This window comes from Lawsonia intracellularis PHE/MN1-00, assembly GCF_000055945.1.
Taxonomy (GTDB): Bacteria; Desulfobacterota; Desulfovibrionia; order Desulfovibrionales; family Desulfovibrionaceae; genus Bilophila; species Bilophila intracellularis.
In genome coordinates, this window is sequence record NC_008011.1 from 1 (window position 1) to 57671 (window position 57671).

Sequence of the window (57671 nt, forward strand, 5' to 3'; positions counted from 1 at the left end):
ATGAAGATCTTTTTATAGAGATAGTAATAAAAAAATGTCAGATAGATATACATTATAGTATAGTAGAGAATATATAAAATGACCAAGTGATATTAAAAGAAAAAGTTAGAAAAATGTATAGTTATTAATTATAGTCTGTTGAAAAAATAAATATATATCTGTTAATAACTTCTTAGAATTTTGTTTAAATTATGTATCTCCAATATATCTGAGAAATCTTAGTAAAATGCCATAATTAATAAAAAATTAAATAAAACAATATATTATGTTATATTTTACTTGGGGGAAATATTCTATAGATGACTCCTAGAAACACGATAATCCATCTTTGTTTTTTTTTATAACTCTAGGATAATTATGTCATATATGAATACAACATGGGAAAAAGTCTGTGATAGCCTTCAAAAAAGGCTTAGTCCAGGAACGTTTAAAGTTTGGATTGCTCCATTAGTAGCTTCTGAACACGATGGACAATTATTTCTTTATGCTCCTAGTCTATTTGTTATGAATTGGATTCAGGAGCGTCTTTTTGTAGATATTACTGAAGCTGTGAGTGAAGTTTCAGGAGGGACTATGAAAGTTCAGATTGAAGTAAAATCTAGTGTCCCAGACAAACCACAAGTTTCTTTAACTGATTATAATAATAAACAACATATACCATATAATGGTTTTCCTAATACTAAAGTTTCTATTTCAAGAAGTCATATATCCTCTCAAACAGAACAGTTACCTTTACCTGTTTCATTAGTTAAAGCTCCATTTTCTAGTCGTTCATGGCGTTATAGTTTTGATTCATTTGTTGTTGGTCCTTGTAATAACTTAGCCCATGCTGCTGCACAAAATATGATTAAAGATACAGCCTCAGTAGATACGTTATTTTTAAGTTCTGGTCCAGGTCTTGGAAAAACACATCTTACACAGGCTGTAGGGCAAGCACTTTGTAACATATCTAACAGAGCAAATCCAAAAGTCGAGTATCTAACTGCGGAGGAGTTTTGTTCTTGTTTTGTGCAGTCATTACGAACAAAAAATGTCGATTCTTTTAAAGGAAGGTTTAGAGATACAGATCTTTTCCTTTTGGAAGATATACATTTTTTACAAGGTAAAGAGAAGATGCAGGATGAATTGTTAGCAACTATTCGATCATTACAAGGACGAGGAAGTCGTGTTGTTTTAACAAGCTCATTTGCTCCTAAGGAGTTAAAAAATGTCGATAATCGCCTGGTATCACGATTTTGCTCTGGGTTTTTAGCTGGAATTGAAAAACCCAATGCTGAAACACGTCGGCGTATTTTAATAGAAAAAGCAAAAGTACATGCTGTCGTGTTATCAGAGGCTGTAGCTGATTTTTTAGCTATGAAGCTTGTAGGAGATATTCGTCAGCTTGAAAGTTCTATTTCTAACCTTGTACTTAAAGCAAAGCTTTTGGATTGTATGATCTCTATGGATATGGCTAAAGATGTTATAGCTCAATATACACAAGATGATCCATTTATGAATATAGACTCTATTATCCATGCAGTATCAGGAAGCTTTGGATTACAAGCTGAGAAGCTTTATTCACGTAGTCGTAAACAAGATTTTGTTGTTGCTCGAAATACAATTTTTTATCTTGCTAGAAAACATACAGATATGTCTCTTCAGGAGATTGGTGATCGTTTTCATAGAAGACATTCAACTGTTTTAAAAGGAATTGCTTCTATTGAAAGGGAAATTCAAAGAAAGTCACCTACTGGCCGTCAGATTGCTAATACACTTAATTTACTTGAACGTACTAACATTCATTTAAATTGAATAGATAACTGTATATAAGATAGCGATAGTTATTAACTAGCTATTTGAGTTGCTTGCATTTTTAATGCTTCTGTTTGTGCATGAGTACTAAGAGCATCTATAAATTCTTGAATTTCACCTTCCATAACCTTTATAAGGCTATAAAGTGTTAGATTAATACGATGATCAGTAACTCGTCCTTGAGGGAAATTATATGTACGGATTCGTTCTGAACGATCACCAGATCCTACAAGAGCACGTCTAGCATCAGCTTGTTCAATTTCTTGTTGTTCCTGTTTTATTTGTAACAACCGGGAAGAGAGAACCTTTAGTGCTTTTGCTTTATTTTTATGTTGAGATTTTTCATCTTGGCAGGTGACTACAATACCTGTTGGTATATGGGTAACACGTACTGCAGAGTCTGTAGTATTAACACTTTGGCCTCCAGGGCCTGATGAGCGAAAAACATCAAATCGTAACTCTTCAGGACGAATTTCAATATCTACATCTTCTGCTTCTGGTAATACAGCAACAGTTGCTGCAGAAGTATGGATACGTCCCTGAGACTCTGTTGTAGGTACTCGCTGGACACGATGTGTTCCAGATTCAAATTTTAGACGACTATATACGTTGTCTCCTTGAATAAGTGCAATAATTTCTTTAAATCCACCAGTATCAGAATCACTTTGACTCATAATTTCTACTTTCCAATGCATTTTTTCAGCATAGCGGCAATACATTCGAAAAAGGTCAGCTGCAAATAGTGCTGCTTCTTCACCTCCTGTACCAGCACGAATTTCCAGAAGAATGTTTTTTTCATCTAGTGGATCTTTAGGTAATAGTAATATTTTTAGCTCATATTCAAGATGAGTTAACTCTAATTCAAGTTTTTTTATTTCTTCAAGTGCCATTTCTTGAATATCAGGATCAATATCACTAATAAGTTCTTTGTTTTCACTAAGCTGTTGTTGGAGTTTTTTAAACTGTTGAAAAGTAGTGACTATAGGTTTTAAGTCAGAATGTGTTTTTGTTAGTTTTCGATATTGTTCTTGATCATTAAAAATATTAGGTTGAGCAAGACTACATTCAATTTCTATAAATTTTTGTTCTAGATTTTCAAGTTTGGCAAACATAATTTTTCACATGTTAGAAGAAAGAGATGGTTGTATTAGGTATAATTAATACAGTGTGTTGCCATATTAATTTTTATTAATCTATCGTATTAATACTCATAATTATTAAGATAGGAAATAGTTTTACTTGTAGAGAAATGGGTTATTAGAATAGGTAACTATATAAATTTCCTGCCACTCTGTGTAGTAGCAGGAATATACTACTGTTAATTGTTTTGTTTATTGTGTTGAGCATATTTTTTACGGAAGCGATCAATTCTACCAGCTGTATCAATAAAACGTTGTTTTCCTGTAAAAAAAGGATGGCAAGAGGAACAAATTTCAACCTGCACATTTTCACCTTTGGTAGAAAGGGCTTCTATACTAAAGCCACAAGCACAAGTAATAGTTGCTTTATAAACTTGAGGATGAATATCTTTTTTCATAGAGTACACCTTTCAGATTTTGAACAAATATACATATACTATTTTGTTATGACTAGCAAGCTAATATTTATGTGTTATATTATCACTATATATTTTTATAAATAATAAGATGAGAAGAAAGAATGGCCAAACATAAAGTACGTGCTGATGAACTTGTTTTTTTACAAGGGTTAGCAGAAAGTCGTGAACAAGCTAAACGACTTATTATGGCAGGTAAGGTTACATTAACTAATAATTCTACAACTATACCATTACGTTTGGAAAAACCAGGACATAAATATCCATTAGAAAGTATCTGCAGTTTAATAGGGGTAGAACGTTTTGTGAGTAGAGGAGCATATAAGCTATTAACTGCTCTAGATTTTTTTAAAATTGATGTAAAAAGTTGTATTTGTCTTGATGCAGGCGCATCTACTGGTGGGTTTACAGATTGTCTTTTACAACATGGAGCATCTAAAGTATATGCGATTGATGTAGGCAAAGGTCAATTACATGAGAAACTGTATACTAATGAACAAGTTATAAATATTGAGGGAGTGAATTTACGTACAGCATCTAAAGATCTTATTCCTGAAGAAGTAGATATTTTAACTATTGATGTTTCTTTTATATCGCTTACTTTGATTTTACCGTCATGTATACGTTGGCTAAAGGCTTCCGGAATTATTATTGCCTTAATAAAGCCTCAATTTGAATTATATCCAGATAAAATAAAAAAAGGTGTAGTAAAAGAAACTAGCTTGCAATATGAAGCAGTAGAAAAAATTATTCATTTTTGTCAATCAGAACTTGGACTTATATTTATTGGTGTTGTTCCGTCGGTAATAAAAGGTCCAAAAGGAAATCAAGAATATCTTATTTACTTGAAAAAACGTTAATAATACTTATTATAATTTGTATTCTATATTATGTAGGTATATAAATATAAAGAGGTATGATTATTTATTCATTTAAGGAAGAGAAATAGGTCTACTCCTCTTCCTTTTTTACAACAATAATTTTTAACTAGTTTGGTATAACACCACAAGCTATACGAGCACCACCACCGCCAAGAGGAAGAGGTTTATCTGAATAGTTATCACCACCAGCATGGATCATAACTGTACGACCCTTAATTTCTTTAACTGTTAATCTTGGAGCTAAGAGTGTTTCTTTTGCTATTCCATCAGCTTTAACTACAAGTCTAGGTAAGTCTCCCTTGTGTCCATTACCAAGAGGTCCTTCATGTTTTCCTGTTTTGTCAGGATCATAATGACCATGAGCTTGGAGTCCAGCTGTTAGATGTCCATCATGCTCAGCAGGTCCACATGATCCTCCTTCATGGATATGAAAACCATGTTCTCCTGCAGGAAGGCCTTTAAGATCAGTTTTTATTTGTAGACCTTTATCTGTATCAGTAAAAGTTACTGTGCCTATACTCTGTTTTATTCCATTGTCATCAATCATATGGACTTCTGAAGTAACAGAACATGCTAATACTACACTAGTAATACTAGTTAAGAGAGAAATAGTTACTATTGAAGTAACAAAAAATAGTTTTATTTTCATAATAAGGAATTCCTTTTTAATAACAAATTGTATTATATAATTATTACATTAACATCCTCATATCATTGTATAAAAAAAGAGAGGTATCTGGCAAGTATTACTTATTTATTTTATTGAAATTTTTTGAAAAATTATTTTTTTCTTACTTATTAATTTTTATAGATAAACTCAAGAGAACAGATTTATTTTATATTTTAACTACTTTTTTTGAGAGGTTTATACTTTGGTTAATTGAAGTTTTTTCTATAATGTATAATTATCTTATGATACACTATACCCTTTTTTATTTCCCATATATTTTGGATCTTCATGTTATTATTCATTTTATATTATAATATAATGTTATAAAATTGATTTTTTATCGATACTTAGTTTAGTTAACTATCTAAAAAATAAAGACTTAATTTCTAGTTAAAATTAATATAGATGGCTTCTTGCAATATTTTTTATGTTAAATATAGATTACATAAATTAAATTTAATTATTACTATGAAATTATTCTTTTAAGCTAAAAATAGCTATAACTCATTATTTTTTAATGATAATTTTTATTTATTTCTATAATTAAGAAAAAAGTTTTTGTTTTAATGGCACAAATAGTATATACAACCTAACGACATGTGTATGTTATACATATGGATACTTTTATAATAAAATGGAGAAAAAGAAATGAGTGATAAAGGCAAGACAGGTGGATCTATGCCGGAAGAAGATTTTACAGGCTGGCGTGCTATCCTTTGGCCAGTATATAATTTTGAGTTAAAAAAGTTTTTGCCAATGGGTTTAATGATGTTATGTATCTTATTTATCTACAGGTTAGTCCGTGATATAAAAGATACATTAATGGTTAGTCAGGCAACAGGCGGTGGTGCTGAAACTTTAGGTTTTCTTAAACTTTGGGGTGTAACTCCTTCAGCTATTTTATTTATGATAATCTTTGTTAAGCTTGCTAATAAATTAAGTAAAGCAAACTTATTTTATACAATAGTAAGCTTTTTCCTTGGATTTTTTGTTCTATTTGGCTTGGTAATTTATCCACTGACAGAATACTTTCATATGAGTTATGAAACTATTTCTCACCTTCAGACTACAATGCCAAGATTATATTGGGTATGGCCAATTATAGGTAATTGGAGCTATGCAATTTTTTATATTCTTTCAGAACTTTGGGGTAGTGTAGTATTATCAGCTCTATTTTGGCAATTTGCAAATGAAATTACAAAAATTAGTGAAGCAAAAAGATTTTATAGTCTTTTTGGTTTTGTTGGGAACTTTGGACTATTAGCTTCTGGTTCTATAATTATTATTTGTGCTAATATAGCAAAAAATAGTGCTGTAGACGGAACAATAGATGTATTTGGAGAAAGTTTAAAGTATCAAATGTTAGCTGTTCTGTTTTTTGGTCTTCTATTACTTTATTTGTATAGATGGATGAACAAAAATGTTTTAACAGATCCAAAGCTTTATACACCTGGAGCTGGTTCAAAGAAAAAATCTAAACCAAAACTAGGGTTAATTGAAAGTACAAAATGTATTTTAACTTCAAGATATCTTTTAATGATATCGGCACTAGTCATTGGTTATGGAATTTCTATTAATCTTGTTGAAGGAGTCTGGAAGGGACAAATAAAACTACTGTATCCTGACCCAAATGATTTTAATGTCTTAATGGGTAAACTGGCTCTAACAACAGGTTTTGTTACAATTATTATCATGTTAATTGGAGCTAATATTTTAAGACGTTTTTCATGGAGAACAGCAGCTCTCATTACTCCAATATTTTTAATGGCAACAAGTGTTATTTTCTTTGGCGTCATTATTTATGAGAATAAGATGGGTCTTGATGCTACCTTATGGGGATTTGGTGTTTTGCTACTTGCTGTTGTAGTTGGTTTAATGCAGAATGCTTTTTCGAAAGGTGTAAAGTATTCTCTTTTTGATGCTACAAAACAAATGGCTTATATTCCTCTTGATCCTGAATTAAAAGTTAAAGGTCAGGCAGCTGTTGAAATTCTTGCTGGAAGACTTGGGAAGTCAGGTGGAGCTGCAATTCAATCTATTATGCTTCTAATTATAGGTGGAAATGTAACTTTAGCAAGTCAAGTAGAGTTCTTAGGATCAGCTGTACTAGTAGTAGTTGCTTTTTGGATTATTTCTGTATTTGGTTTAAGCAAACAATTTGAAACATTACAGTCTGAGCAACAAGCTGAAGAGGCTAATAGTAAAGAAAATAAAGAAGTTAAAGATGGTGAGCTCTGCACAAACTAAGAATATAAAGAACATCAATTAACTTAATAGAAGGAGTTAGGTTAATAACAGGTTATAACATAATGTTATATGCTTATTCTATGAGTTAATGATTTTTTGATTTTGTAACCTAGCACTCTACCTCTACTTAGGGTATGGTGCTAGGTTATTTATTATTTAACTATTTTATTCAATATTTTTACTATAATACTAGTTGAATAACCGCTTAAAGAAATTGCTTTATTCTTTAAGAGCAACCATGGGAGATATAGGAAGAAGTCCAAAAATAACTAAGAGCAATTAATATGCAAGGTTAATATTAGCTTTGGGTTTCTTCTTTATACAGAAAAAGTATAGTTAGCTAGTTATTGTTTAATAAATTACTATAATTTTTGATACATACTCTAGTGAAGTATTATATGTTACAGTAAATATGAAAAAAGTAAATAAAGTTAAATAATTAGTTGTATTATCTTAACAAGATGAGGAGAAGATATAAAGTAACTATTCAACTTGTATATTTTTATATATTATTTATTTAAGAAAGCTTAAACTCTTCTAAGCTCATAACCTTAGATTTTAATGGTAGATTTAAGACAAATGTATCATTATCGTTATAGAGAGCTAAGTGATAACGTAGATGTTTGTCTTCTATTTTATGATTTAGATATGGAACAATATTTGTTAATTTCTCAAAAGGTATTGCAAAAATATAATCTTTATCCATCATTGCAATAATAAAATACCCTTCATTTGCTGATTGCAAAAAGTTTTCCATATAGAAATGGTAAACAACCCAGTATGCAAGCTTTTTTTCATAGTATCTCCTAGAAAATGTTATAACAGCACGTATACTTTTATCTGACGATTCAAATTATGTTCTTCTATACTTAATAAAAATTGTATTTTTATTTTTAGCTAAAATAGTAATAGCTTGCTGACGTTTCTCTTCAATCAACTCTATAGGTGTACGATTGGTTATTCTTTCTTTTTTTAATACAGTATCTATTGGATTACTAGTAGTTTCAGCTGGTTGTTGACAAGGTTCATTAATTAAATCAGTATCTGACTGTGAATTATTAAATTCTTGTTGTATTATTTCATTTTCAACACTTTTTTCTGCATCTTCAATACTAAGAAAGACAACATCAACTAATCTATCAAGCCTTGTATATTCTATAGGTTCAATAAGAGCTCGTATTTTTTCCAATGTATTTATATCTTGTGTCTTCTCTTTAATAAAAACAAGGCTAAGAAGAGCTTCTATACTAATAAGACGAGCATCCCATGCATAGCGAGATCCCCTAATTTGTGCTTCTAAACTATTTGAATCATCCCTACCAACGACAAATAGTACCATTGCATCTTGTGATACATTATTAGTAGTAATACATTGTTTTTTATACGAAAAAACTTGATCAAGCCGTATATTATAATAATCTGTTGTTTTTACTTCAATAATAATATCCCGTGACCCATCTATTTTCCAAATTCCATCAAAACCAATAGCGTTTTTTTTTACCTCTATAAAGACCATTTTTGACATTATATCCAAGTCGTCTTCCAAGTTCATTTGTAATATCTTGTAATACAAAGCCTGAATTATCAAAGGATGATTCTAAACAGTCTTTAATATAAAGAGAGAAATATTTTGTTTGAATTTTAGATAAAAATTGTCGTAGCTCTAGTGATGTTGTATTGTTATCCTTTAAGTTACCATCTCCAGCCATAGTAACAATTTGTTTGATACTCATAGAGAGTACATTACTGGAATTACCTTCATAAAGATTGAGTAATGCCATTCATTAATACCTCTATTTAGTTGTATTTTATACCTAAATACGATTAATAATAATCTATGATTATTTCTAATAAATACTATTTAAATTTTAATAGTTCTGGAATTTAAATACAATTTTGACTATAGTTATAAATACTATGTAGTGTGGTTTTTGTATATGTATTAGTAGTTAACTTTGTTAAATGTAGTCATATTTCTATAGCTAATTCCTTGTCATCCCTAAATATAGTGATAATTTCACCACTATGATATTAATATTAATATGTATATGAAGAAAGTATGGGTGAGGGAGTATTATAAATAGATATCTTTTTGAGGGAGTATCTTTGACTTATTGATAGAAAAAATACTAATCAATGATAGTGGTTAGTAAAAGAAATGTAAAATAAGAGGATAAAAAGGGTTTGTATAATAAATTGAAGTAACTGGTGCGGCTGAAGAGATTCGAACTCCTGACCTACAGGTTCGTAGCCTGTTGCTCTATCCAGCTGAGCTACAGCCGCATCTGAAATGGCTTCTACCTTGTGAAGGACATAACGTCAACCTTTTTTATGATTTTTATCCACCATTTTTACAGCTTTTGTCCAATTTTTATGTTTTTTATAATTAAATTCAATAGGTTAATCTAGAGTGTCTATTATATTTTATTGTATTCTTTTTATAAGAGATGTTAGTATTTAATCAAAACCTTATAACTGTAAGGCATTATGATATGCAAGGTATATATGTGTAACCAGTCTATTTAACACAAGTGTAGGGTTGACCATAATATGTAGAGCTGATTCACTTTGTGAAAGTATATCTTGTAAATTAAGAAAATCTACAGGAGATAATATAGATAAACATTCTACAAGTTGATTTTTTCTTTGTTTTTTTAGTGATAAAACAATTGTTTTTCTGATTAATGAAATAATATGTTGTACTAATGAGGCTTCGACTACATTTTTATTTGTGGTAAAATTAAACCAATTTTTACCAGTTATTAAAAAAGTAGTAAGTTTTTCTTCCCATTCTTCTATTAGCTCTGAGGAGGATGAAGTCATTACTGACGTCCATGGAAGTGTTATTGTCCAAGATCTAGAAACAAGTGTTGGTAAAAGTTGTTCTCTTTGTGGTACAAGTAGCAAACAACAAGTTTGTGGATGTGGTTCCTCTAGTGATTTAAGTAGTGCATTAGCAGCCTCAGTACGGAGATGTTGAGCTTCAGCAAGTATGACAACTTTTTTCCCATTACTATGGGCAGGCTCTCCAAAAACTGTTCGTAATTTACGGATGTCATCAATTTTTATACTTCCTTCTGCTCCATGTAATAAGAAAAGATCATGGAAAAGCTTTGCTCCAATTTGTAAGCAAGTTGGACAAGTTAAACAAGGTGTTCCATATATACAATTTAGTCGAGCAGCATACCAAAGGGCAATAGAAAATCGTTCATCTAATGTTCCACCTTCAATAATAAGTGCCTGTGGAGGATTACTAGCTATATTATTTAGTAATATTCTAACATTATGCTGAGTTTGGGCTGTTGCTAAAGTAAATGCTTCTGTTGCTTGTTGTTGTGTTGGTAGATCAGAGTTTATTTTCTGTTTGGCTGTGGACATAGTAAAATGATTATTCCAATGTAATATTATATGTCTTATGCTGAATAGCAGTTACAATAGAGTTAATATATGTTTCATGAGATGTAAGATAAAAAGATAGGGCACGAGCAAAATTTTTACCCATGTATCCATCTATAAAGAGTTGACTGACTTCTTGGACAAGCAGAAGCACATTCTGACCTTTAGCAAGGATAATTTTTTCTTCTCTTGTCATTGTATTCAGTATGGAACGAAATGTTTGTTGTGCATAAGGTTGATACATCCAAAAATACATAAAGTCTAATGCATTAATAATACTTTCTCTTTGTAATTCAGGAGCTTCTTTTGAAGTAATTTTGAATAGTTCATAAGGCTTTGAAAGTAGAAATAATATATCTAGATCAGGAAAGCGTAATTCTAACTTTGTATACCAATTAAAAAAATGTTCTAATTTGGTTTTATAATCCCAAGAGCGAAGTCGATAGTTATTATTTTTATCTGCAAATCCTTCAATAACACCAGCAACAGTATCAGAGGCAGATTTAGAAATAATTGCAGCACCTGGTTGAAGAACTGCTAAAGGATTTGCAATATTAAAAAGTAACAGTGATTCTATAAGGATATCATTATAAAGAATGGAGAGTGGAACTGCAAAAATACTTCTAAATAAATTACCAATAATAGCTTCTTTAGGAAAGCCTCTAAGAATATTGTGTCCAGCTATATATAGGCTATTACAAATAGCTATCACTGTAAATACAATGATGTAATGATTACTTAACGTGAACCCAAAAGTTTTTTGTAGGATTAAGTCATGAATAATAAGTTCAAGCAAAACAACAGATAAGCCTGTATACATTAATGAATCACAAATTCTACTCCAACTTATAAAGTTTTTCCAGCGGAGTAAAGAAGTTTTTGAGAAGCTTCCACCACCTAGTATTGCTTGGGCGATATTACGTATTCCTGTTATAACAAACCAAATAGTTGAACCAAACCATGCAAGTACCCACCACTCTTGAGTATAGAGGAAAGCTAGTGTTGCAGGAACAAAACCTATAATAATTTTTAACAGATTTGCACATTTTGTATTGAGATAGGTGATATTTGGCCATGAATTTGTTTGTTTTTTTTTATCAATTTTTCTAAGGTAAATACCATTATCTGGTAAAGAGCCTATTCCACCCATTGCAATGATATTACCATAGGGTTTAATTTTTATATTAGCAAGTGCTTGCCATTCTTCTTTTTTTTGTCTGCCAAGCATTCTGAGGCCAGGTAGTTTTCTAAGAAAAGAAAGAATTTTATAATTAATTCCTTCAGTATTTGTAGTAACTATCCAAGTTTTTTGGAAAGCTAATGGTACATGAACAGGAAGGATCATAGGATTGAATAATTGTTTTTTTGCTAAAACTCTTCTTGAACTTGCAGGTAATGTTTGTGGTGCTGCAAGACCCATACCATGTCGTAAATTTGAGTTACTTGTTGAGTCTGTACCAATACGACTACGTAGAGGACTTATCTTATAAGGAGCTTGTAATATTGGTAAGTTACGCAAAATAACTATAAATTTTTTATAACGCTTGTAACTTGCCTCTGTATTTAACAATTCTAATCTTCGAATCATACTTACAAGAAGCTGTTTAAGACGTAATATATTTGGATCATTAATTGCTAATTGAAGTTCATTAATTGCAGCTAAATGAATAAGATGTCCTTGTTGCCATTCTTTAAGGTTAAAAAGTTCTAAATGAGTGATCATTCCTTTACAGTCCCATAAGAGTTCAAGGACATCTTCAGCTGTTAATTTTGCAAGTTGTAGTGTTATACGATATCCACTTCTTAGGCTAGATACATATTTAAGCAAATTATAGGGGGATAATTTTAAAAGTTCTGGCAGTTGAGTGGGATGGTCAGGAGTAAAGAGGTTAGCAATTTCAGGATTGTTATCAGGTGTGATCCACCGTTCACTAATTGATTCAATAGTTATCATATTCATTTTATGAATATGATGCGTAATTTGTTCTACCTGCTCAGGAGTTGCTATTAGCATTTCTTTTTTTAAAGCTGATGTTTTTTCATATAAAAGTGGTAAAAGTTGTTTATGGATACACTCAGTAAGATGTAATAGAGATGTCTGTCCTTGTCCTACAAATGCAAGGAATTCTTGTGGCTGAATTTCAGGTATAATAATTTCTAATTCATTAGCAAGTTCTAAGCGATATTTTGTGTTCCAAATATTTAGTACAGTTAATACGTTTTGTTGCATCCATTGAGAAACTTGTTTTCCTTTTTCCATGAGTTCATACACAGGTTTTTCTGCTAAAAACGTAAGAAAACTTTCAGGATCTGAAAAACCACGAGGAGCCCAAACAACTCTTATAAAACGATTGTGGAAAGGAATTTGAAATTCTATACCAATACGGACGATAATACCTACAATACTTGCTGCTTGTAATACTTCCCGAGCGATTTCTGGCTCCACATAATTATAGTAAACAACTGTGAGTTTACGGATACCTTTAACCCATGCATCCATAATAAGATGTGTTGCATTTTTTCGTCCTTTTGTGTTTGAATCATGCACATGGTGATCCATAGTTAGTTGATTCCACTTTTCTGGCATTTCTAATAAGTGGTGTTTAGTAAGCATTTTTCTTACTATATTTGGATTCCCTTCAGCAGTTCGTCTAAAGTCATGCACAAGTTTAAGTTGGTGACTTTCATCATGTCTAGAGCGGACGATATCTTTCATAATTTGGATAAGTACACGACCAGTATTATAGCGAAAGGTTGTACGAGCACTATGTAGAACTTCATCGTGTAATGCTTGGAGGGCATATAGCCTATCTTTTGCTTTACCTTTTTCAATATTAGTTAAGAGGTTAATAACAGCATGGGCTACACGAAATTCTCTTGTTGTTGTAAGTTCAAGGATACCATGTGGATGAAGGTTAATATCAATTGTTGGCTGTTGTTTTATATCAGAGTGGATATTATCAAGGGTGTCGTTTATCATCCGAAGGAGTTCACGGTCTTGGCGGTCAAAAAAAATAGAAGGGATCATTTATGCTATCCTAAATAATATTGTAACTAACTGATAGATTGTATCTTATCTAACAATATGTAGATCGTCTATATGTCAGGATAATATATAGTTTGATAGTAGGTTTAATTAAATATTTTTTATTTTCTTCTTATAAAGAAGAATTTTTATTATAGCTGATATAAAAAATAATTATTTTACTTTAAAATAAAGTAGAAGGAATATATGTAACTATTTTTTATAGCAAGATAAAATAATTTTTATTCATTACATAATAAGTTATATTTCTATCTAGTATATAGTATAACTAGTTATCATTTATTTAATTGTGATAACTAATAATTGTTATAAATTATATCTTAATAATAAAAAAGAATAGTTTAACTATAGTATTTCATTTATAAAATTTTTAGCTTAGCTTATAGTTTATAATAGTTAATAATAAATTGATAGTTAGTAGTATGTAATTTATCTATGTAATTTGTTTGCTTTTTATAGTATCTACCTTGTTTTTTTATTAAATAATAGTATGTTATAAAATTTCTGTATTATTTTTCTTTTTACATTGACATTACTGTTTTAGTAATGCATAGTTGTCTTTGAGGTGCCGTATTATGTTCAAGTGTATTGAACTTTCAATGATACGGGAATGAGGTTTTTTTTGAGAGGTTTTTTTCATGGCTAAGTCTATTTATGTTGGTAATCTTCCCTGGTCTGCTACAGAAGAACAAGTTCAAAGTCTTTTTTCTGAGTATGGTCATGTAATGGCTGTAAAACTTGTAAGTGATCGTGAAACAGGTCGTGCACGTGGTTTTGGTTTTGTTGAAATGGAGGAGCCTGGTGCTACAGCTGCTATTGAAGCCCTAGATAATGCAAATTTTGGTGGGCGTACTTTGCGTGTAAATGAGGCAAAACCTCGAGCACCCCGAGCACCACGTTACTAGTTTTTACATAAAAAAAGAACCTCTAGAATTCTAGCGGTTCTTTTTTTATGTAAAAACTAGTAACGTGGTGCTAACTTAGTAGTTAGCCTAACTTAGTTTATTATTATTATTATATAAAAATAACTGATAGCAGTTAATTAGGTTGGAGTAGATGGATTAACTTTTCTTCATATACTTATATATCAAATTATTTTATCCAAAAACTATTCTTATCTAATTTTGCTTTTTAAATTTTTCTTCTATTGATTACGTATGTTTTTTGCTTGTGAAAAACATGTTTTTATTTAAGATAGGTTGTCAAGTTTATTCCACTCATTTATTTTTTCCTTAATAAATAGAATAATTTTTTCGTGTTCATTTTTCCCTGTTCCTGATACATAAATAGGAGCACCAAATGAGAAATGAATAGTTTTTTGAGGATTGATTGGTCCAAAGTCCTTTATCAATTTCCCTTCACCCCAAGCATCTGTTTTAAGAGCTAAAGGGATAACTGGCACTCCAGTACGTCGTGCAAGTTTTACACCTATGCTATTAAATTTTTCAGGGAGAAAGGTATGTGATCGAGTACTTTGAGGAAAAATAATAAGAGAGGTTCCACTGTTGAGGTGATTTGAACCTTCCTCAAGTACTTTTGAGAAATCTACCCTTGGGTTTTGGCGCTTTATAATAATAGGATTTCTTGAAGATAAAATTTTTCCAAAAAATGGATAACTAATTAAACTTTTTTTCACAATAAAAGTAACAGGTTTGTATGGCTGAATTATTGAAGGAAGAACAAATGTTTCTAGTGTACTCATGTGATTACCTATAATAATGCAAGGGGAGTTATTATTATGTATATGTTCTAATCCTTCAATATTGAATTGACAGCCAACCTTTTCTAAAACACTAAAAACTTCTTTACTTGATTGAACCCATGATTCAGAAGTATATTTTTTAAAATAAGCTTTGATACCACCTTTGGTAATGATCCATAATATTGGAAGATAACCAATATTAGGGAATTGTTGTATAAATTTTGGAATAGACTTTTGAGGAGTCTTATATGAAGATTGGCTAAATGGTGTGAGAGATTTAATCATTTTGGGCTCTCTTCTGGTATAGAGTATTTCTTCTTTATATGGTTATGCCACATATTTAACTTAGGTTCTTCTCCCTGTTCTTTTGGGTAGTAAAAACTGCGGTTACTAATGGTTGATGGGAAGTATTCTTGTTCAACCCAGGCATTTGGATAGTTATGAGGATATTTATATTCTCTACCATATCCCCATTGCTTTTGTAGTTGAGTAGAAGGATTACGAAGGTGTAATGGGACAGGTTGTGCCCCATGAAGTCGAACTTCTCTTGCGGCATTACTATAAGCAGCATAAGTTGAGTTACTCTTTCGGGCTAATGCTAAGTATACAACTGTTTCTGAAAGAGGTATGAATCCTTCTGGCATACCAACAAACTCTACAGCTTGTTGGCAGGATACAGCTAAGGATAATGCTTGAGGGTCTGCTAATCCTATATCTTCTGATGCAGATATAATAAGTCTTCTACAGATAAATCTTGGATCTTCCCCACCTTCCAATAAACATGCAAGGTAATATAGTGCAGCATCAGGATTACTTCCTCTAATAGACTTAATAAGAGCAGATGCATATTCGTAATGACTATCTCCATCTTTATCATGTCTTTCAAGGATTTCAGGTAGGTTTATCTTAATATATTCAAGTACTCTTTTTTCTTCAGGCAGTATTGATATATATTCAATAAGATTAAATAGTGTTCGTGCATCACCATGTGCGGTAGTGGCAAGGAAATTTATAACATCATCTGGTAATAGTATGTTGAGAAAAAGAGTTCCTTTTTTAACAAGTTCTTTTAATTCATTGTATCCTAATTGTCGTAGTTGGAGAACATTTAAGCGTGATAGAAGCTGTTTTGTTACACTAAATGATGGATTTTCTGTTGTTGTAGCAAGCATTGTTAGTTTACCTGATTCAAGTAAAGGTAAAAAGAAGTCTTGCTGAGCTTTAGAAAAACGATGTATCTCATCTAAAATAAGAATATCAATATCAGTAAGCTTCTGGCGTAATTGTTGTATCCCTGTTTCTGGTGCGCTAATACGAAGAATATTTGTACTTTTTTTATATGCTAATAGTAAGGCTAAAGTAGACTTACCACAACCAGGTGGACCAAAGAAAAGGAGGCTTGGCAAACGTGGGGCAGATATAATGTACTGTAATCGTTCTAATAGATGATTTTGTCCAATAAAAGTATCTAAGTTATTTGGTCGTAACTTTTCAGATAATGGTGTAAGAGACATAATAGCTCCATATTCTAAAATAGAAAGAAAATTAGGTTATTCTAGTAACACTGCATCTTCTCCATCAATTTCTTTTACAAGTACATTAATAGTATGTTGGCTTGTTATATTAGTGGTGTAACCTATATAGTCAGGTTGAATAGGAAGTTCTCTACCACCTCGATCGATAAGTGTAAGGAGTTTGACATGGGTAGGACGTCCATAGTTGTTAAGTGCTTCTAAAGCAGCTCGTATTGTACGGCCAGTATATATTACGTCATCTATAAGAATAACTGTTTTATCGTCAAGAATAGTAGGAATAAATGATTCTCCGATGATGGGATGGAGTTGACGTGTTGTCCAGTCATCTCTATAGAAATTAATGTCTAGGGTGCCAATAAGTGGAGATTGTTTTGTTTTCTCTACAATAACTTTTTGTAGACGGTTAGCTAAAATTACACCACGACGTTGAATACCAATAAATAGTATATTATCAAATGTTATATAGTTGTCTATAAGTTCTTGAGACAGGTTAACTATAGCTGTTTCAAATTGATTTATAGTAAAAATTATTTTTCTATCCATGGTTATCCTTTTTTACATACAAATACACAAAATTTTTTCTTATGGGAAGTTTTACAATATACATAACTTTGGATAAAAACAGTTGTAGCAATTTATAGTCTATTTATTATGTCAGATAGTTACTATCTATTATAAATATATTATCATTTCTTAAAGTCTGTAAAGAAAGATTAATAGTAGTGAGTTATGATAATATGTCAAATAGTAAATAAAATCCTAATAGTAAAAAGTAGTAATACCTTATGATAGCTAAAAAAAATACCTCTTTTGGAGAGATAGAATTACCTTGGTCTAATTATAAAACATTTTATCTTGCTCATGAACATTGGCAAGAGCCTTATATATTAAATAAAAAAGAATCGCATCATCTTTTGCATGTATTGCGGATTCAAATAGGTACAGAGATTCATGTATTAGATGGAAGGGGAAGAGAAGGATTATTTTCTGTTAAAGAAGTAATAAAAGATAGAGTAAGTCTCTCTTACATTAATGACTGGATGCATCCTGAACCCACAAGAAAAGTTGTTCTTGCAGCAGGATGGACAAAAGCAGCAAGAAGAGGGTGGTTATTTGAAAAAGCTGCTGAACTTGAAGCATGGGCTATTTGGTTTTGGAAAGCTGAGAGGAGTCAATTTCCATTATCTGAAGCTAAAAAAGAATCTTGGCAAGGTCAGATTATTGCAGGAGCAAAACAATGTAACAATCCGTGGTTTCCTTCATTACAATTATTTCCAAATGGTATAGAAGAACTTATTTATAATGTAGATACAATAGGTTGTGATTTTCGGCATGTATTAGTTGAAAATACTTGTGGACCAGCACAACCTCTTACATTAGATATGCTTAAGCAAACTGGTTTAACTATTTGTGTCCTTGGGCCAGAAGGTGGTTTTACACATAAAGAAATCCTAAAACTAAAGGAAGCATCATTTTTGTCGTTGACACTAGGAGATAGAGTATTAAGGTGGGAAACTGCAGCTATCCTTTGTCTTGGATTGCATTGGTGGAAAAAAGTATATTCCTAATTAATACTTTGTTACTTGTTAGCTTTTTCTCCAATGTAAAGGTGTACAATACCTGAAGATAAGGGAGTATAATAAGCTTGATGAAAGCCTGCTGCACGGATTTCATCAAGTAATTCATCAGGATGAGGGAAATCCATAATACTTTGTTTTAAATAGAGATATGCTGAAGGGTCACTCGAGAGTTTGCCAATAAATGGTAATATTTTTGTAAGGTAATAATTATATAATCCCATCCAAATACGTTGTTTTCCTGTTCCAAATTCAAGTATAGCCATGCGTCCTCCAGGGAGTAGGACTCTCGCAATTTCAGAGAAAGCCTTTGTACGAGGGACAATATTACGGATACCAAAGGCTAATGTTACTCCATCTATACAAGAATCAGGAAACGGTAAAAGTTTTGCGTCTGCTGTTATTGGCCATACTCTTGTAATATTAGCTCTATGGAGTTTTTTCATTCCTTGATATAGCATAGAAAAGCAGAGATCTACAGCAGAAATATGAAGTTGCTCATACCGATTGTGTAATGCAATAGCCACATCAAGTGTTCCAGCTGCAAGATCAAGGATACGGCCTGTTTTTCCAGGTTCCATAGCTTCAACAAGACAATGACGCCAATAAATATCTAGTCCACCACTTAATATTCTATTCATAGGATCATACCATCTTGATATGCGTCCAAACATAGAATTAATAGATCTATCATGTTGGGTTGTCTCTATATGTGGATTCTGAGACATTTTCTTTGTTTCCTATTTAAAATATTTTAGTAATAGTAATCTATAGAAAAATATACATAAACATAATTAAATCAGGATAGTAAATAGCTCAGAGTAATTGAGGAATATTAGAGTTTTTGGACAACATATTAGAAACTATATTAAGTAATTTCATCTTTAGCTAGATAGAGAATGTACTAGGATAAGTTATTTTAAACTGACTATACCCTGTATTCTAACATGGCATGTTGTTATTGTGATGTTGACCATGTCGTTTTCTAATTTTCGTATGTTTCAGTACCAGTACTAAGAGCACTTACTTCACATGTTTCATCAAAAGGTTCTGTACCAAGATCTCCTTCAAGTTTTGAGACAACTAAAGCTCCAACAGCATCACCAAAGGTGTTTACAGCTGTTCTTATCATATCTAGTATCCGATCAATTCCAGCAATAAGTGTTACAGCTTCTAATGGGATTCCTACTTGTGTGAATACAAGTGTAATCATAATAAGTCCAGCACCAGGGACGCCTGCAGTACCTATAGAAGCAAGTAGACCAGTGAGAACAACCATAAGTTGTTTTTCAAACCCTAGGGGTATGCCATATATCTCAGAAGCAAATATAGCTGCAACTCCCATGTAAATAGCTGTGCCATCCATGTTTATAGTATTTCCTAATGGTATAGAAAAGCTAGATATGCCTTTAGATGCACCAAGAGATCTTACAGCTTGCAAATTTGTTGGTAATACTGCTGCACTTGAGCAAGTTGTAAAGCCAATAAATGTAGGTTCCATAAGACGTTTAAATACAGCCATTACTGGTAGACCTGTAGCTTTAATAAGAGGAACATAACATAATAATACATGTGCAATAGATGCTAAGTAAGCTATAAGCATAAATTTACTTAAAGGTAACAGAACATCAACACCATGTGTGCTAATTGTATATGAAATTAAGCCAAAGACACCAATTGGTGCATACATCATGACAATATTTGTCATGCGAACCATTGTATCTCCAATAAGCTCAAAACTTCTCAATAGAGGTTTCCCAACTTCACCAAGAGAACTAAGGGCAAAACCAAACATAACTGCAAAGAAAATAACTTGAAGCATGTTACCATTGGCCAAAGCTTCTATTGGATTAAGAGGTACAATATTAATAATTGTTTGAATAACACTTGGTGGTTCAACCATATCTGATTGTGTAGTAGCTATAGAAAGATTAAAACCAACTCCTGGTTGAAAGAAATTTGCAAATATAAGACCAATAGTGATAGCAATAGCCGTAGTTGCAAAGTAGTAAATAAGTGTTTTAGTCGCAACTCGACCAAGTTTATTGATGTCGTGAATACCAGCTGCGCCTGCAACAATAGTAGCAAGAACAAGTGGTACAACTACCATTCGAATAAGCGTTATGAATAATTGACCAAGTGGACGTAAATAGTTTGATGTGATCTCTTCAGATAAGAAAATACCAGCCATAATACCAAGAAAAAATCCAATAATCATTTGGACAGGCAAACTTATTTTCGACTTAGCACTTGTCATATATTCTCCATAAGCAATCTTCGCTAACCATATTAATATGATAGCTACTAAAGCTATTTTTTACTTTTATTTCATTAAGCAGTGTAAATTGTTCTTATTTGAAGGTCAAGTTTTATGACTGTACTAAGTAGTTATGTATATTTTTATAATAAAAATATGATGTTGTTATAAAAATAACAAATGTTATTTTACTATTTAAAAGTTAGTCGTTGCTATCTACTTTTTATTTATACAGTTAATAATAAACCATAAAATAAATTATTATGGGATGTATATAGTATGTTAAGTTCTATATGTATGAGATAAAGAGTTATTATGTAGAATTAGATTTTTTATTACGTATTTTTTGTACTAACCCACTTGTTGAATGTCCTTCAAGAAAAGGAAGACTTAATACAAGACCATTATTGCGCTCTACAAACTCTTTACCTATAATTTGTTCTACACACCAATCACCACCTTTAACTAGTACATTAGGTTGAATAGCTTCAATTAATTGTAATGGTGTATCTTCTTCAAAACCAATAATGAAATCTATAAGTTCAAGATGAGCTAATACAAAAGCACGAATATGGAAAGGATTAAATGGTCTATCTGGATCTTTTCCTAACCGTTTAACAGAGTTATCAGTATTTAATCCAAGAACCAGAATATCTCCATATGTTTTTGCTCTAGTCAGAAGATCAAGATGTCCAGGATGAAGAATATCATAACAACCGTTTGTAAAGATAATTTTTTTCCCATTACTTTTAAGATATTCAAGTTTTGGAAGTAAATTTGTTAGAGTAACAATTTTGGGATGTGTTAATATTTGATTATACATAATACTTTCACTCATATTTGCTTGTTACTAACCTACTATTTATAAATAGCTTCTCGGACAAGATTCATTGTATCTTCAGCTTTTATAGTTGCTCTTTGGTTACCATCAGTTAGCAGATCATCAATGTAGTTTTTGTTCTCATAGGTTGCACGACGTTCATGAAATGGATTAAGGAATTCTTTTAAACTTTGTAACAATATTTTTTTACATTCTACGCATCCTAGTGTTGCTGTTACACAACCTTCACGAATTTCATCTTGGATGTAAGGAGTTGTAAGAAGTTGATGATAAGGGAAAAGGTTGCAAACATCAGGGTTACCTGGATCACTTTTTCTTAGTCTTGCTGGATCTGTATACATTTTTTTGACTTTATGAGTGACTTCATCAAAAGAATCATTAAGAAAAATTGCATTTCCATAACTTTTAGACATCTTACGTCCATCAAGTCCTGGACATTTTGCAGTAGGTGTGAGCTTTGCTTTTGGTTCAGCGAAAATAGTGCCATATAGATTATTAAATCGTCTAGCAATTTCACGTGTAAGTTCAAGGTGAGGAAGCTGATCTTGACCAACAGGTACTAACTGTGGGCGATAAAGAAGGATGTCTGCTGCCATGAGAACTGGATATCCAAGAAATCCAAAATTTCCCAAATCTTTTGTAGTGATTTCTTGCTGTTGCTCTTTATATGTAGGATTACGTTCTAACCAACTTAAAGGAGTGATCATTCCAAGTAGAAGATTAAGTTCTGCATGTTGTGGAACTTTTGATTGTTGAAAAATAATACTTTGATGTGGATCAATTCCAGATGCAAGCCAGTCAATAACAAGGTCATATATGTATTCTTTTAAGTGGGTTGTATTAGCATAATCACTTGTAAGTGCATGCCAATCTGCTACAAAAAAAAGTGCTTCTATTTCTTGCTGCATAGATAACCAACTTTTGATAGCACCAAAATAATGACCTAGGTGTAACCTCCCTGTGGGACGCATCCCAGAAACTGTACGTAGTGGCATAGACTGATGCATTAGAGATGGCCTCCTCAATCTTAATTTAGTCCAAATAATAAGGTGCAAAGGATGAGCGATAGATTAATAAGTGGGTATAAAATATATCCTAGTAAACCAGTTAAAAGAAGAGCAATAAAGATAACAAAACCATATCGTTCTGCTAACATATATTTATAGCCAAGTTCATTGGGGAGTATTGCCCAGAGGATTTTACTACCATCAAGAGGAGGAATAGGGAGTAAATTAAGCCAAGCAAGAGTAAAATTGATGATAATACCACTTGAGAACATAAGAAAAAAATAAGTCCATACAGAAGACTGCTGCCATTCATAAGCAGGGAAAAATTCTAGAAAGATTCGTAACAACAATCCAAAGGTAAAGGCTAGAAGAAAGTTAGCTGCAGGGCCTGCAAAGGATACTAACATAGTATCTTTACGGAGATCATAAAAATTTCTAGGGTTAATAGGAACTGGCTTAGCCCAACCAAAGATAAATGGACTTGTTAGGCTAGTTATAGTAAAGACCATGAGTCCTAGTGGATCAATATGATGAGTTGGGTTAAGAGTAATTCTTCCTAACATTGCTGCTGTTGGATCTCCTCGTCGTTGTGCAACCCATCCATGTGCAACTTCATGTAATATGATTCCTAAGACAAGAGGAACAAAAGCTACTGCTATTCGCTTAATAGCATTTGTAATATCAAATTCAAACATAGCTATTGTACCTGTAAACGTAAAAATCGTTTTTTACCAAGTTTGATAATATAGTCGCCAGGTTCAAGGGGTAACTCAACATCATGATAACGTTTATCATTCACTGTAAGAGAACCTTGTTTTATAAGGCGTTTTGCTTCACTACGAGAAGTACATAACTTAGAGTCAGTAAGAAAAGCAGGTGGCTTACTTGTTTCACCATAGTTACATATAAATTCAGGCGTATCATCAGGAAGAGCACCATTAACAAAAACAGCTGTAAATTCTTGCAGTGCTTCATAAGCTTTTTCTTTGCCATGGTATTGTGTTACAATGTCAACAGCTAACTGTTCTTTTACTTTCTTAGGATGGAGATGTCCTTCTTTAACATTTTGTTTTAATTTTTCTACTTCAGATAGACTACTAGTAGAGATAAGTTCATAATATCGCCACATAAGTTCATCAGAGATAGACATAACTTTACTAAATTGAACATAAGGTTGTTCGTCAATTCCAACATAGTTACCATAAGATTTTGACATCTTACGGACTCCATCAAGCCCTTCTAATAGTGGCATTGTAAGAATACATTGAGGTTCAATATTATAGTGTGACATAAGTGTACGACCAACTAATAAGTTAAACTTTTGATCTGTACCTCCAAGCTCTATATCACTTTTTAGAGCCACAGAATCATACCCTTGCATGAGTGGGTATAGTAATTCATGAAGAGCTATTGGTGTATTTTCTTTATATCTGTTAGAAAAATCATCTCGTTCTAACATGCGTGCAAGTGTATAATGTGAAGCTAGACGAATAAAGTCTACTGATGACATAGACATTAGCCATTTAGAATTGAAAACTACATTTGTTTTAAGAGGATCAAGAATTTTAAAAATTTGTTTTTTATAAGTTTCTGCATTAGCTTGTACTTGTTCAACTGTTAATGCTGGTCTAGTAGTGGATCGGCCAGAAGGATCTCCAATAAGACCAGTAAAGTCTCCAATAAGAAAAGTGACATTATGTCCAAGTTGTTGAAAGTGTCGTAATTTGTGAATAAGTACAGTATGACCAAGATGAAGATCTGGAGCAGTGGGATCAAAGCCTGCTTTTACAACAAGAGGTTTTTCATTACTAAGTTTTTTGCGTAATGATTCTTCATTTATAAGTTCAACATAACCACGTTTTATAAGTTGTAGTTGATCATCAATAGATACCATGTATTACCAATATTATGTATTTAAAGCTAAGGTTAAAGATACTGTTAATTATATACAGTTCAGTTGTTATTAAAATATTTCCTCATAATAGCTGATACTACTATGATTACTCTAGGTAAGCAATATATTTGTTTTTGATTGGTTACCTTATATATATATATTAAGAAATAATAGACTTATTGTTAGAGATAAGATGTCCTTCACGATGTAATAGCCATGCTTTTATTGAGAGTCCTTTTTTCCCCTTAAAACCAGTTAGATGATTATTAATCCCTATAACTCGATGGCATGGTACAACAAGTGGCCATGGATTTTTAGACATAATATTTCCTACTGCACGTGCTGCACGAGGGTTACCAGCTAATGCTGCTAGATCTCTATAACTAATAGTTGTTCCATACTTAATTGTTGTAAGGGTAAGTAAGACTTTTTTTTGAAAAGAGTTTTTTGGAATAGAATTCCAATTTAGAGGTAATAGATCCCATTGAACAAGCTTTCCTTGTTCATAAGACAATAAAAGATTTTTAACCTGTTTCCCAATAGTTGTAGTAGGGTTAAATGGATTTTTTAACCAATCAATGTCTATTTGATTAATCAAATTGTTTACTGAATAGATAGTGAGGGTTAGTATTTCTCCAGAAATATATTCTTGTATAACTTCATGTTGTGATGATAGTAGCATATATTTTAACTAACTTGTTGCCAATGGAGTAAGGTACACCTTCTCCATTGACTTGTTTTTTTATTGTGTTGTATTGTATTCAGCTATTACTTTATTTACTTCTTCCATGAACACATTAAGTAATTTATCTTGTCCATGTACGCTACGGATAACTTTTCCTTTAGCAAAAATAATTCCTTTATCACGTCCTCCAGCAATGCCAATATCTGCTTCTTTTGCCTCTCCAGGTCCATTAACAACACATCCCATAACAGCTATTTTGAGTGGAGTTTTTTCATTAACAAGGCATGCTTCAACATCTTTGGTAAGTCTTATAAGATCAATTTCTGCTCTACCACAAGATGGGCATGCAATAATTTCTGGACCTCTTCTTCGTAACCCAAGAGCTCGAAGTATCTCCCAAGCAACAGGGACTTCTTCTACAGGATCTTCTGTTAATGAAATACGAAGAGTATCACCAATTCCTTCTGAAAGAAGTATTCCTAGTCCAACAGAAGATTTAACAGTACCACGAATAAGACTTCCTGCCTCAGTAACACCAAGGTGAAGTGGATAATCACAAGATTTAGAAAGCATTCTATAAGCAGCAATAGTGTCTAAGACAGAAGAAGATTTGATGGAAACTTTTATTTCATAAAATTTTTCATCTTCTAATATTTTTATGTGATTAAGAGCACTTTCAACCATAGCTTCAGGGACTGGTCCTCCAAACTTATCAATAAGATGTTTTTCTACAGATCCACTATTTACTCCAATTCGTATACTTGCTTTATGGGCTTTTGCAGCATCAACAACAGTTACAACTTTTTTTCGTTCACCAATATTTCCAGGATTGATACGAAGTCCTTCAATACCAGATTCAAGTGCTGTTAAGGCTAGGCGATAATCAAAATGAATATCTGCAATAAGTGGCAATGGAGATGCGTCATGAATAGCTTTTAATGCTTTTGCTGCATTTGCATCTGGGACAGCAAGGCGTACAATTTCACATCCTACAGCATGTAGTTGGTTTATTTGCTTAAGAGTAGCTTCTATGTCCCTTGTATCAGTATTTGTCATACTTTGAACTATAATTGGAGCATCACCCCCAATAGCAATATTTCCAATATAGATCTTACGTGTTTTTTTTCTTATATTCATAGTGTCAAAACCTTTAGTTGTAATGTAGTTAAAAGCAATATGAGTAAGGTAGGGTAGTAAATTAAAAAAGGATAAAGAATTCTTACTTGTAACTGATAGTATTCATAATATGTTTTCTTTGCTGTTCAAGGGCAACCTTTTGTTCTTCAAAAGATCTAAATCCAGCTTGATATAAAGCATCATTAACAGTTTCTTCCCATGGCCATGTGGCATAGATAACAGCTTTATGGAAGAGTGTCCGGAATTCTTTTAAAGTTTTAGCAATTTTTGGCGCTTGACTAGTCGTTAGATTTTTTTGTAGCTGTGTGCATAAGGTTGAAATGTTCTTATTATACCATAATTGAATATCTTGATTTGTAGGATTGGTATTGAATAGATTATAACCATGTTCTTCAAGTAATTTTTTGAGATTGTTTTTATGTTGTTTGGTGAGCCACTGGCCCAGTTCAGAAAGAGAGATATTTGAAGCTTCAATATCAGCAATCTCTTGTTTTGTTTGATAGTATGTATCAGGTACAACAGATGCAGAGGTGATACCACTAATAGTTACAATACCTCGTAAAATAGCACTGTTTGCAACACCTTGTCCACAGAATCCTACTTTTTTACCATATTTTTGACCTGTAAAAATGGTAACCAAAATAGCCCAAACAACAGCTGGATCTTCTTCATCATAAATATGAGAAAGAGATTGATTATCCCTATCTGTAGCAAGCACCATTTGTGTCATGTCATTGGAGCCAATAGAGAATCCGTCAAACTCTTGAATGAACTGTCGAGCGAGAATAGCATTAGAAGGAAGTTCAGACATAAGAAAAATTTGTAAATTATCTTCACCACTTCTGAGATTATGCACCTCACTAAGATAAGAGCGCATAGAGCGAGCTTGTTCAATTGTTCTTACAAATGGAAGCATAAGCTGGAGATTTTTAGCACCATATAGAGAACGAGCTGCCTTGAAGGCATCAATTTCCCAGTCATGAATATCCCGAGCAACTCCTCTGTAGCCTAACATAGGATTATCTTCAAAGTCTTCGAATAATATACCGCCAAGTAAATTTCTATATTCATTTGTTTTAAAGTCAGTTGTGCGATAGATAATAGGCTTTCCATAAAAAGCCATTGAGAAAAGCGCAAGTCCTTGTGAAAGTGTTTGGATATAATGTTCACGACCTGTTTTATGTCCACAAGAACGGATAAGGGAACCAATAGCTAGAGGAATAGATTGTAATTCTTTAATTTTTTTATTAATACCACATCGCTCACTTACTTCTTTCCGAAGTTGCTCAATTTGACTTATTGTCTTCTGTACTATTGGATTTTGAGCTATATCAGCAGTATACGTTTCTATTTCTTTTTCAAGGTCTATACGACGCTTTTTTAACTGAGGAGATTCATCATTAAGCGATAGAAGCTGCTTTTGATAACCCATAATAATTTTTACATGTTCAGAGAGGTCAGAAGAAACTTTAAGGGTATCTAGGGAAGATGCTGCTAATTCTGTAAGTTCATCTAGTCGTTTTTCAAGTTCTTTTATCTGTCTATATGTTGCTATGACGGCTTCTGGATTATGTGGATCATTTCTTTTATGTAGCCTTTCAAGTTCTTCTGTATATCCAGAGATGTGTCCTACATGTTCACGGAGGTGTAAATCTAAGTTTACAAGTCCTAAACAAAGATGTTCTTGTATAGTTTTACGGAGATGTACTTCAAGTTCATCTATTTTTTTTTGGATAATAGATTCTAATGAACCATTATCAAAAGCTTCAAGTGCTGAAGGATGAACACCAACGTTTCCTAACATAAATTCAGCACGTAAAAGACCTACTTCAAAGTCAGGGACATTACGTAGACGTGATAAAAAGAGTGATTGACCTATATCTGCTAGTACAAGGCCAACTTTTGTTTTTGTCTTTGGTAACTCATTGATATTTATTTCTCCACCTGTTTGGTATAGTGGAAGCAGTCCATGGTAAACATGACCACGTGTACCATCAACAGTTACTTCAAGACCATCAAGAGCTTTTAAAGCTGCTGAGTTTTGTATACCTATAATAGCAGGAATACCTAGTTCACGTGATGTGATAGCAGCATGGCTTGTATCTCCACCTACGTCAGCAAGAATGGCAGAAGCTACACGCATACCAGGGACCATATCAGGATCGGTACGTTCTGCTGCTAGGATATCACCCTTTTGTATTTTATTTAGCTCAAGGGCTGAATTAAGAAAGCGAACTTTACCTTGTCCGGCACCTCGAGAAGCACCATTTCCTTCAAGAACAATTTTTGCTGTTGCAGCAGCTTGAGGATCAACTTCACAACGATGCATAAAGATAGTGTTAGGATAGAGCATAAGCTCATCGTTCCATCGTGTTTCAGGTCGAGCCTGGACGAACCATATAGTACCTTTAGTATCTATACAGAATTCTGTATCCATGATGATATCTTTATAGGCTTTACTAATAGCACGGACACCTTTAGCTATTTGTTCAGCTTGAGTAGGAGACAATGCCCACATTATTGATTCTCGTTCAGATACAGGAATTTTTTTTGTTCCTCCTTTTTCATCATAGATAATTTTGAGAGTTTTGTTACCCATAAAGCGTATGATAACTTCATTAGCATCATCTTTTTGGTAAACATACATTTTATCTGGGGTAACCATCCCACCAACAATAGCTTCACCAAGGCCATAGCTTACATCAATACTAACAAGATCATTACGTGTTGTTCCACGGCAACCTGTAGCAGTGTCAGCGCTGAAGGCAGTACCAGAAACTACAGGATTGATCATACGCATTATACATACTGATAATGATGTATTTTCAATAGCCCATTCTTGTTTTGCTTGAATGGCAAATTGTTCATCTCCTGTACTTTCTGATTTTGTTAGAGCATCAAGGATAGCTTCACGTCGATAAATCATGGAACGTAGATTATAGGCAGAAGCACAATCCCAATGATATGCAAGAACAACGGCATCTTCCCCTACCATATTAAGATATGTATCTTGTAGTCCAGCAAATGCTTTTTTACGAGAGTCTTCTCCGGCTGCTGACGAACGAACTGCTACTGGGACATTATTTTCTTCTGCTTCATTACAAATTTCTTTATAAGCTATTTTTACTGCTTCAATGACTTGTGGAGGAAGAGGGACTGATAGAATAGCACATTGTACAAGAATAGAACGTTTACGTAACTGATCTATATTTTCTTGGGAAGAGGCAAAACCATCTACAACATGTTCAATAAATGTCCGTAAGCGGATAAGGGGTAATTTATTTGTATTTCCATCTAATTCATATTGAATAATAGAGGCTATATTACGGACAAATTTTGGTAAGAATTCATGGTCTTGTACGACTTCAGGATTATTCCAATTGATATGTGTATAATGTTCTTCAACTTTTGAGCGAATAAGTGCAGCACAAACTTTAGTTTCATCAAGAATTTGATGAAATGCAAGAGAAGAAATAGCTCGAAATTGTGGAGTTTTTATTTCTTTAATTTGTCCAAGAAGTGCAGTATTATAATTTTTCCCACCTACAAGTAATTCTGCATCTTCACCTATAGTAATAATATCAGAACCTGTTAATACTAATTGTTTACGTATAGTTTCCACTGAGTTTATACTATCATGGTGTGTTGAAAGGGTCTTTTTGCTCATTAGGCTTATCCATTATATCCCATAATTAAAGTAAAAATTATTCTCACCATGTATAATCTTTATATAAAACTTATTCTAAAAAAATAGAAAGATTAAAAGTTGCCAAGGAGAATAAGTTATAAAGTATATATAAAAATAAGAGTCACTAGAAATTATATTATTAATTGATTTTTATCTTAAAATAAAAAATGTTTTTAATTACGTTACATAAACTACATTTTGTTTACTACTCAAACTCTATAACTAAAGAGAAAAATTATAGCAAAGGGTATAAGCTTCCAGATAAAAATATTTTTTTTTGCTTGGAAGTAGATAAAATAAGACCTCCATTATCATGTATACCTGCTATTATTCCTTTATAGTGTTGATGTTCATTTAATCCATCTTTGATGACAACACTACAATTTTTTAAACAAAGATACTGTTCTGCAAGTTTTACCCATGATGTTTTTTGGTTAACATCCCTATGTTCTTTATAGCAAAGATAGACTTGACTTACAAGGGATAACCATAAAGGAAGGATAGATCCATATCCAGAAAACAGTGGGTGTGGTGGAAGATTTGATGGTTGTAGTGAGGCATCTTCACGAATTGTATATTCATTAGAATTTTTATTCATATTAATACCTACTCCAGCTAAAAGAATATCATCTCTTTCTTCAAGTAAAATGCCACCTACTTTACACCATTGTTTATTAGCAAATACTACAATATCATTTGGCCATTTAAGAAATACATGGAATCCTATTTTATTTAATGCATGAATAAAAAAGGTACTGGCAATTATTGCTGCTTTTGTCTTTGAGAAAAGTTCACATTGGGGTAATCTAACAGTAGCATATACATTTCCTATAGGAGAACACCATGTTCTTCCTAGTTGACCTCTCCCTGCTGTTTGGGAGGTAACAATAATACTTCCCCATATAGGGAGAAGATTTTCTTTATAAAGAGTATATGCAATATCTAAGCTTGATGAACATGTTGTATGTAAATAGACAACTTCTGGAAGGTATATTGTTTTTGAAGAGGACAAAGAAGGACATGATAGGCTTGCTTCCATACAGGGAATAGATGTATTTTTTAATCCATGAAGGTTTTTATGAATAAATGTGGGAGAATTATCACGTAGTAATAGTTCAGGAATAAGCTGAGGATTATGAATAATTATATTTTGGTTATTTTTTTCTTTACTTGATTGTATATGAACAATCCTTAATGTCCCATTGATAGATTTTAGCATAGTAATTTTGTATAATGTGTTATATAAAGTAGAGATGAAAAAGGAAAAAAGAGTTCTTAATAAATTAAAAAAGAGTTAGCAGTGTGGTTCTTCTTCTTTTATAATTTGATATGCTTTATTTGATTTTACTGTTCCTGCAATGCCCCAATACTTAGTAACTCCAGCTACAGTACATTCAAGGAGATCTTCTACATCTGTGTCAAGAACAAGAACATCCCCAATTTTTAATCTTAATAATTGGTTTCCTGTAATCTGTGTATTACCCATTCTTACTTTAAGCTCTACAGGTGTTTCTAAAAGACGCTCTTTAAGTCGACCTACCCAAGCATGATCAATTTCAAGTCGTTCTGTTTGAAAACTTGCATGAAGTTTTGAGCGAATAGGTTCAATTGTTGCATATGGTATACATATGGTCATAGATCCAATAGAAGAATCAAGTTCCACTTCAAAATTAATGACAATAACTACATCGCTTGGTGGTACAATGGCAGCAAACTGTGGATTTATTTCAGAACGTATAAGTTCTAATTTTACATCATGAACAGGTCTCCATGATTCTTCCATATTATCAAGAGCTATCTTGATTATTCTATCAACAATAACTTGCTCAATACGAGTAAACTCTCGACCTTCGATTTTTGGTTGAGAGCCTATACCTCCAAATACATTTTCTACTAGTGCAAAAACAAGCCGAGAATCTACAACAATAATAGCATTTCCTCTTAGAGGATCCATTTTGAAGATATTTATGCTTGTAGGAACTGGTAGTGAGCGCATAAAATCTCCAAATTTTGTCATATCTATAGAAATAGGATTAAGTTCTACACGTTTACGTATAGCATTTGATAAGGCATTTGTACAAAGACGAGCAAAGCGATCATTTACGATTTCTAAAACAGGCATACGCCCACGAATAATACGATCTTGATTAGCTAAATCAAAAGGAACAATTCCAGAATCATCTTCAGGAATATCAGTTTCACTTTCAATTTCTCCACCAGAAAGTCCTCTAAGAAGAGCATCAACTTCGTCTTGAGCAAGTATTTTATTCATAGTATTATTTATAGTGATCTGAAATATTTTTATAGTTATTGATAAAAGTATTTTTTCAATCTAATGTGAAGTTGTGCATCCCCAGCTTACTTCATTTCAACATAGTCTTCAGATTATTATTGGTCAAGTTTTACTCATTATTTTATGTCGATTGGTTTTCTTTTTCTTCTATAAGGTTGAAGATAAGGAGTTTTTTATGTTGTCAAAAATAAATATATTATTTTTTTTATTAGTTATAAGTTTTTTAAGTATACATACGTCATCTGTTGCTGTTGAAAGTGAAAAGAGTACTTATAGTGACCAACTTACTTCTGAGAATAAGGTTTATAACAAACAATATTCAGGTAATAGTTCTACAAAAGTATATCATAATAAGGAATGTAGATATTTTGATTGTACTGCATGTACTATAGGCTTTGACTCTAAAGAGGAAGCTGAAAAAGCTGGTTATACACCATGTAGGCTTTGTGAAAATAAAAAGCCTTCACAGCTATCACAGGAGACAGAGAAAAACCATCAAGAATCGTTGGATAATACAAAAAAAGAACAAAACAGTCAGTAATAATAGTCGTTAGCTACTACTTAAAAAATAAACGGTTATTAGATAACGTTATAAAGAGCCTATAATACCTTGTATGATTATAGGCTCTTTTGACAGCTTTCAACTATTATTATGAATATTATTTTATAGTTGTTTTACTAATTTTATATTATTTTTGATGAAGGATATTGAAGTATTAGGATTAAAATAGAGGTATTAGACAACTATAGAATAACAATAACTTTTTATTATTTTTTCTTTAGTTCTTCAGACATTAAGACTGGCCCTGGAATAACTTGTCCTATAAACCCTTTTTGTAGAGCATGGTGTCCTACAAATGGGGTCTTTCGTTCTACTTGCATATCTACAACTTTAACAACAGGTTTTGCACCAACAGCTAAAGGGAATTGATCTTTAGGTATTTGTAACATAAAAGATGTGCTTCCCACTTGTTGATAAAAACCTGTAGTAGTATCTCTTAAACTAATACCAAAATTTCGGATTATTAACACATATCCTTCCTGATTAAAAAGCATTGTGCGTGATGTTCTTGTTCGTGCAGTTTTTATAAGTTGCTCTCGAAGTGATAGTGGTTTTCTAGTTACAGATGATGTTGAAGGTTCTTCTTCGCTTGAGCTTTCTTCAGCTTCTTCAGCTAGTTCGACTTGTTCACTTGTGGTAAATGCTGTAGGCTTCTCTTCTCGAGGTAACTCTTGAAGTTGTCCTCCTCCCTCAGCTCCTCTAAGCGGTATTTCTTGAACTTTTAGATCTTCATCTAATTCTTCGTCTAAGGTTTCTTCTGGTAAAGGATCTGTATTACTAGTTACAAGTGTCATGATTCTAGAAATATCTTGACTATTTTTTTCACAATATGGGTTAAGAGGAAATGGTGTATTTACATTCATAATCATAGCTGAAAAATCTGCCATTATAGTTTGTGACATACAGATACCTACAACAGCAGCTATGGATCGTTCAGGAAATTCTTTTATAAGCATTTCTTTATATTTTTCTAATGCATCTTCATTGCTATATTTTTCGTATGAAAGTTTGACATTTTGAAAGTAGGGACGATCTCTAGGAGCATCTCGAGTAAAGATGTCATATATACCATTTTCATCAAATTCATGTTGATGTTTGTCATCCCACGTAAGTTCTATTGCACGTCCTATCTTTTGTTCAAGATACAACATATGTTCTTGTAACTCTGTAGGCCCTAAGATAAAACCATAGGCAAGTTGAGATAGGGGTTTCCCTGGATCTTTCTTTAGTTCAGTAAGGATATCTTTTACTATAGTTTGTATTTCATATATATCAATAGGTCCTTCAGGATGTTCTTCTTGCCATAATGCTTGAAGATATGGAATGACACCTTGTCTAATGGCTTTAGGTTCATCTTTTAGTTCTTTTTCTGCAACAAATTCAATCATTTTGTTTCCAAGAGTCAATCGAGCTTTGTGTAGTGTTTCTTCATATGATTTACCGCCAAGTGGCATAGGATACGGTAGGTTAGCTCTTCCGAAACTAGAGCGTGCTTCATATTCAACAAGTTTTGCCATGGAAAGTTGTACAGCTTCTGATTGTTTTGCTGTAAGTTCTGGTGCAACTCTAGCAGGTTGTGGTTTGAGTCTTGATCCTAGAGTTTTTTCTTTTGTCTGGAGCTCTCCCTCATCGCCAAGGATAATAGTTTTTCTATCAAGCATTGCAGTAAAAAGCTCTGTACTATTTCGAATAAGCATAATGGTATCCACATGTTATTTAGATTTTATATTATAAAAATAAATATAAAACATATTTATATAAATATAAAACATATTTAAACTATATATTATAAGATCATTTAAAAAATATTAAGTATGCTAGATAGAAATAAATTAAATTAAAAAAATAGAGTGTAAGAGATATTATTCCATTTACTAATTATGATATTCTGACTTCAATTCCTTTTTTCCTTTGTAGATTTATATCAGTAACTTGAAGCTTAGGTTTTGCACCTAAAGGAAGAGGAAACTGATCTTTTGGTAGTTGTACTGATAGCTGAAGATTTCCTAATTTTTGACTTTCACCTGTTACTGTACTTGTTACCTGAATATCATAAGAGTATTTAAATAGAACATTACTTGGTGTTTGCATAACTATTCTTCTTGGATTGTCAGGAGAAGGTGGTTCATTACTTACATTCATTAAAAAATTTTCTGGCATTTCTAGGCTATTAGAAGGAATAAAAGGGCAGAGAGGATATGGTGTACCCATTCCTCTAATAACCTCTGTTATAACTGGTGATATGGTTTGTGACATCATAACACACACAACTCTTCTCATAGAGATATCAGGGAATTCTTCTTTAATTTTATCCTGATAGAGTGATACAAGTGTTTCATTATCATACTCATTATGTCCAAAACGCCAACCACCCAAGAAAGGTGTTTCTCTTACACAATCTTTATTAAAAACAGTATAAATACCTTCATTATCAAAATCATTTTTATGTTCTTCGCAGCATGTTTCTTTGATGGCTGTCTGTATATTTTCTCCTATGTATTTCATGTGTGGACCTAACTCATCAGATGTAAGATGATAATTACATGCAAGGTGGCCAAGAGCATGACCAGGGCTTTCTTTGAGAGTTTTAATCTGTTCTTCAACAAATGTTTTTATTGTAGGGTAGCAACTGTCACCTTCAGGATGTTTATTTTTCCATAATGATTGTAGGTATATTTTTACTCCATCCTGAACTGGGCGAGGTTGATCGTGAAGTTCGTTGGTTACACAGTGTCTAATCATTGCCTTTCCAACAATCTTTCGAGCGCTTGTTTTCAAGTCTTCAAATGAACGTCCACAGAAAGGTAATGGTTCTCTAAGGTTGCAAGGACCATGTTTACTTATTGCATCTTTTTCAACAAGAGTTGCCATAGCAAGTAGTAAATCATCTTGACTTGTTTGGACAAACCTACTGGCTACAATTGCAGCTCTAGCTAGATCATAACTATAACCTGCCCATGTTTGTGTATGAAGCTCTCCTTCTTTATCAAGTACAAGAGAATAGCCCTCATCCATGTACCCAAATAACTCTTTACTGTTATTAATAAGCATTAGAATAATACCTCGCTACATTTTTACATGAATTATAGGAAAGTAATTATTTTTAAGCTGAAATAGTTAGTCATCATAGAAAAAAAGTTTATACTGCTAACATCTTTTGTACGTCGAATTCTTTAGATGAGGTGCAATCATTGTCTTCATGATTGAATTTATTAATCTTTTCAATCCACTCTCCTGTCAGTAGAATAACATTTCCAATAAGGTCTGTTAGAGAGGAATAAGTAAGATTCTCAAATGGCCATGCAACTTGTAATGTTATTAGTCCATTATTGTAATCTAATCCTAATGTTGCACCTGATGTCTCTATAAAAAGATTATTAGCTGTGAGAAGCTTTTTAAAAAGCTTAAGTTGATTTTTTTCAGGGATTATACCTATAGGTGCTTGAAAAAGAATAATTTTTCTGGACTCCAGAAGACCAATGTTGATATTAAAGCCGCCTATAGTAAGGGCACCTGAGTATTCTCCTGGTGCTATAACTGTATTAAGTCCTTGATCATGGGCAATAGTATTAAGCATAAGAATAATATTTTGTAACATAACAATCTCCCATCCTACTAAATGTATAGGTATAGTAAGATAATAAATTTTAGATATATCCTATTATGAATGTATATAAATAACAGGAGGATAAATTGAATGTGTCTTAATAAATTTAACTAGTTATAAATATAGCTGAATTACTAGTTTGTAATTATGTATAGTGAATGTAAATAACTATAAGTAGCAATAGCAGAACTATTATATATATATATAATACTTATTATATATTATTGTAGTATTTTTTTTTTGAAAAAATTTTTATACATATAGTTAAATCAAGCTACAAAACCAACTGGCCTGTTTACTTGCATATTTTTGACTTGAATATTTGGGATATTACTTATTGGTAAAGGAAATTGCCCTTTAGGGATAACAATGTCCACTTGAACATTTCCCACAGTTTGTTGAAGATCTAATATAGGGCAACAAAGCTTGATACCATAGTTACAATGTATAATAATTTCTTCATTATTATGGGTAAGTGTCATTCGTGGTTGAATACTATCACTATTTTCAATAAGTGGCACAACGTCTGGTACCATATCATTATCATCTTTATTATTAGGTATGTAGGGATTAAGAGGACAGTATGTCTTTATACCAGAAACCATACATGAAAGGTTAGGTAAAGATTTTTGTGTCATAATTGTAGTAACTATTGCAGCCATAGAAAACTCAGGAAATTCTTCTTTGATCATCTTAACGTATATATCTTTAGCATTTGGTAAGTCTGATTGAAGGAATACTCTTTCACCTTGAATTGAAGGGCGGTCTCTGGGTGCATCTACAGTAAAAAGGTTGAATATTCCATCGTCACTATAGTTAGTGAGTTTATCTTCTTTCCATGTTTCATCTATAGCTTCTAGTATTCCTTGTTTAAAGAACTGCATATGCTCTGTAAGAGCTTCAGAGTCTATAGTATACCCGTATGCAAGGTTAGCTATTGTTTGTCCTAGAGGATCTGTTCGTTGCCAGTGATCGATTTCTTGTGTAACATATTGTTCTATAGATTCTTGTTTTGGTTGACTACCAGAATTTTCCTTTTCCCATGAAGAGGTAAGAAAAGATATAACACCTTTACGGATAGGCTCAGGTTTATTGTAGAGGATTTTTGTTACATAAATTCCAACTAGTCTACTACTTATAAATGAATTAACTGCTGGGTATGAAATAGGAACTGTACTATTATCTTCTGCCCATTCTTTTTGAATATATTCACTAATAGATTTTTGTACTTGAGGATTTTCTGTTCCAAATTTTTTTTCTAAAATATATGTAATCATAGCAGAACAAAGTATTTCTTGAGATGTAGCAGCTATTTCTTCCAAAGTTCGGCTTGTGGAATGAAGTGGTTCTTGAATGTTTCGAGGACCTGCATTTACTATGGAGTCAGAATTAACAATATTGGCCATTGCAATTTGAAGACATTGTTGACGTACCTTAATTGTTTTTGCTGATCTAAAGAGATCAGCAAATTTTCTAAAAGAAGAAGAAAGCCGATTTTCTGTTTTTATATTCCCACTGTTATCAATAGTGAGAGTATATCCTTGTTCCAATGCTTGAAGTAAACTGTCTTTATTAGTAATAATCATTTGTTATACCTATATCTTAGTGACATCGAAAAAAGTGTAGAAAAATAGAGTGTAATAGTAAGTAGCCTGTAACTTGTTATAATAAGTTACTTAAATACAAAGTTCACTCCATTAATGAACAGTAGTATATCAGTTAGTATAGAGTTTATTTTTAATAATTATAAGAAGTTATAGTAATTATGGTATAAATTAAACTATATTTATATATAACAAATCTATTTTTGCTTTACTAAATGCAAAGTTTATTCCAGTACTAAAGGAATAGTACTGAGTTATATATTATTGTATATAATTAGGTTTGTTTAACAATTATAAGAAGTTAGAGTAATTACTTTATAATTTACAATAGTTATATATAAGTTATAAAATATATATTGTTGTTTTACTGTCAATATAGTTGTTTAAATGGGGTAACTATGCAACTTTTATTGGCAGTAATTTAGGGTTAAAGAAAAAGTAATTAGAGATAAAACTTATTCAAATAATCCAGGTATTTCTATTAATACTGTATAGCTACGATCATAGCCGTCATATCGGTATCTACCAATAATACGATAACATTGTGCTAAATATGTAACTTCAACTAGTTGAGAGTTTGTTTTACCAAAAGTTCCAAGTTCTCGTAGGTTTCGGAAATCTTCTAACGTAACAGATACATTTGGTAATAGCTGTATAGAAAAAGAGTTTTGAAGTAAGCGTAACCTACTAGACATAATAATATTATTTTCATCTCGATATTGAAGATGCTCACGGTAATTATAGTATTGATCACGAAAGCTAAGGCCTGTTTTCCAAGAAAATCTGTCTGATTTGAATATGATATTATGATCATGTCTAGTAATATTACCGTTATATGGAGAAATAAATGTCTTACCTGAATAAGTTAACCAAGATAGTATATAAAGTTCTAGTTCAGAATAGATGTCTTTTATAGGGCGCTTTGGATATTTTTCTACATATTGTTTTCGGCGTTCTTCTTCAAAATCATATCCTGTTGATAAGTTCCAGTAGAGAAGATCATAGTAGGAAGTAATAAGTGTTGGTGTAACACTATTATCATTATTATTATTATTATTATCTACACTAATAGTAACATTCTTTTTTGTGAGAATATTTACTATTGAATAAGTAAGGTCATTTTGGGGAAGGATCCTATCTGATAGTGTATAAAATGGATTTTTTTCTTGGCCTTCTCTAGGTATAAAGCTATAGCATATACGTGGTTGGATTGTATGCTTGAGTGCTGTACAAAAGGTTTTTCCTATACTTTGAGAATGAAGATTAATAGTTTTTTTATCCTTTAGTCGCCATATTCGGTGAGCTTGTGTACTACTTTCTAGTTGTAAGTTAAAAAGTGAACGATGCTGACCTGTTTGACGTGGTGTTTTAGTATCAGGGACATGTGGTGCTACAGGACTTGTGTGTGATTTTATACCTGTTTGATAGTAAGTTTCACGTAGCCCAACAGTTGTTATAACAGATCCATATTTGAGATCGATTGGTAATGTAACTTTTGGATAAAGTTCTGTTCTCCAACCTTTAGTGCCTTTAGCACGATACATATAAGCAGACTGTAAATGAATGGCACCCTCTAATGAAAGAGGTTGAAATAGTTTTCCTTGGTAAAGAAACATGTCAATTTGTGGAATTCGTTGCGTTAACTCACTTTGACTAGTAGGATGATTCCCATGTCCTAATGTTGGATCTTGTTCATATCTAATATTTCCTACTACCCCTATACGCTGCCAATCTTTTCTAATAAGTAAAGCATTTAATCGAGATTGGTCATCTTCTTGGATATCTCTGCCAAACATTTGAAACATTTCACTACGGGAGTGTGAAAAGCCTGTTATACCTTGATCAAATTCTCTAAGATAATCTTGGTCTGATACATAGTCTAAATTAGATATATAGCACCAAGTTGAGTTTCCAATAAAACCATCAGCCATTCCACGAACCCAATAACGTTGATGGTTATTACGTACAAGTTGGCTTGATGGATAGACAGGATCTTTCCCTGGTGTGACAATATTATTTTTATCATGAATGCCACTAGCAGCAAACCATGTTTTTTGATTTGTAAATTTGTGTGAACGATATCTTACAGTTCCTAATGGACCTATTTTTGTCATCAGTCCAGCATAAAATGTTAGATCGCTGCTTTGATCAATATTTAAAAAGTATGGTTGAGTATAATAAATTCCACGTCGCTGACTGATTCCATAATTAGGATTTAAAAAACCTGATTGTCTTGTTTGTTTTGCAGGTATTGTAAAAATAGGGCTATACATTACATCTATGTTTTTAATTTTAAAGGTAGAATCATATAATTGTGCATATCCATCAACTTCTACTATTGCCTCTTTAGCTGATATTGACCATGCTGGATGAGGTCCGTCACATGTAGTAACTTTGACATTATTAAAAGTATAATAATCTCCGTAATGTTTGGTAATACGTGCACCAGAAAAGTAAACATGTGATGAAGAGATAAATATGTTCCCATTATTAAGCCAGCCTGTTTTAGTATTCAAATTAAATTCTGCTTCGTCAGCATTGATTTCATTTTCATCCATCTTTACAGTGACATGACCTTTAAGGAAAAGCCAACCTGTTTTTTGATAATACCTTGCAAAGTCAGCTTTAAATACATCCTGTCCTTTTGTAAGGATAATGTTTCCTTTAGCTTCAATAATAGTATTATTTGATAGTGTAGTTAACGTATCAGCTTCAAGGTTCCATTTAGTTTGAGATTGGTTAATATCTGGTTGTGCAAATTCGGATATGTTTATAATAGATAAAGCTTGTAGAGGAAAAAATGCTATAAATAAGGATGGAATAATTATATAATATATAAGGTTAGTTAGAATAAATGGTAAAAAAAGATTATACAAGATATATTCCTGTTTGTATCCAATAAATAAATACGATAAAAGTATATTGCTTATTTGTTAAAATTTGAGCGTATAATCTAATATATTTTTAATATAAAAAAAAGTACCAATTAATTGATTGTTTTGGGCTATCTATGTATTCAAGTAGTGTTTGTATAAAGATCCATTTAGAGCGATTACGTTATAATTTACGTATACTTCGTTCTAGATATCCTAATGTTATGCCTGTTATTAAAGCTAATGCCTATGGTCATGGTATCAGAGTTGTTGCAAATGTCCTTAGAGATGAAGGCGTTCAACATATGGCTGTAGGATCTATTACAGAAGGGTTTTTATTACGACAAGAAGGTCATCAAGCTTTTTTACTTGCTTTGTTAGGACCTTTTTCTGAAGAAGATGCAAGAATTGCTGTAGTACATAATATAACTCCGGTTATTCATAATATTGAAAGTCTCCAATCTATTGTTCATTATAGTAGAGTACACCAAGGTGGTACTGCAGTACCAGTTGCTATTAAAATTGATACTGGTATGGGCAGACTTGGCTTTTCTTCTAATGACTATATAAGTCTTATAGATTTATTAAGGCATACACCAGAAGTAAATCCTATTTTATTATTATCACATCTAGTTGCACCAGAAATTTCATCTCTTGATAATGTTACACATAACCAAGTAGAGCAATTTGCAAGAGCTTATAAAGCTATTAAAGAAGCTTTTCCAACTATAAAAACTTCTTTAACAAATTCTCCTGGGCTTTTAGCATGGCCAAACTATATAGGAGATTTTTCTAGACCTGGGATAGCGTTGTATGGGGGAAATCCATTTTATGGTACAAGTCGTGTAAGTCTTGGGAAAGGTTTTTTACCAGTTATGGAGGTGGAAGCACCAGTTGTAGCTATAAATACAGTTTCTGCTGGTTCTTCCATTGGATATGGTTGTACTTATTATGCTAAAGAAGATATACGTGTTGCTGTTATTGGAGCAGGCTATGCAGATGGATATTCACGAAGTTTTTCAAATAAAGGTTGGGTAGTTATAAAAGGAAAGCGCTATAGAATTGTTGGTAGGGTTTGTATGCAAATGTTGATGGTGGATATCACTAATAGTCATAGTAAGATATCTATTGGTGATAAAGCATTTTTATTAGGTGGTGGGGGAAGTTTAGCTATTAAGCCAGAAGAACTTGCAGAATGGTGGGGCACTATTCCTCATGAAGTTTGTTGTTCATTGGGTTCATCAATAGGAGCTCAACAAAAACAATTAGTCATTATTTGAAATAAGTATTATAGTGATACATTTTGACATGTTGGACAAATACCATATAAATAAAGCTGATGGGACTTTAAAATAAAACCATATTGTTTGGCATATTTTTGTTGAAGTTTTTCAATAGTAGGATCTATAAACTCAAAGTTAATACCACATGTATCACAAATAAGATGATCATGATGTTCATTAAAATGTTCATATCTTGCAATACCATCACTAAAACGTACTTCTCGTGCTAAGTTGGCTTCACAAAGAAGTTTCATAGTACGGTAAACAGTTGCTTGCCCAAGAGAGGGATCTTCTTTTTTTATAATATGATAAATTTCTTCAGTAGTTAGGTGTCCTGTTGTGCTAAGAAATGTTCTAATAATTTGTTGTCGTTGATGGGTGTTTCTTAAACCTTTATTCAGAAGGTGTTCAGAAAAACTACGGAGAATGCTTTCAATTCCTGGAAGCTTTTTAGACATAATTACCTCTAGAGAGTAATAACTGTATGGTGTTACAATCTTTTTGTCAAAGTGTAAAAGTGAGAGAAATTTTTTAACTTTTAAAAGTAGATAGAAGTTTTTATGTATAAGTTATCAAAAAAAGTTTTTATTGTTATTCCTCCTCACGAAGTAGGACTTTTTCGTTTTTTGTTAGAGGGGTATGATCATTTAGCACAATTTACAGTTTTAGATCGTTTTCAAGCCTTATTAAAGATATTTTTTTCATCTTATCAAGAAGAAAGGGTAACTTTAGCTTTGAATGAGATATCTGAAGTTATTTCATTTAAGAAAATTAACTAGGTTGACGTGCAAGAATTTTTTTAATTGCATTCATTACTTGTATAGGAGTTAGTTCTTCCATACATTTACGTTGGATAGGACATTTTTTGTCTCCATGTAGTGAGCAAGGGCGACAGGGTATATTGGCTTCAAGGATGATATTGGCATCTTCTGGTGGGAAAAATCCCCAGTCTTTTGTTGTTGGACCGAATAGAGCAATAACTGGTGTTTTTATAGCAGTAGCAAGATGCATTGGTCCAGAGTCACCAGTAACAAGAACGGCTGCTCTTTTAAGTAAAGCACATGTCTCTCTTATTGATGTTTTATTTGTAAAGTCATGTTGGGGTGGGATATTTTTTAAAGGAGTACCTTGCCCTATAATAAACCATGGAATTTTTTCAGATGTAAGGTGTTCTATGATGTTATACCATGAGTTAGTGTTCCATGCTTTATTTATATGAGTTGCATAAGGATGGATTGCTACAACTTTTTGTTCAGGTGATTCCAAAAATGTAAAATAGTTTTTAACTTTATCTTCTTCTTTTTTATGAAGTAAAATAATTGGTGTAAGCTGATCAGGTGTTGGTGGAAGAGTGTTAAGTGCATAAATATATCGTTGTGGCACAGTCCATTTATTAAGCCGTTTTTTTAAAAGACGATTTTTAGTTAAAAGAAATAATCTACGCTCAAAACTCATTTTTGAATAACGGTATATAGGCCCTCTCCATAATAAACTTATTAGGCGTGTTTTTAGTGTGCCATGTAAATCAATAAGTCCATAGTTTTTATGGTGGTTAGCAAGAGAACGAGCAGTAGATATAATATGTTTAGGTAATAGTTGTTCTTTGGTTAAAGCAATAATATTTTGAACAGCAGGGTTATTTTCAAATATAGATGTTAAGCCTTCTTGTGTAATAATAGTAAACTTCCAATTAAAATGAGTATACCAATAGTGTATAACACCAGTTGTAAGAACAACATCGCCTAATGCACTTAATCGAATAACAACCCAGTTTTTAGTTATTGATTTTATGGTAGTTGAATATAATTCATTTTTGTCCATAAAATAATTCTAACAATAGCCTGTAAAAAAAGAAAGATCTAAAAATATACTAAAAACTGTTAAAGAAGCTGTTAGGGTATAATTTTTATCTAATACTGTTTTGTTCTTTTTGAGTACATATTTTGGGGTTTGGATACGCATAGTAGTATGCTACACCTAATTATTTGAAAAAATTATATATTATCAAAATAGTTGTTATCAACTATTTTACCAGTTTAATTGTATAGTTACCAATATATTGGTTATAGCTTTAGCTTTAGTAACAACGTGTTAAAAAATATAATTAGAAAATAATAAGAATTGTATCTAGTTGTAGGATAATGATAAATAAGCTTTTTTATAATTTTCTAATAGAAATAACAGTCTCGATTTTTTCTGCAAATTCTGAAAAATTTAATCCTAAGCCATTAGCAAGACCAATAAGAACTCCTAGAGTAGGATCTGACAATCCTTTTTCTAGATAATAAATATAATTTCTTTCAACATCAGCAAATTCAGCAAGTGTTTGTTGTGAAAGTCCACGTTGTTGACGTAGCGTCCGTAACATTACACCAAATTGAGTAGAATGAAACTTTTTCATGTTAATTATCTTTAGGCTAACATTTCGATTATTTGTACTAACTATATTTAGCATTCTAATACCTTTCTTTCTTTTTTTATGTATTGCAAGAGCAGAAAGTTTTATAAAAGTAATAGATGGAGATAGCTTAAGTTTATATAAAACAGGTAATAAAAAAATATTGCGTTTATATGGCATTGATTCTCCTGAGCTATCTCAACCCTTTGGTTTATTAGCTAAAAGAGCTACAGAATTTTTGGTTGAGCATGGTAATATTGTAGTCAAAAATATGGGTTATGATATTTATGGTCGTACGTTAGCTATTATATATTTAGAGGATGGTTTAACACTACAAGAACATTTACTTCGGAAAGGTCTTGCTTGGGTATATCCTAAATATTGTAGCGATGTTATGTGTAACTACTGGTATGAACTAGAAGAATTTTCTAGAAAGAACAAGTTTGGACTTTGGAGTAAAAAAAGAGCTATCCCACCTTGGAAGTGGAGAAAGTTAAAGCTGCGATATTAGTATTGTATTTTGTAATAGTAATATAATATAGTATAGGTATAATTATATTTAATAATAAAATTTATTAAATATAATTGATATATTTTTATTGATGTGTTGATATATAACATTTCATAATTATTATTCAGTGATAATTATATTTTCATTAAGTTATAATTTTTTAATAACTATATGATCATAATACAATATACATTATAGATATTATATTATTTTAATATACATCTTGTTTGTATAATAGTTACTTTTTTATTTTATGTAGATAAAAGTGAGGTTGCAGACACTTAACAAGGGGATAACATATGGTTGCGACAGACGTTATCAAGGATCTAGGTCAGGAATTAAATATTCCAGGACTTGAATTTGATCAAAATTTGGTATGTTCGTTCTCTGTCCATAATGGTAATCTTGATATGACTATTGAGACTAATGAGACAGGAGATTTAGTCTATGTGTGTGGATACTTAGGAATTATGCCTGATGATAATAATGCTGCCGCTGCTGTTGCTATTCTATTTGCACAAGCAAATTCTACACTTAGTTCTATGAATAGAGGAGTACTTGCCCTAGATTATAATGGAGAAAGATTATTATTTTCAAAGCTTTATAACGTTAGTCATTGGGAACCTAATGAATGCATTGAGTCAATCTTACAACTCATAGAGGATGCAGAGGAATGGAAACATCGTTTATATCAGCCTGATTTTGGACTTAGTGAACTTACGAAAGGTGGTATAAATAAAACAGAAAATAATAACAGCTTTTTAAAAGTCTAACTTGTACAGTTTTTAGAATAAATATTTTTTAGTTTTACTTAGAAGCTATTTTTAATATAGAGCATAATGGAATTATAGGGGAGAATACCATGAGAGTTGGAAGTAGACCAGACCCTAATGTTCCTACTAATGTTGAGCAAAACTCAGATATTGATAGTGATGATAACACATCTTCAAGTACTACTTGTTGTGTTTCTACTCATTCTGTCAATGAAGGTGCTCAACAGCACAGTGATAGTACGCCACTAACAGACAGAGCTTCTCAGGGAAGAAAGTGGGATCCATCTATTGATTTTAATAGGCTAGGTGCTCAATTAATAACCAGTGTACAGTCTTTTTTTACTATCATTAGAGATAGAGTTAGTAGTTTTATTACAAATATGAAAGACAGTGGACCATGGGCTCGAAGTAGAGGTTCATATGATTTTCACAGGGATGATGATACAATAAGTACGACAAGTTCAGATTCATATACTACAGTTAGTGATATAAATTCCTCAGAAGACACTGCTAGTCTTAATAGTTTTCACTCAGTCAGTAGTCATAGCTCTAGTGAAAAAACATTTCCAGTTTATACTCAAGAACAGTTACAGCAGTTTGCACAAGAAGGTGTTACTAATTTAGTTCATTCAAGACCTTATGTTTCTAATGGACCTTCTATTAAATTTCCTGATCAACTTGGTGGTCATGGAGACGTTGGTTTTTTGCAAGGTACAAATATAGTTTTCAAACAAAATCTTACAGCTCAAGAGGCTAAGACATATAAGTTATTAAATGACTTGAAAAATTGGCTTCAAGATCCTCAACCTTCATCTATCAATATTCCTGAATCATTAAAAGGTATCTCGCGCTCAGAGATGAAACAGTTACTTGATAACAAAGACTTGTTATTGAGTAGTTTGCCATTTCCTCTAGCAATGGCAGAGGGTGAAGGCTCAGCAGCTGTAGCTATAAAAAATGTTAATATGTATCAATCGGAAGAAGGCTCATTTAATAAAGTATCTTCTAAAGGTGTTATTGATGTAAAACTTGGCTGTAAAACTATGTCTCTTGCTGAATTAAAAGCTCATTATCCTAATAAAACTAAGGGAATTTCACTTTTTAGAAAGATTGTTACAAATGGTGTATTACCTATGTTGCGTGGAACAACTAGCCGTGGTTATGAGGTAATACCACAAGCAAAAGGTATGAAACGACTATTTATGGCAAAACAGGCATCTGACAACCTTATGCAAAACTTATCTGCACGTCTTACAGCACAACAGGCTGTAAATTTAGCTAAGCAAGTGACTGACTTAACAAGAGCTATGCGTATATTACCTATAACATTTGTTGGTTCAAGTATGCTTATAGCACTTCCAGATGCAAGTAGTACTAACTCTATGCCACAAGTTGGATTAGTTGATTTTGGCCATCCAGTATTTAGTACTGAAGTAACTGTAGAAGGACCAATCACAGAGCAAGTTTACGGTGAATTAAAAGACAACTATATGGAAGCTATTGGTAAACTACAATCTCAAATTGAAGAAATTTCATATCAGGCATCAAGACATTAATATATGCTTTAGATTGGTAGTTATTTTAAGATAGAGCCATTATGAGGATATTGTTTCAGAACAAATTTTTGTTGAATTAAAGAAAACATATCTGAGCATTAACCTATCTTCTTAAGATAAGGAGTAGTTATTTCAAGTATCAAGAGGTTATACTAGTATTAGTTTTATTATTAGTTATGTTAATAAATATGTAGAGTTAGTTTAGTCATATAGGTATTTGTAGACTAATGCTCTTTGGTGGAAGAATAACCTATTTAAATAAATAATTAATTAATGTTACATTATTTATTTAGAATAAATTAAGAATTCTATGGAGAGCAATATGAAAGTTGGTCCATCTGATCCCGGTATTAATAGAGTTCAGATAGAGGAACAACCATCTACAGAAAGTATAAGCTCTTCTAGTTCTGGAAGCAGTAGTGGCATAAGAACTAGAGAGCAAAGTTCTAATCTTGATCAGAGACGAATGACTAGTAGTAACCTGAGAATGAGCCTTAGATTAAATCCTGTTGTATCGGATAAGGTCCTCAAATTTTTTGGATTGCGTTCAGCAAGTGGAAGTTACTCTCCATCAACATCTTCTAGTTCTTCTTCCAGTTCTGCAACAAGAAGTAGCAGATATAGTTCAACAGATTCATTAAGCTCAAGAAGTACTATTGGAAGTAATATAACATTTAGTGAAAGCGATGAATCTTATTATAGTACAATAGAAGAAGACAGTGAATCAATTTATGAGTCAGTAAGTAGTAGCAGCAGTAGCGATATATATACATATGACTCTAATTCTAATAGCAGTTCAGTTTCAAATTCAACACAAAGTCAAGCACCAGAGCTACCTCCACGTCCAAATGTATTGCAAAGTGAAGCACCAGAACCACCTCTACGTCCAACTAGTACATCTTCACAGCATTCAATACAATCTCAGGATTCAGTTGGATCTGATGATGTTTTTTGGTCTGAATCTGAACCTGAATCACTTTATGCAGATAAAGAGCAAGTTGGGGAAGGTGCTTATGGACCAATAAGATCTTCATTAGAAGAACCAATAGTTTTAGAGTCAAATTACATATCATTTGGTTCTGATGGTGTAGTCTATTCTGACTTTGCTCCAATGCCACAGGTTACCAGTAAATCTTCACAATCAGACTCTGTATCAACACCACCACCTGTTTCACCAAGAGAGCAGGTTGCAGGCTCACTAGGTGTAGGAAGTAGATCAAAATTATCTTCTACTAATAATGTAGCTAGTTCGCTGTTTGATCCTAATATGCAGCGTATTGCACGACAGGCAATTGATAAGACTATTCATGGAAACTTTGGTAGTCCAAATGGACCAAAAGTTGATTTTCCATATCAAGTTGGAGGCTATAGTAAGACAGGTTATATAGCTGGCACAGATCTTATAATACAACAACATGTAAACCCAACTGAACAAGAAGTGTATACATTTATGTCTCAAGTTGGTGAGTGGTTAAAAGATCCTCAAGGAGGGCCTGAAAATGCACCAGAGGTCCTTAGTGGTCTTACCTATCCACAACTAAGTGTAATTCATTCTTATAGAGATAGGCTTCTAGGAAGTTTACCTATTCCTGTGGCTATGGGTGGAACTAGCGACAATTCAGCTGTAGTACTTTTAAATCCAAATAAACAACCTGATGGATCAGGTGGTGTTATGAATTTATCTGGATTTGAAAGTACTGATGTTAAAGTAGGTCCAATACTTGTTTCCAAAAGCGAATTATCAGCTCACTATTCTAAACAAGCAGGAGGGTTAGGGTGGGCTAGGAAGGTTGTGACTGGAAGGATTGGGCCAGGGATGCGAGGGGCAACTATCCGTGGATATGATATGAAACTTGGGAAAAATGAACGTGGTTTTTCAAGATTACAAACAGCAGTAGGAAACAGTGATGATGCTTTCCCAAAAAGGTTAGGAGGTCTTACTTCTAACCAGCTAAAAAACTTGGAAAAGACTATGGAGGGGTTACAACAAGCAGCTCATTTTTTACCTGTTACATTTGTAGGATCAACTCTTCAGTTTGTATTACCAAATCCTGGTGATACAACCACTATGCCTCGTGTAATGCTAGGTGATATAGGTCATCCTATATTTAAAGATGAAGCAACAGGAGATGGTCCCATAAGTCCTCGTATCTATGATAAATATAAAAGCAATTTTACAAGTGGAATGGATTCAATTAAAGAAACTATTTCAAATATAGTAAAAAGTAAAATAGAATAATGTAATATATAATATAACTATATGTTAATAGTTATAGAGAGTAAAGTACATATTGTTGTTAAATATTATATAATATAATTATATAAATATTGAAATATTAAATAATAATATTATATGTAATATTATACTGTTTAATTTATATGCTACATGCTAAAGTAGCAAATAAACGTTATGACATATTATTACACTTAAATTTGTAGTTTATGTTACATACATGTTCTTTACACATTAAACCCTGAGGGTATAAAAATGGTTTCAACAGATGTTATCGATGCATTGGGTCATCTATTGAATATTCCTGGTCTATCCTTCAACGAAGATTTATTATGTTTGCTTTCTGTAAATAACGATAACGTTGATGTAACTATTGAAACCAATGAATCAGGAGACTTATTATATGTATGTGCTCACTTAGGCACTATGCCAGATGATGATAATGCAGCAGCAGCTATAGCTCTTCTCTTTGCACAAGCAAATGCAGTGTTAACAGCAATGAATAAAGGTGTCCTTGTGCTTGACTATAATGGTCAAGGTTTAATGCTTGTAAAGTTATATGAAATGAAGCACTGGGAACTTGAAGATTGTTTAGAGTCTATTCTTCAACTTTTTAACGATGCAGGTGAATGGAAAAATCGTCTATACTTACCTGATTTTGGTCTAGGTGGAATGGATTTTGACTTAGATACTAGTTCAAGTGGTTCAGATCAATTTATGAGGGTATAGTTTTTGTTTAACTACTTATTACCTTAATAGATAAATAGATATGCCACAGTTTGATTGCTAAGGAGAACAGTATGACTAAAGTTGGTGGTAGTAATCCTTTTTCAACACTTGCATCAATGGTTGGCTTTAGCAAATCTTCTTCCAGCTCATCTTCAAGTAAGGTAGCTGAATTAAAAAGTAAATTTGAAGCACTTGGGACACTAACAAAAGCAAGTCCTCGTCCTGCAAATGGCACTCAGGATACTAATCGATTAAGTGATAGACTATTTAGAGGACACTATACAGTTCCTGCTAATACAGCTTCAAGAGTAGGTGGTCATCTTCAGCGGGTTGATGACAATAAAAGTAGCAGTTCAGCAGCTAATGTTGCAAAAAGAGCTGCAGCACATTCTTCTTTTGCAAGTTCAAACCCAGGACTCCAAGGAGCTAGCGGTTCTTCTTCTGGAGGAACAGGCGGAAGTATAACAGATCAAGTTAAAAGTAGGGGAATTACTGCAAGGAATTTTTCGGATTCTAATAATAATTCTATAGGATCAGGGTCAAGCAGTGGAAGTATATTAGATCAGGTTAGAAGTCAAGGTATTACTGCCAGAGGATCATCTATTTCTTCTGGTAATGCATCAGGTACTAGCAATGTTAATGATGGAACAAGTTCAAGAGATTATGGAGCTAATGTCCGTAATACTCGTGAAAGATTTGAAGCTGGTCCTGGAGGTGCTCAAGGAGAGTCTCCTGGAGTAAAAGATGCTAAAGAAGCTACTAAAGGAGTTAGTGTTTCTAATTTAAGAGGAATATTTGAAGGAAGAGGTGGTGCAGATAATAATCAAGTAGGTAGAAGCTCTGGTGGAGTTTCAGGAGCATCAGGATCAGGAGGAGCTCAAGGGACAGGAGGAACATCGGGATTAGGTGGAGCACAAGGTACATTAGGAAGTGGAGGTCTTGATGGAGGAGGAGTTTCAGGTGCTGCTGGTGGAACTTCAGGCGCCTCAGGAGCCGGAGGAGCAAGAGGTACTGCTGATGGAATAACGTCTCCTGGAGCAAGAGAAGCACAAGAAACTATTAAAAATGCTGGTGTTAGTGTAAGAGATTTAGCTGGAAGATTTAGTGGAGCTCAAGGTACAAGTGGAGCTTCAGGAGCAGCGGGAGCTTCAGGAGCCTCAGGAGCCGGAGGAGCAGCTGGTGCGGCAGGAGGTGGAGGTCTTGATAGAGGAGGAGTTTCAGGTTCTGCTGGTGGAACTTCAGGCACCTCAGGAGCCGGAGGAGCAAGAGGTACTGCTGATGGAATAACATCTCCTGGAGCAAGAGAAGCACAAGAAACTATTAAAAATGCTGGTGTTAGTGTAAGAGATTTAGCTGGAAGATTTAGTGGAGCTCAAGGTACAAGTGGAGCTTCAGGAGCTTCAGGAGCAGCTGGTGTGGCAGGAATGCCAGCAGGTAGTGGAGATGTTGTTGATGGACTAAGAAGAGGAGGAGAAGATACTGTCGATGGATTTGGAAGAAATCAGGGTAGTGGTCCTATCCCTAGTTCTGCAGATTTTGTAGATGGTCCTATAGGCGGTATACAAGGAGCTGGAGGAGCTTCAGGAGCAGCGGGAGCAGCTGGTGCTTCAGGAGCAGCGGGAGCTTCAGGAGCAGCAGAGCCACTTCCTACTAATGGTACAGATCAGCAGATAGCTGAAGTCGTTGTAAGAAATGCAGAAAATGGTCATTTTGATGGTATTGATTTCTCGACACAGCCTGGTGGTGTAGAATCAAATACAGGTAGTATCCCTGGAACAGATCTTATTGTCCAACGAGACATCACTCCTGGAGAACAAGGAGTGTATAATAATCTCAGTGAGATGGGATCATGGATGGATAGCCCTAATGCTAGTCCTACAAATGCACCAGAGTCTCTTACAGATGATCATAGTGTTTTGACTACACTACTTAATAATAAAGAAGGCCTACAAGATACTGTTCCTTTTCCTCTTGCTGTGGGTGAAGGCACTGTTGTTACTAAAACTCTTGATCCAGACATTGATACAAGTAAGATTAAAATCCCACTTGAAATTGTTTTTGGTTCTGGAAGTATGTATGGTTCTGGTATTGGAGGAGGTAGTAGTACAATTAGCTCCTCAATGTCTGATGATGGAAGTTCTAGCATAGGATCAACTACACGTAAAAATAGAGCAGGTGAAATAATAAGTAGAATTGCAATGAATCAATCACCTGGCGCTGGTAGCGGGGGTCAAACTGTAGTTGGTGGTCTTGGTTCTGGTAGTAGTAATATCAATATAAGTGGTGGACGTGGTGGTATTGTTTATGGACCAATGCCTAATGTGAATGTAGTAGCTGGAGATGGCCTTAATAGACTACAGCTTGGTAGTGGAATAAATCCATTAGCACTTCTTCAGGAAAGAATGGTTAATTTTTCTGCTGCTCAACTAGAGCATTTACATGGCCAACTTACAGGTATGATGGCTATGATGGAAGCTATGCCTGGCGTAGCATTTGAAGGTGCAAGTGTCCAAATGACATTACCTGAACCAGGTGATACACAGACTATGCCTAGTATAAGGCTATCAGGTTTTGGAGAGCCAAGGTTGCGGGAAAATATAGGACAGCCAGGGCAACCTCCAACACAAGAAGCATTTGATGCATTAAGGAATGGTCCACTAAATGGAGTAAGCGAGTTAATGAGCCAAGTTCAAGAAATGATAACTGTAAGGAGTGAAGGAAGTATTTCACTAAGCAGAAGTAGTAGTTTATCAGATTTAAGTTCAGAAATATAACTAGCTACTTTGTTAACATGCTATGACACAAAAATCTACAAAGTAATTTTGTGTCATATCAGTATATTTATATAAGTAATTATGATGTGATATTGTTAGATAGTATAACTCTACTTATTAGAATTACTAGTTGTTAGTTGGATATAGTGTGCTAGTTGCGTTTATTAATAATATATTATGGTTATCTATTTACAAACAATATAGTCTTATAGAGAAAAATACAGCTAGTGTAGCGTAATTATAGACTATTATATTTCTAGATATTATTTCAACTAGTTCAAGAAATGATAACTGTAAGGAGTAAGGGAAGTATTCGTAAGCAGAAGTAGTAGTTTATTAGATTTAAATTCAGAAGCATAACAGACTACTTTGTTAACATGCTATGACACAAAAATCTACAAAGTAATTTTGTGTCATATCAGTATATTTATATAAGTAATTATGATGTGATATTATCAGATAATATAATTTAATATAATTCTACTTGTTAGAATTATTAGTTGTTAGTTGGATATAGTGTCTAGTTGCGTTTGCTAGCAATGTACTATGGTTATCTATTTATATAATAATTATATAGGAAAATATAGCTAGCATACTATAATTATAGACTATTATATTTCTAGATATTATTTCAACTAGTTCTATATAGAAAAATAATGAAGGAATACTGCAAGATACCTTTATTGTTATGTAGTGTGTTAATAGTAAATGGGGTTTAATTCTTTTTTTATTATTAATAATTATAGTTAGTTATGTTGTTTTATTGAGAGGTTGAAAGTATGATTTCATCAGGAGTAGATAGCATATTTTCTTTAAGTTTACCCTGGGTAAAGAGCTCTTGTGCTGTTTGATATACAGCAATTGCTTGTTGGATTAATATTGAATTAGATTTATTTGTAGCAGTTGTATAAGATGATAAAAAAGATTCTATTATTGGATTTTTTAATGGTTCTAATATTACTAGTTCTTTTTCAGTTAGATACCCTAATAATTGATATGTTCCAATCCAAGCTCTACCATCATTTTTAGAAAGAGTTAAGATATTCTTTCCAAAAAAACTAGAACTATAATTCCAGTTCAATAGTGAAAAAAGAGTAGGTGCAATATCTAATTGACAACATAATGTGTCTATTTTTTGGCTTTTTATATGTGCAGGACTATATATAAAGCATGGAATATCATAATTATCTGGGGGAAGAACTGTTTTCCCTGCACTACCAGCTGTATGGTCAGCAACAATTATAAATATTGTATCAGAGAACCAAGGTTTTTTTTTAGCTTCTTTTAAAAAGCGATGAATAGCATAGTCTGTATATTTGATTGCACCAGTTCGGCTAGTTCCAGAAGGGACGTCAACTCGACCATCTGGATAGGTAAATGGACGATGGTTAGAGGTTGTAAGCGCAACATGGTAGAATGGTTTATTAGAGGTATATGCTATATCGGCTTCACGAATGACTGCATCAAATAAATCTTCATCACATATCCCCCAGGCATTTGTAAACGTTTTATACTCATCTGGAATGGTTGATCGATCTATAATACGAAAACCATTTCCTGAAAAAAATTCATTCATGTTATCAAAATAACCATACCCACCATAGATAAAAACAGTATCATATCCTCTTTGTCGGAAAAGTGTTCCTGTATTAAAGAGGTTATGATTATTTGGTCTACGAACAATAGATGCACCTGGTGTGGGGGGTAGACTTAAGATAATTGCTTCAAGACCTCGTACAGTACGAGTTCCTGTAGCTTTCATATTTGTGAAATAAAGACATTTTTTACTAAGATCATTTAAGTGTGGTGTACGGTCTCCTAAAGAGACACTCCCTAAGCTTTCCACTACAATAGTAATAACATTTAAATGTTTTTCTGGACTATTAGAGTGTATGTATCTTCTCCACTCCATAGAGTTGTCATTGAAAAATACACTATTTGGTTCTATTAACTCGTGATGTAGGAGTTCAAAAGCTAATTTTTTATCAATTACAGGATAAAATTGTCTGTAATCCAATTGATTATTTCTAAATGCTGAAAATAGTGACCATATACCATTTTTAGAAAGTTCTTGACTTAAGGCATTATTAGAAAAAGTAGGAGGTGAATATATAGTGGTTATAGATGCAAGAATGATCCAAACACTAAAAAACCATCGTACACTAGGCACTGGTATATTATTAATTTTTTTTGCAATAGGCCTAAGTAGTATCCAAGACACACCAAGAGAGCATAAAAGGATACCTATTAAAATAGGGATAATAGGATATGACTCTATAATATTTTTTACAACTTCAGTTGTGTATATAAGATAATCAATAGCTATAAAGTTAAATCGACAATGCAATTCATCCCAAAATAAATATTCAGCAGCACCTGTAAATAGAAAAACAGCCGTATAGAGACTAAATACAAAAAATAAAATTTGTTGAGTAATTTTTCCAACTACACGTGAACCAGTTAATAGTACACATATTGCTAATGGAAGGGTTATAAGGATAAAAGGAAAAACATCATTAATAAAGCCTACACTAAGTATCAACGGAATTGAATAAAATGAGTCTATAGCACTAGTTCCTACATGAATAAGTAATACAACTCTTACAATTTGATTAATACTTTCATAAATAAAAAATAATAGTCCAAGATAAATACAGCGAATATATTTCATAATTGTATTATAGATGTTTTTTGGAAGATATTGCTTTAACTCATTATTATATTAAATATAAAGAGTTAGCTATTAATTTTTAACTAACTTATCATGCTTTTTGAAGTGTTTATAAAATAAAAATTTATATCATTGATATTGAATAAATCATTTACGTTTTCTTCTATTATAGAAGTTTTGATGCTTACTATATATAATCACTATTTATTTTTACACTAACAATATAAAGTTCATAGAATGCATAGGTTAGCCATTCTACATAAAATAATTTGTTTAATATTATTTTCATAATAATAACAACAATTGATATAAGTCTATCCAAAAAATAGTATAGATGCAATTCAATATATATATATATTCTATATACTAGTAAGTTCAAATAGATAGATAATATGAGTGAACAGATTTATATTAATAGATAGTCATATTGACAACTTACTCAATAAGTAGATGTTAGCTATTTGGTTAAAAAAGAGTTATCCTAAGATTTTTGAAGTTAGATTATATTTTTTATTACTTTACTACATACGTTAAATAAGATATGTCTAAAATTATATTTCTTTTTTATATTTGTTATTAATCAGGATAATTTTAACTATAAAGCGATTAAGTAACTTGTTTGACTATAATTATATAATATTATACTCTATTCTGTATTAAGTAAAGTTAAGAAAGATGATCTTAATTAACTATCTAAGCTTATTAGTGAACTTTGGTGTGTTAACCAATAATAATTATTAAATAAAATTTATTATTTCTACAGAAATAATAACACTTAAGTAGATTAAAAATATTATTATAATAGATAAATAAATCAGAAAAAATTTAGCTTTATATAAATTTATTAAATTTACCATTGTTATTTAAGATAGAGCTCACCGTTAAAAGAGTAATATGTAAAAGTACAATAAGAGGTTTTTAAAAATGCTAATGTTAATTAACGTAATAAGTTATAAGAGGTATTTAGCATGGTAAAGTTAAATAATGTAATAAACTTCAATAAAAAATTAGCAAAAGTTAATGTAACTAGTCTTTCTATGCTACTTTTTAACTTCATTGCTATTTTCTTTTTAATTCAATCAGATGCTTATGCAGTGATTTTTAGTAATAGTCAGCCACGGATATTTACAGATGTTAACACTCCAGCTGAAACTTATTTTGGTGGTTTTGATATGCGTGATCCAAGAAGCCCTATTAATTCAGGGCCAACTAGTATGACTTTTACCACGCATAATTTAGCCCAAAACCAAATTCTTGCAGCTTCTGGTGGTAGTATGGGTACTGCTGCACGAGGAAGTGTAGTTAATGGTGATGCAACTATTACAATGCATAATACTGTATGTAACTTTTTATATGGTGGTGGTTACTCTGAAGGTCCAGATGTTGTAGTTACTGGTACAGCTAATATCTCTGTCTATAATTCACAACTTATAGATATCTTTGGTGGAGGTTTTGATAATGGTGGACACAATGGTCATACAAGTGTAGGTGCTGTAAAGATTTTAGTAGACCATTCTGTTGTTCAGAATTTGACAGGCTCAGCTTCATCTGTTGGTATTGAGTCTCAAGGTCGCTATGCTGTTTTTGGTGATGTAGATATTGCTGTTGTTAATGGTTCAGATGTTACAACACTCACAGGTACTTCTACAAGTTCAGCTCATATTAAAGGAAATCTCTCAATCCTTGTAGAAAATTCGCATATAACTGACCTTAACTGTGTTGATCATGCTTTATTGGATGGGAATCTTTTTGTTCGTATTGGTCCTGGAGCATTGGTTGATCGTCTCTTCCTTTCTACAGAAAATCTTCCTAAGGGTTCTTCTTTATTTGAGATTGATGGTGGTAGAGTTGATGGTTTATTTGTTGGTCCCTATGCTGGAACTTTAAATGAC

Annotated in this window: 47 protein-coding genes and 1 tRNA gene (1 of these 48 running past the window's edge); 15 read left to right on the forward strand and 33 right to left on the reverse strand. The window is 32.6% G+C overall.

What is annotated here, in order from left to right; genetic code table 11:
• The first annotated feature begins 357 nt into the window (after nt 1–357).
• Nucleotides 358–1794, forward strand: coding sequence for a chromosomal replication initiator protein DnaA (dnaA, locus tag LI_RS00005; RefSeq protein ID WP_011526084.1), 1437 nt, complete (start codon nt 358–360; stop codon nt 1792–1794).
• A 32-nt stretch (nt 1795–1826) separates the two neighbouring features.
• Here the strand turns inward: dnaA and prfA are convergent, their stop codons facing one another.
• Nucleotides 1827–2906 (reverse strand): peptide chain release factor 1, encoded by a 1080-nt coding sequence (gene prfA, locus LI_RS00010; protein ID WP_011526085.1) that lies wholly within the window; start codon nt 2904–2906, stop codon nt 1827–1829.
• Nucleotides 2907–3112: 206 nt separating this feature from the next.
• The gene (rpmE, locus tag LI_RS00015) at nt 3113–3331 is read right to left on the reverse strand and encodes a 50S ribosomal protein L31 (RefSeq protein ID WP_015353656.1); all 219 of its coding nucleotides are present in this window, start codon (nt 3329–3331) and stop codon (nt 3113–3115) included.
• A 122-nt stretch (nt 3332–3453) separates the two neighbouring features.
• Here rpmE and LI_RS00020 point away from each other — a divergent pair, with 122 nt between their 5' ends.
• On the forward strand, nt 3454–4209 hold the full coding sequence (locus tag LI_RS00020; RefSeq protein WP_011526087.1) for a TlyA family RNA methyltransferase: 756 nt from the start codon (nt 3454–3456) through the stop codon (nt 4207–4209).
• A 127-nt stretch (nt 4210–4336) separates the two neighbouring features.
• Here LI_RS00020 and sodC read toward each other — a convergent pair whose 3' ends face one another.
• Nucleotides 4337–4879, reverse strand: coding sequence for a superoxide dismutase family protein (gene sodC, locus LI_RS00025; RefSeq protein ID WP_011526088.1), 543 nt, complete (start codon nt 4877–4879; stop codon nt 4337–4339).
• A 669-nt stretch (nt 4880–5548) separates the two neighbouring features.
• On the opposite strand from sodC, the gene LI_RS00030 reads away from it, so the two are divergent.
• The gene (locus tag LI_RS00030; protein ID WP_011526090.1) at nt 5549–7147 is read left to right on the forward strand and encodes an NTP/NDP exchange transporter; all 1599 of its coding nucleotides are present in this window, start codon (nt 5549–5551) and stop codon (nt 7145–7147) included.
• A gap of 517 nt (nt 7148–7664) precedes the next feature.
• On the opposite strand, the gene LI_RS00035 is transcribed toward LI_RS00030, so the two are convergent.
• From LI_RS00035 to LI_RS00060, 6 genes are all read right to left on the reverse strand, one after another.
• Complete coding sequence (locus tag LI_RS00035; protein WP_223604208.1) at nt 7665–7892, reverse strand: hypothetical protein; 228 nt, start codon at nt 7890–7892, stop codon at nt 7665–7667.
• A gap of 108 nt (nt 7893–8000) precedes the next feature.
• Entirely contained in the window at nt 8001–8681 is a 681-nt protein-coding gene (locus LI_RS00040; protein WP_146778537.1) for a hypothetical protein, read from the reverse strand.
• Nucleotides 8623–8928 (reverse strand): hypothetical protein, encoded by a 306-nt coding sequence (locus LI_RS00045; RefSeq protein ID WP_011526093.1) that lies wholly within the window; start codon nt 8926–8928, stop codon nt 8623–8625. Before LI_RS00045 ends, LI_RS00040 begins: the two co-directional genes overlap by 59 nt.
• A 425-nt stretch (nt 8929–9353) precedes the next feature.
• Nucleotides 9354–9430: transfer RNA gene (locus LI_RS00050), tRNA-Arg, on the reverse strand.
• Nucleotides 9431–9616: 186 nt separating this feature from the next.
• The gene (locus LI_RS00055) at nt 9617–10525 is read right to left on the reverse strand and encodes a DNA polymerase III subunit delta' (protein WP_015353657.1); all 909 of its coding nucleotides are present in this window, start codon (nt 10523–10525) and stop codon (nt 9617–9619) included.
• Between the two features lie 10 nt (nt 10526–10535).
• Nucleotides 10536–13571, reverse strand: a complete 3036-nt coding sequence (locus tag LI_RS00060; RefSeq protein ID WP_011526095.1) for a hypothetical protein — start codon at nt 13569–13571, stop codon at nt 10536–10538.
• Between the two features lie 656 nt (nt 13572–14227).
• On the opposite strand from LI_RS00060, the gene LI_RS00065 reads away from it, so the two are divergent.
• Nucleotides 14228–14494, forward strand: a complete 267-nt coding sequence (locus LI_RS00065; RefSeq protein WP_015353658.1) for an RNA recognition motif domain-containing protein — start codon at nt 14228–14230, stop codon at nt 14492–14494.
• Between the two features lie 284 nt (nt 14495–14778).
• Here the strand turns inward: LI_RS00065 and LI_RS00070 are convergent, their stop codons facing one another.
• From LI_RS00070 to pyrR, 3 genes are read right to left on the reverse strand one after another with little or no spacing between them, the layout of a single operon-like run.
• On the reverse strand, nt 14779–15576 hold the full coding sequence (locus tag LI_RS00070; protein ID WP_011526096.1) for a lysophospholipid acyltransferase family protein: 798 nt from the start codon (nt 15574–15576) through the stop codon (nt 14779–14781).
• A complete protein-coding gene (locus tag LI_RS00075) occupies nt 15573–16805 on the reverse strand; it encodes a replication-associated recombination protein A (protein WP_011526097.1) in 1233 nt (410 codons plus the stop codon). Before LI_RS00075 ends, LI_RS00070 begins: the two co-directional genes overlap by 4 nt.
• Nucleotides 16806–16841: 36 nt before the next feature.
• Nucleotides 16842–17369: a bifunctional pyr operon transcriptional regulator/uracil phosphoribosyltransferase PyrR gene (gene pyrR, locus LI_RS00080; protein WP_011526098.1), complete on the reverse strand. Its 528-nt coding sequence runs from the start codon at nt 17367–17369 to the stop codon at nt 16842–16844.
• 242 nt (nt 17370–17611) lie between these two features.
• Here pyrR and LI_RS00085 point away from each other — a divergent pair, with 242 nt between their 5' ends.
• Nucleotides 17612–18394, forward strand: coding sequence for a 16S rRNA (uracil(1498)-N(3))-methyltransferase (locus tag LI_RS00085; protein ID WP_011526099.1), 783 nt, complete (start codon nt 17612–17614; stop codon nt 18392–18394).
• An 11-nt stretch (nt 18395–18405) separates the two neighbouring features.
• Here the strand turns inward: LI_RS00085 and LI_RS00090 are convergent, their stop codons facing one another.
• The 11 genes from LI_RS00090 to fliM form a co-directional block, all read right to left on the reverse strand.
• Nucleotides 18406–19131, reverse strand: coding sequence for a ubiquinone/menaquinone biosynthesis methyltransferase (locus LI_RS00090; protein WP_011526100.1), 726 nt, complete (start codon nt 19129–19131; stop codon nt 18406–18408).
• A 257-nt stretch (nt 19132–19388) separates the two neighbouring features.
• Nucleotides 19389–20660, reverse strand: coding sequence for a dicarboxylate/amino acid:cation symporter (locus tag LI_RS00095; protein WP_011526101.1), 1272 nt, complete (start codon nt 20658–20660; stop codon nt 19389–19391).
• A gap of 313 nt (nt 20661–20973) precedes the next feature.
• Entirely contained in the window at nt 20974–21498 is a 525-nt protein-coding gene (locus tag LI_RS00100) for an adenylyltransferase/cytidyltransferase family protein (protein WP_015353659.1), read from the reverse strand.
• A 20-nt stretch (nt 21499–21518) separates the two neighbouring features.
• On the reverse strand, nt 21519–22508 hold the full coding sequence (gene trpS, locus LI_RS00105) for a tryptophan--tRNA ligase (protein WP_041817021.1): 990 nt from the start codon (nt 22506–22508) through the stop codon (nt 21519–21521).
• A gap of 20 nt (nt 22509–22528) precedes the next feature.
• A complete protein-coding gene (locus LI_RS00110; protein ID WP_011526104.1) occupies nt 22529–23203 on the reverse strand; it encodes a site-2 protease family protein in 675 nt (224 codons plus the stop codon).
• A gap of 2 nt (nt 23204–23205) precedes the next feature.
• Nucleotides 23206–24402: a tyrosine--tRNA ligase gene (gene tyrS, locus LI_RS00115; RefSeq protein ID WP_011526105.1), complete on the reverse strand. Its 1197-nt coding sequence runs from the start codon at nt 24400–24402 to the stop codon at nt 23206–23208.
• A gap of 160 nt (nt 24403–24562) precedes the next feature.
• A complete protein-coding gene (locus LI_RS00120) occupies nt 24563–25084 on the reverse strand; it encodes a methylated-DNA--[protein]-cysteine S-methyltransferase (protein WP_011526106.1) in 522 nt (173 codons plus the stop codon).
• A 60-nt stretch (nt 25085–25144) separates the two neighbouring features.
• Nucleotides 25145–26224, reverse strand: a complete 1080-nt coding sequence (gene ispG / locus LI_RS00125) for a flavodoxin-dependent (E)-4-hydroxy-3-methylbut-2-enyl-diphosphate synthase (protein ID WP_011526107.1) — start codon at nt 26222–26224, stop codon at nt 25145–25147.
• Nucleotides 26225–26306: 82 nt separating this feature from the next.
• Entirely contained in the window at nt 26307–29891 is a 3585-nt protein-coding gene (locus tag LI_RS00130; protein WP_011526108.1) for a PEP/pyruvate-binding domain-containing protein, read from the reverse strand.
• Between the two features lie 256 nt (nt 29892–30147).
• Complete coding sequence (locus tag LI_RS00135; RefSeq protein ID WP_011526109.1) at nt 30148–31131, reverse strand: biotin--[acetyl-CoA-carboxylase] ligase; 984 nt, start codon at nt 31129–31131, stop codon at nt 30148–30150.
• A gap of 75 nt (nt 31132–31206) precedes the next feature.
• Nucleotides 31207–32184: a flagellar motor switch protein FliM gene (gene fliM / locus LI_RS00140; protein WP_011526110.1), complete on the reverse strand. Its 978-nt coding sequence runs from the start codon at nt 32182–32184 to the stop codon at nt 31207–31209.
• Nucleotides 32185–32257: 73 nt separating this feature from the next.
• Here fliM and LI_RS00145 point away from each other — a divergent pair, with 73 nt between their 5' ends.
• Nucleotides 32258–32746, forward strand: a complete 489-nt coding sequence (locus LI_RS00145) for a sunset domain-containing protein (RefSeq protein ID WP_011526111.1) — start codon at nt 32258–32260, stop codon at nt 32744–32746.
• Between the two features lie 227 nt (nt 32747–32973).
• Here LI_RS00145 and LI_RS00150 read toward each other — a convergent pair whose 3' ends face one another.
• The 5 genes from LI_RS00150 to LI_RS00170 form a co-directional block, all read right to left on the reverse strand.
• The gene (locus tag LI_RS00150; protein WP_223604207.1) at nt 32974–34464 is read right to left on the reverse strand and encodes a hypothetical protein; all 1491 of its coding nucleotides are present in this window, start codon (nt 34462–34464) and stop codon (nt 32974–32976) included.
• Between the two features lie 181 nt (nt 34465–34645).
• A complete protein-coding gene (locus LI_RS00155) occupies nt 34646–35818 on the reverse strand; it encodes a hypothetical protein (RefSeq protein ID WP_011526113.1) in 1173 nt (390 codons plus the stop codon).
• Between the two features lie 88 nt (nt 35819–35906).
• Entirely contained in the window at nt 35907–36365 is a 459-nt protein-coding gene (locus LI_RS00160) for a type III secretion system chaperone (RefSeq protein ID WP_011526114.1), read from the reverse strand.
• Nucleotides 36366–36643: 278 nt separating this feature from the next.
• Nucleotides 36644–37960, reverse strand: a complete 1317-nt coding sequence (locus LI_RS00165; protein WP_011526115.1) for a hypothetical protein — start codon at nt 37958–37960, stop codon at nt 36644–36646.
• Nucleotides 37961–38433: 473 nt separating this feature from the next.
• The gene (locus LI_RS00170; RefSeq protein ID WP_011526116.1) at nt 38434–40854 is read right to left on the reverse strand and encodes an LPS-assembly protein LptD; all 2421 of its coding nucleotides are present in this window, start codon (nt 40852–40854) and stop codon (nt 38434–38436) included.
• A gap of 134 nt (nt 40855–40988) precedes the next feature.
• Between LI_RS00170 and alr the strand changes: the two genes are divergently transcribed.
• Nucleotides 40989–42131, forward strand: coding sequence for an alanine racemase (gene alr, locus LI_RS00175; RefSeq protein ID WP_011526117.1), 1143 nt, complete (start codon nt 40989–40991; stop codon nt 42129–42131).
• Between the two features lie 8 nt (nt 42132–42139).
• Here alr and LI_RS00180 read toward each other — a convergent pair whose 3' ends face one another.
• Complete coding sequence (locus LI_RS00180; RefSeq protein WP_011526118.1) at nt 42140–42592, reverse strand: Fur family transcriptional regulator; 453 nt, start codon at nt 42590–42592, stop codon at nt 42140–42142.
• Between the two features lie 102 nt (nt 42593–42694).
• Between LI_RS00180 and LI_RS00185 the strand changes: the two genes are divergently transcribed.
• Nucleotides 42695–42913, forward strand: coding sequence for a DUF4911 domain-containing protein (locus tag LI_RS00185; RefSeq protein ID WP_050812162.1), 219 nt, complete (start codon nt 42695–42697; stop codon nt 42911–42913).
• On the opposite strand, the gene LI_RS00190 is transcribed toward LI_RS00185, so the two are convergent.
• The 3 genes from LI_RS00190 to LI_RS00195 form a co-directional block, all read right to left on the reverse strand.
• Nucleotides 42906–43955 (reverse strand): glycosyltransferase family 9 protein, encoded by a 1050-nt coding sequence (locus LI_RS00190; RefSeq protein WP_011526119.1) that lies wholly within the window; start codon nt 43953–43955, stop codon nt 42906–42908. The genes LI_RS00185 and LI_RS00190 overlap by 8 nt on opposite strands.
• Before the next feature lie 9 nt (nt 43956–43964).
• The gene (locus LI_RS07665; protein ID WP_257616100.1) at nt 43965–44096 is read right to left on the reverse strand and encodes a hypothetical protein; all 132 of its coding nucleotides are present in this window, start codon (nt 44094–44096) and stop codon (nt 43965–43967) included.
• A gap of 196 nt (nt 44097–44292) precedes the next feature.
• Entirely contained in the window at nt 44293–44535 is a 243-nt protein-coding gene (locus LI_RS00195; RefSeq protein ID WP_011526120.1) for a helix-turn-helix domain-containing protein, read from the reverse strand.
• On the opposite strand from LI_RS00195, the gene LI_RS00200 reads away from it, so the two are divergent.
• The 6 genes from LI_RS00200 (at nt 44534) to LI_RS00225 (ending at nt 53108) form a co-directional block, all read left to right on the forward strand.
• Nucleotides 44534–45043, forward strand: a complete 510-nt coding sequence (locus LI_RS00200) for a thermonuclease family protein (protein WP_011526121.1) — start codon at nt 44534–44536, stop codon at nt 45041–45043. The two genes, LI_RS00195 and LI_RS00200, sit on opposite strands and share 2 nt — an antisense overlap.
• Nucleotides 45044–45342: 299 nt before the next feature.
• Nucleotides 45343–45816 carry a type III secretion system chaperone gene (locus LI_RS00205; RefSeq protein ID WP_011526122.1) on the forward strand — a complete coding sequence of 158 codons (474 nt, stop codon included), beginning with the start codon at nt 45343–45345 and terminating at the stop codon, nt 45814–45816.
• 89 nt (nt 45817–45905) lie between these two features.
• Nucleotides 45906–47372: a hypothetical protein gene (locus LI_RS00210; RefSeq protein ID WP_015353662.1), complete on the forward strand. Its 1467-nt coding sequence runs from the start codon at nt 45906–45908 to the stop codon at nt 47370–47372.
• 322 nt (nt 47373–47694) lie between these two features.
• Nucleotides 47695–49611, forward strand: a complete 1917-nt coding sequence (locus LI_RS00215) for a hypothetical protein (protein WP_223604199.1) — start codon at nt 47695–47697, stop codon at nt 49609–49611.
• 249 nt (nt 49612–49860) lie between these two features.
• Complete coding sequence (locus LI_RS00220) at nt 49861–50334, forward strand: type III secretion system chaperone (RefSeq protein ID WP_011526125.1); 474 nt, start codon at nt 49861–49863, stop codon at nt 50332–50334.
• Between the two features lie 71 nt (nt 50335–50405).
• Nucleotides 50406–53108, forward strand: coding sequence for a hypothetical protein (locus LI_RS00225; protein ID WP_011526126.1), 2703 nt, complete (start codon nt 50406–50408; stop codon nt 53106–53108).
• 760 nt (nt 53109–53868) lie between these two features.
• Here the strand turns inward: LI_RS00225 and LI_RS00230 are convergent.
• Nucleotides 53869–55779, reverse strand: coding sequence for an LTA synthase family protein (locus LI_RS00230; RefSeq protein WP_011526127.1), 1911 nt, complete (start codon nt 55777–55779; stop codon nt 53869–53871).
• Nucleotides 55780–56747: 968 nt separating this feature from the next.
• On the opposite strand from LI_RS00230, the gene LI_RS00235 reads away from it, so the two are divergent.
• Nucleotides 56748–57671, forward strand: partial view of an autotransporter outer membrane beta-barrel domain-containing protein gene (locus LI_RS00235; RefSeq protein ID WP_011526128.1) — the 5' portion only. It continues 1716 nt past the right edge of the window; the window shows 924 of its 2640 coding nt (coding positions 1–924); the start codon lies at nt 56748–56750; the stop codon falls past the right edge of the window.

Excerpts from the sequence above, each read along its gene's own strand:
- LI_RS00230 (WP_011526127.1), bottom strand. The coding sequence starts at position 55,779 with ATGAAATATATTCGCTGTATTTATCTTGGACTATTATTTTTTATTTAT.
- LI_RS00065 (WP_015353658.1), top strand. The coding sequence starts at position 14,228 with ATGGCTAAGTCTATTTATGTTGGTAATCTTCCCTGGTCTGCTACAGAA.
- LI_RS00130 (WP_011526108.1), bottom strand. The coding sequence starts at position 29,891 with ATGAGCAAAAAGACCCTTTCAACACACCATGATAGTATAAACTCAGTG.
- sodC (WP_011526088.1), bottom strand. The coding sequence starts at position 4,879 with ATGAAAATAAAACTATTTTTTGTTACTTCAATAGTAACTATTTCTCTC.
- LI_RS00185 (WP_050812162.1), top strand. The coding sequence starts at position 42,695 with ATGTATAAGTTATCAAAAAAAGTTTTTATTGTTATTCCTCCTCACGAA.
- LI_RS00030 (WP_011526090.1), top strand. The coding sequence starts at position 5,549 with ATGAGTGATAAAGGCAAGACAGGTGGATCTATGCCGGAAGAAGATTTT.
- LI_RS00150 (WP_223604207.1), bottom strand. The coding sequence starts at position 34,464 with ATGCTTATTCGAAATAGTACAGAGCTTTTTACTGCAATGCTTGATAGA.
- LI_RS00110 (WP_011526104.1), bottom strand. The coding sequence starts at position 23,203 with ATGTTTGAATTTGATATTACAAATGCTATTAAGCGAATAGCAGTAGCT.
- ispG (WP_011526107.1), bottom strand. The coding sequence starts at position 26,224 with ATGAATATAAGAAAAAAAACACGTAAGATCTATATTGGAAATATTGCT.
- LI_RS00195 (WP_011526120.1), bottom strand. The coding sequence starts at position 44,535 with ATGAAAAAGTTTCATTCTACTCAATTTGGTGTAATGTTACGGACGCTA.
- dnaA (WP_011526084.1), top strand. The coding sequence starts at position 358 with ATGTCATATATGAATACAACATGGGAAAAAGTCTGTGATAGCCTTCAA.
- LI_RS00020 (WP_011526087.1), top strand. The coding sequence starts at position 3,454 with ATGGCCAAACATAAAGTACGTGCTGATGAACTTGTTTTTTTACAAGGG.
- LI_RS00205 (WP_011526122.1), top strand. The coding sequence starts at position 45,343 with ATGGTTGCGACAGACGTTATCAAGGATCTAGGTCAGGAATTAAATATT.
- LI_RS00225 (WP_011526126.1), top strand. The coding sequence starts at position 50,406 with ATGACTAAAGTTGGTGGTAGTAATCCTTTTTCAACACTTGCATCAATG.
- LI_RS00090 (WP_011526100.1), bottom strand. The coding sequence starts at position 19,131 with ATGTCTCAGAATCCACATATAGAGACAACCCAACATGATAGATCTATT.
- LI_RS00055 (WP_015353657.1), bottom strand. The coding sequence starts at position 10,525 with ATGTCCACAGCCAAACAGAAAATAAACTCTGATCTACCAACACAACAA.
- LI_RS00095 (WP_011526101.1), bottom strand. The coding sequence starts at position 20,660 with ATGACAAGTGCTAAGTCGAAAATAAGTTTGCCTGTCCAAATGATTATT.
- LI_RS00215 (WP_223604199.1), top strand. The coding sequence starts at position 47,695 with ATGAAAGTTGGTCCATCTGATCCCGGTATTAATAGAGTTCAGATAGAG.
- LI_RS00120 (WP_011526106.1), bottom strand. The coding sequence starts at position 25,084 with ATGCTACTATCATCACAACATGAAGTTATACAAGAATATATTTCTGGA.
- LI_RS00100 (WP_015353659.1), bottom strand. The coding sequence starts at position 21,498 with ATGAGTGAAAGTATTATGTATAATCAAATATTAACACATCCCAAAATT.
- trpS (WP_041817021.1), bottom strand. The coding sequence starts at position 22,508 with ATGCATCAGTCTATGCCACTACGTACAGTTTCTGGGATGCGTCCCACA.
- LI_RS00180 (WP_011526118.1), bottom strand. The coding sequence starts at position 42,592 with ATGTCTAAAAAGCTTCCAGGAATTGAAAGCATTCTCCGTAGTTTTTCT.
- LI_RS00045 (WP_011526093.1), bottom strand. The coding sequence starts at position 8,928 with ATGGCATTACTCAATCTTTATGAAGGTAATTCCAGTAATGTACTCTCT.
- LI_RS00070 (WP_011526096.1), bottom strand. The coding sequence starts at position 15,576 with ATGATTAAATCTCTCACACCATTTAGCCAATCTTCATATAAGACTCCT.
- LI_RS00060 (WP_011526095.1), bottom strand. The coding sequence starts at position 13,571 with ATGATCCCTTCTATTTTTTTTGACCGCCAAGACCGTGAACTCCTTCGG.
- LI_RS00155 (WP_011526113.1), bottom strand. The coding sequence starts at position 35,818 with ATGCTTATTAATAACAGTAAAGAGTTATTTGGGTACATGGATGAGGGC.
- LI_RS00085 (WP_011526099.1), top strand. The coding sequence starts at position 17,612 with ATGATAGCTAAAAAAAATACCTCTTTTGGAGAGATAGAATTACCTTGG.
- tyrS (WP_011526105.1), bottom strand. The coding sequence starts at position 24,402 with ATGGTATCTATTGATGATCAACTACAACTTATAAAACGTGGTTATGTT.
- alr (WP_011526117.1), top strand. The coding sequence starts at position 40,989 with ATGTATTCAAGTAGTGTTTGTATAAAGATCCATTTAGAGCGATTACGT.
- LI_RS00200 (WP_011526121.1), top strand. The coding sequence starts at position 44,534 with ATGTTAATTATCTTTAGGCTAACATTTCGATTATTTGTACTAACTATA.
- LI_RS00165 (WP_011526115.1), bottom strand. The coding sequence starts at position 37,960 with ATGATTATTACTAATAAAGACAGTTTACTTCAAGCATTGGAACAAGGA.
- LI_RS00075 (WP_011526097.1), bottom strand. The coding sequence starts at position 16,805 with ATGTCTCTTACACCATTATCTGAAAAGTTACGACCAAATAACTTAGAT.
- LI_RS00135 (WP_011526109.1), bottom strand. The coding sequence starts at position 31,131 with ATGCTAAAATCTATCAATGGGACATTAAGGATTGTTCATATACAATCA.
- rpmE (WP_015353656.1), bottom strand. The coding sequence starts at position 3,331 with ATGAAAAAAGATATTCATCCTCAAGTTTATAAAGCAACTATTACTTGT.
- LI_RS00220 (WP_011526125.1), top strand. The coding sequence starts at position 49,861 with ATGGTTTCAACAGATGTTATCGATGCATTGGGTCATCTATTGAATATT.
- LI_RS00190 (WP_011526119.1), bottom strand. The coding sequence starts at position 43,955 with ATGGACAAAAATGAATTATATTCAACTACCATAAAATCAATAACTAAA.
- pyrR (WP_011526098.1), bottom strand. The coding sequence starts at position 17,369 with ATGGATAGAAAAATAATTTTTACTATAAATCAATTTGAAACAGCTATA.
- LI_RS07665 (WP_257616100.1), bottom strand. The coding sequence starts at position 44,096 with ATGCGTATCCAAACCCCAAAATATGTACTCAAAAAGAACAAAACAGTA.
- LI_RS00210 (WP_015353662.1), top strand. The coding sequence starts at position 45,906 with ATGAGAGTTGGAAGTAGACCAGACCCTAATGTTCCTACTAATGTTGAG.
- LI_RS00160 (WP_011526114.1), bottom strand. The coding sequence starts at position 36,365 with ATGTTACAAAATATTATTCTTATGCTTAATACTATTGCCCATGATCAA.
- fliM (WP_011526110.1), bottom strand. The coding sequence starts at position 32,184 with ATGAATAAAATACTTGCTCAAGACGAAGTTGATGCTCTTCTTAGAGGA.
- prfA (WP_011526085.1), bottom strand. The coding sequence starts at position 2,906 with ATGTTTGCCAAACTTGAAAATCTAGAACAAAAATTTATAGAAATTGAA.